The organism is Kineococcus sp. R86509, assembly GCF_042466365.1.
GTDB lineage: Bacteria > Actinomycetota > Actinomycetes > Actinomycetales > Kineococcaceae > Kineococcus.
In genome coordinates this window covers 1,090,989-1,148,659 of record NZ_JAXHCE010000001.1, presented here as the reverse complement: position 1 = coordinate 1,148,659, position 57,671 = coordinate 1,090,989, and the positions used below count along the sequence as shown (strand labels likewise).

Below are 57,671 nucleotides of genomic sequence, written 5' to 3'. Positions count from 1 at the left end.
ACCACGACGACGTCGTCCGCCTCGGCCACGACCACCGCACCGGCCGCGTCCAGGGCGGCGAACCGCTGCGGCGCAGCGAAGACCGCCGCCTGCGCGGAGCGACCCAGCAGGGCCCACAGCAGCATCAGGTCGACGGCGGCCGGGGGGGAGCCGGCGCTGGCCCGCAGCAGCCCGGGGAGGTCGTCGGCGCTCGCGCTCGCCAGGTCGGGGAGCACGCCGAGGGCACGCCGGGCGAGCGGGGGCAGCGGCGCGACCCACTCCGGGGCGAGCGACAGCCACGACGGGGCCGCACCGTCGGGGGCGCGGGACACGTCGGGCAGCGGGCCGTGACGGCGCAGCCACCACGCCACCAGACCCTGACGCCGGTGCGCGCCGAGCGTCCACGGACCGGTCAGGGCCTGCAGCCCCGTCGGTGACCCCGCGAGGTCGGCCAGCACCTCGGGCCAGGCATCCAGGACCAGGTCCAGGTCGCGGACGACGACGACGTCGGCCACGAGGGCCTCGCCCTCCTCCGCCAGGTCCGCCCAGACGTCCTCGACGTAGTCGGCGAAACCCGCCAGCCCCGCCTCGTCGGCGCCCTCGAGGTCGTTCAGGTCGAGTTCGGCGACGTGGGTGAGGGCCGGACCGGACAGCACCCCGACGGCCCGCAGGACGTCGGACCCCCACTCCTGCAGCGTCTCCGGAGCCACCGGCGTGACGTCGTCGGGGTCGAAGGCCCGCTCCGCCAGCGTCCCGGCCAGCAGCAGCGCGCCGGCCGGCGCGAGGTCGTCCTCGACGTCGGGCAGGGCCAGGTCGGCCAGCCAGGGCAGTTCCCGCGCCGTCCGCAGGACCGTCTCCTCCTCGGCCGCGGAGCCCGGCCGCGAGCCGATGACGGCGGCGACGAGGTCGAGGACCGCCGCGGCGACCTCGTCGGGATCCTCGGCGTCGGGGGAGGCCGCCACCGCGGCGCGGACCGCCGGGTCGGTGAGCACGGCCCACGCCCCGCCCTCACGGGCCCCGAGCCGCACCAGCAGGTCCCGCGCCGGCCCCTGCGAGGCGGCCGGGTCCACGACCCGCAGACCGTGCGCGGCGAAGACCTGCGCGGCCTGCGTCCCGAGGAGGTCGGGGTCGTCGAGCAGGACCGTCCCGCGGGCCCCGTGGACGCGTCGCCCGTCGAGCAGCGGGACGGGCAGCCCGGACATCGCCTCCCGCGCGGAGGGGTCCGCGGCGAGCGGGGCCAACGCGGCGAACAGCTCGCGGCTGCCCTCGGCGTCCAGACCGGGCAGCAGGTCCAGCACGTCGGCCAGACCGAGGCGCGTCACCCCGAGCTCGGTGAGCAGCCGGTCCACCGCGCGCGGTGCCGCCACGAGACCGGCCAACGCCGGGGCGAGGGCCCCGAGCAGGGCGGGGTCGTCCGCCCCCGCACCGGTGAGCGCCACCGCGGAACTCGGCCGCAGCAGCATCGGTGCGCCGTCGACGCGTTCCACCGCACTCAGCACGGGGGCGTCCCGGGCGCGGTCGAGGACGCGCAGCCGCAGCTCGGCGTCGACGCGACCCGCCGCGGCGCCGTAGGGCAGCAGGGCGAGGGCGTCCCCGCCGTCGCCGGCGAGTTCGCTGAGCAGCGCGCAGAACGCGTCGGCGGCGGCGTCGAGGAGGACGTCCGCGGCCCGTCCCGGCGCGATCCGGCGCCGGTCGGGACCCAGCGGGAACGTCGCCACCAGCACCGCGGGCCACGGGAGGTCCTCGTCGGTCGGGGTCGGGGCGCACACCACCCCGGGCGTCCGGGCCTCCGCCACGGTGGGCAGCGCCCAGGTCAGCTGCCAGCCGAGGCGCCGCCGGTCCTCGACCCCGCGGTCGGCGAGGTCGGCGGGGTCGTGGCGACCGCTGCGGCGCAGGACCCGCCACCGCTCGTGGACGTCGGCGAGGCGACGAGGGGGCGAACCCGGGACCTCCACGACGATCTCGGCCAGCGTCGGCAGGGCCAGCAGCAGCACGTCGTCGACACCCCCGAGGGACCCCGTGAGCAGCGCCTCGACCGCGTCCCGCGCGTCGGCGTCGCGCAGCGGCAGCTCCACGACGGTGTCGTAGCCCGCGGGGACGGCCGCTGCGTCGGGAGCCGGGAACGGCAGTCGCAGGACCGGGACGTGACCGTCCCGACCGTCCACCTCGGCGACCAGCGCAGCGGAGCCCCGTGACCTCAGCAGGTCGGCGGACGCGCTGCGGGAGAAGCGCACGGCACCCGGGACCGACCGGACCGCGGGATCGTCGCAGACCGCGAGCACGGCGGCGAAACCCACGCCGAACCGGCCGACGACCGCCGTGGCCGGGTCCCGCTTGGCGCTCGCCCGCAGCGTCGCGAGACCCTGCACGCCGGCGGCGTCCAGCGGGGTGCCGGTGTTCGCGGCCAGCAACCGGCCCGGACCCCCGGCCGGGTCGTCGAGCAGGCGCAGCAGCAGCCGGCCCTCGACGCCCGCGGCCGACGCGGCGTCCGCCGCGTTCTGGGCGAGCTCGACGACGAGCCGGTCGCGGTAGGCGCCGAGGGAGGCGTCCTCCTCGGCGTTGGCGTCCTCGCGCAGCCGCGCGGGGGAGTCGTTCCAGGCGGCCAGGACGCGGGCACGCAGGGCGGCGGTGCCGAACGGATCGACCCCGTGGGCGTCGGTCAGCTGCCGGCTCCGGCGGTGAGCTCGTCCTCGAGCGGCTCGTCGGCGCCCGTCCCCGAGGGGACCAGCTCCAACCCCTCCGGGTCGAGGTCGTCGATCAGCGGGACGGCGGGGGCGTCCGCGGTGACCTCGACGTCGGTCTCGCTGTGCGCGCCGCAGCCGTGGTCCAGGCTCACGACCCGTGCGTCCTCGGGGGACCACTCGTTCGCGCAGACGCCGAAGACCTGACGCAGCGAGCCGGCGAGCGGGAGGAAGTACCCGCAGGTCGAGCAGGGCGCCTTGGCGTGCTCGGTGATCTCGTTCTTCGGGCCGCGGTCACCCTCGTACCAGCGGGTCGCGGCCTCGTCGCGGCCCGCCAGGTTCAGGACGCGCTCGCGACCCAGACCGAGTTCCCAGAGGGCGAGCTCGTCGGCGTCGGCGTTGCTGGTCCACTCGTAGCCCGGGTCGAGGAGGGGGTCGTCCTCCCGGCGCGGCAGCGTGTCCTGCGGGCCGACGTCGCCGGGGGCGATGCGCTGGTCCCAGGGCAGCCACGTCGGCGCCTGCAGGGCGTCCTCGCCGGGCAGCAGGCAGACCTCGTTGACCGTCACGTTCTTCGCGCGGGAGGCGCGGGTCACGGTGACCGTCCAGCGCCAGCCGCGGTAGCCCGGCAGCAGGCACGCGAAGGCGTGGCTGACGATCCGGTCGCCCTCGGCGGAGGCGTCGAGGTACTCGCCCACGCTGCCCGCCTCGGCGACGTCCTCGGCCGCGGCGCGCGCGAGCTCGACGGCACCGCCGGCGGCGGCGTCGAGGGAGGGCTTGCGGGCGCGCTTCGCCCTCTTCGCGCCGGGAGCGGTGTCCGCGGTGTCCTCGCTCACGCGCCGGCCTCGAGGTCGTCGGCGACGGCGCGCAGGACGGTCGCGAACTTCCCCGCGGCGTTCTTGTCGGGGTAGCGACCCCGGCGCAGCGTGCCGGAGACGCCGTCGAGCAGCTTGATGAGGTCCTCCACGATCGGGACCATGTCCTCGGGCTTCTTCCGTGTGGCGCGGGCGACGGAGTGCACCGGGTCGAGCAGGCGCACCGAGAGCGCCTGCGTCCCGTTCTTGCCCTGCACGACGCCGAACTCGACGCGGCTGCCCTTGGACAGCGTCGCCGTGCCCGTGGGCAGCGCGGAGGCGTGCACGAAGACCTCGGCGCCGTCCTCGGCGGCGAGGAAGCCGAATCCCTTGTCGGCGTCGAACCACTTGACCTTGCCAGTCGGCACAGGAACCTTCTCCAGTTTGCGGTGCGGGCGCTGCGGGGTGTCCGCGCGCTCCGGCGGGTGTGCGTTCGGTGTCGTGAGAGCCGGCTGCGGCGCACCCGCGGGCGGGAGCCCGGGGACGCGCCGTACCGGCGGTCTCCCCCAGGTTAACGGGGGAGGGGGACCGCGCGCTTCCCGTTCTGCAGGTCGGCGGCGTGGGTGGCGAGCCAGTCGGGGAAGTCCTCCAGGCCGGCGAGCACCACGTCGGCTCCCGCGTCGAGCAGCGCGGCCACGTCGTGGGAGCCGGTGGTGACCGCCACGGAGACGGCTCCGGCCACCTGCGCGGCCCGGACGTCACCCGGGTGGTCGCCCACGTAGGCCGTCGCTCCGAGCTCGGCGAGCCGCTGCCCCTTGGCCTCGGCGAAGAGGTCGCCGGTCACGTCGGTGTCCTGCACCGCCCCGGCGAGGCCGGTGACCGAGAGGACGCGGTGCACGTTCGGGGTGTGCTTGGCGCTGACGACGACGCTGCGCCCACCGTGCGCGGCCGGTGCGGCGAGGGCCGCGGCGGCGGCGGGGTAGGCGCGCACCGAGGCGATCCCCAGGGAGGGGTAGAGCTGGCGGTAGCGCGCGGTGAGGGTCTCGATCGCCGCCGCGGGCGTCCCCGGGGCGAGGCCCGCGAGGATGAGCTCGAGCGGCATCCCGGCGTAGGGCCAGGTGTCCGCGGCGGTGACGGTGATGCCGACCTCGGCGAGCACGGCCCGCAGGGTCGCAGCGATCCCGTCGCTGGAGTCGACCAGCGTCATGTCCAGGTCGAAGCCGACGACCGGGACGCCGGCCGCGGGGGCGTTCCGGCTCGGGTCCCCGACGGCCTCGGGCACGGTGCTCATGGCCCCAGCGTAGGTGCTCGTCCCGGGCCGACCCCGGCGCGCCGGGGGTGATCACGCGGTGAGACGCTTTCCACCGCCGGTTGCGCACCCCTCGTGGCTGCGCGATGGTGCACGGTGCGAGGCGGGGTCGGTGCCGCCGGTCCTCGTCCCACGCACGTCACGTTGACGAGGAGTGAAGAGGAAACGCATGGCTGACTACACGCTTCCGGACCTTCCCTACGACTACTCCGCGCTCGAACCCCACATCTCCGGGGCGATCATGGAGCTGCACCACGACAAGCACCACGCCACCTACGTGGCCGGCGCGAACACCGCCCTGCAGAAGCTGGCCGAAGCCCGCTCCAGCGACGACTTCGCCACCGTGAACCTGCACGAGAAGAACCTCGCGTTCAACCTCGGCGGACACGTCAACCACTCCGTCTTCTGGCCCAACCTCAGCCCCGACGGCGGCGACAAGCCGGTCGGTGAGCTCGCCGCGGCCATCGACGACAGCTTCGGCTCCTTCGAGGGCTTCCAGAAGCACTTCACCGCCACCGCGCTGGGCATCCAGGGCTCCGGCTGGTCGATCCTGGCCTGGGACTCCATCGGGCAGAAGCTGGTCAACGTCCAGCTCTACGACCAGCAGTCCAACATCGCCCTGGGTCTGGTGCCGGTGCTGGTGCTGGACATGTGGGAGCACGCCTTCTACCTGGACTACAAGAACGTGAAGCCGGACTACGTCAAGGCCTGGTGGAACGTCGCGAACTGGGCGGATGCCGCCTCGCGCTTCGAGCGTGCGCGCAGCCAGACCGTGGGCCTCATCGTCCCCTGAGGACCCCGCAGCGCCGAGCGACCCCCCACCGTGCGGTGGGGGGTTTTCTCGTTCCCGGGCCGATCGCCCCGAGGTGCTCGCCTCAGGACAGCGTCGCGTGGTCGGCGGGGTCCCAGGCCAGCACCGCGAACACCTGCACCACCGCCGCCTGCTCGAGCAGCTGGGTGGAACCGTCCAGCACACCGTCGTGCGGGAAGTGGAACAACCCGGTGGCGGGGTCGCGGCGGTGGCGCCAGACCCGCTCCGCGTAGGCCGTCATCGCGTTCCGGTAGGTGCAGCCGCCGACGACGGACTCGAGCAGCAGCAGGTTCTTGAACCAGATCGAGTTGAAGAACGGCGGGTGGTCGTCGACGCGACCGCCGTCGACGAAGTGGGCGATCGAGGCGTCGGCGACGCGGCGCGCCTCGCGCAGGTACCTGCGCTCACCGGTCGCCCGGTGGAGCAGGGTGTTCACCCCGACGGGAACCCTCTGGTCGTAGGACCAGACCGTCGGTTCGATCGTCCCGTCGAGGCCGAGGTGGTCGGAGTACAGGCCGTCGGGACGTTGCAGGTACCGGTTGGTCCAGGTGTGGTACTTCTGCGCGCGGTCCAGGTAGCGGCGTTCGCCGGTGAGCTGGAACAACCGCAGCGCGAGTTCCGCCCCGGGCATGTTCGACACGGTGTTGCGGTCGGTGCTCCACGGTGCCTGCGTCCAGAACACCCCGCCGGGATCGGCGTGCGTGGGGTCGACGTCCCAGCCGGACTCGACGAGGTCGGAGATCCTGCGCGCCTCGCGCAGGGCGGTGGGGTTCGGCGCCATCCCGTGGGCCTGGACGTCGAGCAGTCCCACCCACTCGTTGTCGTCGTAGAACAGGTCCCCGCCGCCGGCGTACGGGGGGAGCGGGGCGGACGCGAACCCGGGGAGACCGGTCGTTCCGGCGATCGTCCGGTAGAGCTACTGCGCCGCAGTCAGATCGCGCAGCCCGTGGCGGTAGCGACGGCCCGCGCCGCCGGGGATCCCCGTCAGGTCGAGGCCCGCCAGGCGCTCCCGGCCCGGTCGGCCCAGGGGGAACCCCGGTCGGCCGCCTGCGCCGCCGGGGTCGCGAGCCCGGCGGTGGTGGTGGCGGCGATGCCGGTGAGGATCGTGCGTCGGGTGAGGTTCTGCACGGAGCGCTCCAGACGTCGGTGTCGAGGCCTGAGAACGTTCACCGTGAGTTGCGAGTGGTCAACCACCCTCGCGGTTCAGGTGCCCGCGGAGTTCGGCGAGGAACGCCCGGGTCGCGGCCGACGACCCCGGTCCCGCGTGCAGGACGCAACTGCGCCGGGCGGGCCCGTCCGTGACGGCCAGGGTGTGCACCCCCTGGGCCGGGCCCACCGCGGAGGCCGGGAGCAGGGCCACCCCGAGGCCGGAGCGGACGAGGTCCAGCAGCAGCGGGAGGTCGTCGGTCTCCACCACGACGTCCCGGGCGAGGCGGGCCGCGGTGAAGGCCTCGTCGCTCTGGCGCCGTCCCCCCGTACCCGCCGGGAAGTCGACGAAGGGCAGGCCGGCGAGGTCGCGCAGCCGGACCCGGCGGCGCGTCCGCAGCGGGTGCCCGGCGGCGACGACGGCGACGTGCGGTTCGGTGGCGAGCACCTCGACCTCCACGCCCGTGGGTGGGGAGTCCAGCGGGAACCCGGCGACGCCGACGTCCAGGGTCCCCGCGGCCACCTGGGCCAGGGACACCTCGCTGCTGTGCACGGTGACGGTGGCGCGGATCCCGGGGTGACTGCGGTGCAGCGCGGCGAGCACCTCGTGGATCCGCAGGTCGGGCAGCGTGGGGATCGTGCCGATCCGCAGCCGGCCCTCGATCGCGCCGGAGGCCGCGACCACGTCGGTGCGCAACCGGTCGAGTTCCGCGAGCACCGCGCGGGCGCGGGGGAGCGCCGCCTCACCGGCCGCGGTGAGCCGGACCCGTCGGCTGGTGCGCTCGAAGAGCGGGGTCCCGAGCTCCTCCTCGAGGGTCGCGACCTGGTGGCTCACGGCGGACTGCGCGATGCCGAGGTCGGTGGCGGCCCGGGTGAAGTGCAGGCCGTCGGCGACGGCGAGGACGCAGCGCAGCTGCAGGGGGGTCACCGGCCGACGGTATCCCCGGCGGCACTCGTCGATCGCGATCAACGATCGATCGAGCCGGTTCGACCGCTTGGACAGTCGGACCCGGGGCAGACGACGATGGTGGCGTGCTGACCCGACCGCTCCTGCTCGTCATGGCCGTCGCCACCGGACTCACCGTCGGGGGGAACTACGTCAACCAGCCGCTGCTGGACACCATCGCGGGCGACCTCGCCGTCAGCGACGGCCGGGCGGCTGCTCTGGTGACCGTGGCCCAGGTCTCCTACGGCCTCGGGCTGCTGCTCGTCGTCCCGCTGGGGGACCTGCTGGAGCGTCGCCGGCTGCTCACCGTCCTGGCCCTGCTCGCGGCGGCCGGGCACGCCGTCTGCGCGCTCGCCCCGAACTACGCCGTGCTCGTGCTCGGGACCGCGATCGCGGGGGTGTTCTCCGTCGCGGCGCAGGTCCTCGTCCCCTTCGCGGCGGAACTGGCCGAACCCGGCCGGGAGGGTCGCGCCGTCGGGACGGTCATGAGCGGGCTGCTCATCGGGGCCCTGCTGGCGCGCAGCGTCTCGGGTGCGCTGGCGCAGGTCGCGGGCTGGCACGCGCCGTACGCCGTGGTCGCGGTCGGGTTGGTGGTCATCGCGGTGGTCCTGCGGCGCAAGCTGCCCAGCAGCGTCCCGCAGGCCACGGGCGGCTACCTCGCCACGCTGCGGTCCGGGGCCCGTCTCGTCGCGGAACTGCCGCGGTTGCGGACCCGTGCCCTGCTCGGCGGACTGGGCTTCGCCGGGATCTCGGTGCTGTTCGCGACGACGACGTTCCTGCTGGCCGGTCCGCGGTTCGGGATGTCGGAGCTCGAGATCGGCCTCGTCGGCCTCGCCGGGGTGGCGGGGGCGTCGATGGCCTCGGTCGCCGGCCGGATGGCCGACGCGGGCCGTGGCCAGCTCACCACGGGGGTCGGGGCCGTCGGGCTCGTGCTCACCTGGGGGCTGCTGGGGCTCTCCGCCTCGACGTGGCTGACGTCGCTGCTGCTCTTCGTCCTGGGGTTCGGGCTGGCCGACATGTTCCTGCAGGCCGTCCACGTCTCGAACCAGAACGTCGTCTACCCCTTGCGCCCGGCGGCCCGTTCCCGGCTGAACTCCGTCTACATGACGACGTACTTCGTCGGCGGCGCGCTCGGGTCCGCGGTGGGCTCGGCGGCCTGGGGGGCGGGCGGCTGGGCCCTCGTCTCGGCCGTGGGGGCGGGGTTCGGCGTCCTGACGATCCTCGTCTGGCTGGTCGACCTGCGCCTCGAGCGGGCCGGGCGGCGGGTTGCGGTCAGCGCTGCCGGCGCCGGTAGCCGATGATCCCGCCCGTGCCGGCCCCCACGACGACGATCGCCGCCGCGATGGCGATGAGGGCGCCGTTGCCCGCGCCGTCGCCACTGCCGGAGTCGGGCCTGGAGGGGTCGACGGTCCCGGCCGTCGAGGTTCCCGGGCTGCTCGAGCTCGGGGCGGCCGTGGGCACGGGGTCCAGGGTCGTGGTGCCCGTCGGGGTCGCCGCCCCCGTCGCGGTGAAGGTGAAGCTGCCCGAGATCGGGTGCCCGTCCGAGGACGTGACCCGCCACTGCACCTCGTAGCTACCCGCGGGGAGGTCGCTGGTCAGGGGCTCGGTGATCGTCTCGTCCACGATCCGGGGTTCGCCCGAGGAGACCACGCCGGCCGGGCCGGTGACCTGGACCTGGGTCCCGAGGGCCAGCGGCGCCGACGACATCGTCAGCACGACCGCGTCCGGTGCCACGTCGAGCGTCGAGCCGTCGGCGGGGTCGGTCGACTCGAGGCGGTCGTGGGCGGCGGCGGGACCGGCGGTCAGCACGGGCAGGACGGGGGTCAGCAGCCCGGCGAGGAGCAGCACCCCGGCGCGGCGCCGTCCCGGGCGCTGGGTGGCGTGGCCCGTCGTGGTGCGGGTGGTCCGTCGGTCGCTGAACGTCTGCACGGGGACAGACTACGGAGCGTCGTTGGAGAGCTCGGACGGTCCGGCGGAGTGAACGAGTGCCCCGGGTCACCTTGACGCCACGCGCTGTAACCGATTGGCTGCACTCCGTCGTCACTGAATTACCGAACGTCACTTAGTGCACACGACACGTCAACCGTCGCTCCTGTTCCACCCTGGAGGCCGTCATGGTCGTCCCCCGTCCGCACCCACCCGCAGGACCGGAGGGCGGCCGGCGCGGCCCCGTCCGGCTCACCCTCGCCCTGGGCGCCGGCCTCGTCCTGGCCCTCGTCCCGACGCTGACCGCGAACGCCGCCCCCACGCCCACCCCGGCCGCCTCGGCCTTCCGGGACGGCGACTACGTCGTCACCCTCGCCCGGGACCCCATCGCGACGTACGACGGTTCCCTCCCCGGTCTGCCGCAGCTGAAGTCGGCCGGTGGCGACCTGGACATGACCCGGTCGACGACCCAGCGCTACCGCGACCTGCTGCTGTCCGCCCAGACGAAGGTCGCCGACAGCGTCGGGGTCGCCCCGCTGCAGCGCTACACGGTCGCCCTCAACGGGTTCTCCGCCAAGCTCACCGGCGCGCAGGCGACCAAGCTCGCGACCACCGCGGGGGTCGTCTCGGTCGCGCCCGACGTCGAGCGGCACCTGGTCACGAGCAGCGCCGAGGCCTCGGCCGCGGCGAGCAGCGTGACCACCACGACCGGCTCGACCAGTGCTGCGAGCACGGCCACCGCCCCCGCCCGCACGACCGCGGACTACCTCGGACTCACCGGGGCCGACGGGGTCTGGAGCCGCCTCGGCGGTGTGCAGCAGGCGGGCCGGGGTGTCGTCGTCGCCGACCTGGACACCGGGCTCTGGCCCGAGCACCCCTCCGTCGCCGGCGCGGCCCTGCCCACGGAGGCTCCCGCGGGCGAACCCTACGGCGCCTACCGCAGCGGCAGCACGATCCGGATGGCGAAGGCCGACGGCGGCACCTACACCGGGACCTGCGAGACCGGCCAGCGGTGGACCGCCGCCTCCTGCACGACGAAGGTCGTGGGCGCCCGGGCGTTCTCCGACGGGTACACCGCGGTGCACACCCTCGGTGAGGGCGAGTTCACCTCCGCCCGCGACAGCGACGGCCACGGCACCCACACGGCCACGACGGCCGTGGGCCGCAACGGCGTCCCCGCCACCATCGACGGCGACTCCTACGGCGACGTCACCGGGATCGCCCCCGCCGCCGCGTTGGCCGTCTACAAGGTCTGCTGGACCGGCGACGACGGGACGAACGGCTGCCAGACCTCCGACCTGATCGCCGCGATCGACCAGGCCGTCGCCGACAACGTCGACGTCATCAACTACTCGATCGGTTCCGGCGCGTCGAGCACGGCGGCCGACCCCGTCGAGGTCGCGTTCATGGTCGCCGCCTCCGCCGGGATCTTCGTCTCCGCCTCGGCCGGGAACTCCGGCCCGGCCGTCTCCACCACCGAGCACGCCAGCCCGTGGGTGACGACCGTCGCGGCCGCCACCTCGGTGCTGCGCGAGGGCACCGTCGTGCTCGGCGACGGCCGGAAGTTCGTCGGGGCCCGGTTGACCCAGGAACCGCTGCCCACGACCCGCCTCGTGCTGGGTTCCGACGTGGCCGCCGCGGGGAAGACCGCCAACGACGCCGCGATCTGCCTCGGTGGGTCGCTGGACCCGGTGAAGACGAAGGGCAAGGTCGTCTTCTGCCAGCGGGCGGTGACGGCCCGCGTCGACAAGTCCGCCGAGGTCGCCCGCGCCGGTGGGGTGGGGATGGTCCTCTACAACCCGACGCCGAACTCGCTGGAACCCGACGCGCACGCGGTGCCGACGGTCCACCTGGACGCCGGGGCCGGCAAGACCCTCCTCGGGTACCTGCGGACGCACCGCACCAACGCGACGGTGTCCTTCCAGCCCGGGAACACCACCCGCACCCCGACGCCGGCTCCGCAGATCTCCGCGTTCTCCTCGCGCGGGCCCGCGCTGGTCGACGGCGGCGACCTCCTCAAGCCCGACCTCACCGCCCCGGGTTCCGGCGTGGTGGCGGGCTACTCGCCCGTCGCGGACGGCGCGCGCGGCAACCTGTTCGCCCCCGAGTCGGGGACCTCGATGTCGGCCCCGCACGTCACGGGCCTGGCGGCGCTGTACTACGCCGCGCACCCGGAGTTCACGCCCATGACGGTGAAGTCGGCCCTCATGACGACCGCGCGGAACCTGCTCGGTCCCGACGGCACCCCGGCCCTCGACCCGTTCGCCGGGGGAGCGGGTTTCGTCGACCCGACGAAGATGCTGACCCCGGGTCTGGTCTACGACTCGACCCCGGTCGACTGGTTGCGCTACCTCGAGGGTTCCGGCGTGGCGACCGGGACCGGCGTGGGCGCGATCGACCCGAGCGAGCTGAACCAGGCCTCGATCGCGGACGGCGACCTCGCGGGTGCCCGCACCGTGACGCGCACGGTGACGGCCACCACGGGCGGGTACTACTACGCCACGGCCCAACTCGCCGGGTTCGACGTCCAGGTCCAGCCCAGCGTCCTGAAGCTGGACGCCGGGCAGAGCGCGCAGTTCCGGGTGACCCTGACCCGCACGACCGCGGCGCTGAACACCTGGGCCTCGGGTTCGCTGACGTGGAAGGGCGGCGACGGCCTCACCGTCCGCTCGCCGATCGCGGTGCGACCGATCCCGCTGGCGGCTCCGGCCGAGGTCGCGGGGACCGGTGCGAAGGGTTCCGTCCAGGTCGGTGTCACCCCCGGTTTCACGGGTGACCTCGACCTGACCACGACCGGCCTCGTGGCCGGGAAGCGGAGCGCGGGCTCCGTCGCCGTCGGGGACAGCGTCGAGTTCCCCGTGACGATCCCGAAGGGCACCACGTTCAGCCGCTTCGACCTGCGCGGGGAGGCCGGGTCCGACGTCGACCTCTACCTCTACTCCGCCGCCGGGGAGCTGCTCGACCTGTCGGCCTCCGCGTCCACCGACGAACGGATCGACTCCTTCGTCGACCCGGGGAACTACGTCCTCGTCGTCGACGGCTACGCCCCGGCTCCGGGGACGTCGTCGATCGGGTTCACGTTCACCTCCTTCGTCCTCGGGCCGGACGCGAAGGCAGGGACCCTGGCCGCCACGCCGGACCCGTTGACGGTGACCACCGGTCGCCAGGTCACGTACACGCTGGCCTGGTCGGGGCTGGACCCCTCGACGCCCTACCTGGGCACCGTGGGCTACGGCGACACCACGCGGTCGACGGTCCTGACCGTCGGCTGACCCTCCCGCGGTGACGAGACCGCCGTCCCCACCCGGGGGCGGCGGTCTCGTGCGTTCACCCCGAGGGTGTCCGCCCGCGCGTGCCGCCGCCGTGGTGGAGCAGGACCGCTGCCGTCGGGTCGGGCGCGGGTGGCAGAGTGGGACCGTGCAGCAGCAGAAGGCCCAGCCGACCAACACCGGGGCGATCGCCGGCGTCGTCGCCTCCGTCGCGGGGCTCGTCGTCTCGCTCGCGTTCGCCCCGCTGGGACTGGTCATGGGTGTCGTGGTGGTGGTGCTGGGGGTGCGCGCGCTGCGCTCCGGACACCCGGACCGCGGCTGGTGGACCCTCGCGCTGGCGCTCGCCGTGCTCTGCACGGCGTCGGGCGTCTTCGGGACGGTCGTCGGGCTGGCCCACGTCCGCGGATGAGGCCGCTCGTCGTCACGGCGACGTTCGACGTCGCGACCCAGGCGAGCCTCGACCGGCTGCGTGAGCGGTGGTTCCCGCCGGAGCGCAACCAGCTCGCGGCCCACCTGACCCTCTTCCACGCCCTGCCGGGGGAGGCTCTCGACGACGTGTGCGCCGCCCTGGACCGCGCGTGCGCGGGTGCGGCGCCCCGGGCCGAGGTGAGCGGGGTGCGGTCGCTGGGGCGCGGCGCGGCCCTCGTCCTGGACTCACCCGGGCTGGTCCGGGTCCGGGCCGGGCTGGCCGCGGAGTTCGCGAGCCGGCTGACCCGGCAGGACGGCCAGGGGTTCCGCCCGCACGTCACGGTGCAGAACTTCGTGACCCCCGAGGTGGCCCGTTCGACGGTCGAGGAGCTCGGCCGGGACCTCGTGCCCTGGACGGTGCAGGTGAGCGGCCTCGCGGTGCACCGCTACCTCGGCGGCCCGTGGGAACTCCTCCGGGAGTCCCGCTTCACCGCGGTGTGATCAGACCTCCCGCGAGGACGGCAGGGGTTTCGTGCACAGGACGTCGGGGCAGCTGAGGTAGCCGAGCCGGGCCCAGAACCGCCGTCCCGCCTCGTTCTCGGGCATCACCAGCAGGTTCACCCGGGGCAGGCCGCGCCCGGCGAAACGTCCCTCGAGCTCCGCGACCAGGGCGGCGGCGAGTCCCCGCCGGCGGTGGGCGGGGAGCACGGCGAGACGGTGGATCCAGCCGCGGCGGGCGTCCGTGGTGCCCACCACGACTCCGGCGATCCCGTCCGCCACCTCGGCGACGAGCAGCAGTTCCGGCGCGTGCCCACGGATCGCCGCGAGTTCGTCGGCGGGGAGAGGTTCCCGACCGCAGGCGGCCCAGACTGCCTGGACCGCGGGCAGGTCCGCGGGCGCGAAGGTGCGGATCACCGGCCGGCGAGCTGGCCGGCGAGCTGGACGGCGGAGGGCAGGGCGGCCAGCACCGCGTCGATCTCGTCGGCGGTGCTCGTCGGGCCCAGGGTGAAGCGCACGGCGGTGCGGGCGAGGTCGGCGTCGATCCCGGTGGCCAGCAGCACGTGCGAGGCGTCGTCGGAGTCGGCGGCGCAGGCCGACCCGCTGGAGCAGACGATCCCGACCTGCTCGAGCTCCGCGAGGACGGTCTCGCCGCCGACGCCCGCGAAGCAGAAGGAGGCGTGGCCGGGCAGGCGCCGGGTGCGGTGGCCGGTGAGGCGGGACCCCGGGACCGTGGCGAGGACCCCGTCGATCAGTCTGTCCCGCAACGCCGTCAGCCGGGCGACCTCGGCCTCCCGGGTGGTCGCGGCGGCGTGCAGGGCGACGGCGGTCCCCACCGCGGAGGCGACGTCGGAGGTCCCCGAGCGTCGCCCGCGTTCCTGCCCGCCCCCGTGCAGGACGGGCGCCAGCGGGACGACGCCGCGGACCCAGAGGAACCCCGCACCGCGCAACCCGCCGAACTTGTGCGCCGACGCGGACAACGCGTCGACGCCGAGTTCCGCGACGTCCAGGGGCAGGTGCCCGGCGGCCTGCACCGCGTCGGTGTGGAACGGGATCCCGAACGCGCGGCAGCGGGCCGCGATCTCGGCCAGCGGCTGCACGGTCCCGATCTCGTTGTTGGCGTACATCACCGACACGAGCGTCGTGTCCGGGCGCAGCACCGCGTCGAGCGCGGCCAGGTCGAGCAGGCCGTCCCCGTCGACCCCGACCACGTCGACCTCGAACCCGCTCTCCCGCAGGGCGGACGCGGTCTCCAGGACGGCGGGGTGCTCGATCGCGGAGACCACGACGTGGCGGCCACGGGGGTTCGCCGTGGCGATCCCCGTGATGGCCAGGTTGTCGGCCTCGGTGCCGCCGGAGGTGAACACGACCTCCCCCGGACGGGCCCCGAGGACCTCGGCGACGGCGTGGCGCGCCGCGTCCAGCCCCGCCTTCGCGGCCCGGCCCACCTCGTGGCTGCTGGAGGGGTTCCCGGTGACCTGGGTCAGGTACGGCCAGACGGCCTCGAGCACCTCCCGGCGCGGCGGTGAGGTCGCGGCGTGGTCGAGGTAGATCACGCGCTGACCGTGGTGTCGAGCCCCAGGTCCAGGGTGCGGGAGTTCTGGGTGAGCGCGCCCACGGAGATCAGGTCGACCCCCGTCTCGGCGATGGCGCGGACGGTGTCGACCCGCACGCCGCCGCTGGCCTCCACGAGGGCCCGCGAGCGCTGCCGGACCAGGCGGACCCCCTCGGCCAGGTCGGCCAGGGAGAAGTTGTCCAGCAGGACGACGTCGACGTCGGCGGCGAGGACCGCCTCGAGCTGGTCGAGGCGGTCGACCTCCACCTCGATGGTCGTCGTGTGCGGGACCTGCGCCCTCACGCCCTTGAGCGCGGTGGTGACGTCGATGCCCTGCGCGAGCAGCACCGCGAGGTGGTTGTCCTTGACCAGCACGGCGTCGGAGAGCGACCAGCGGTGGTTGTGCCCGCCCCCGGCCCGCACGGCCGCACGTTCGAGCGCGCGCATCCCCGGGGTCGTCTTGCGGGTGTCGACGACGCGGGCGTTCGTCCCGGCGACGAGGTCGACGAACGTCGCGGTGTGGGTCGCGATCCCGGACAGGTGCTGCAGCAGGTTCAGGGCGACGCGTTCGGCGCGCAGGACCCCCCGGGCGGTCCCGCGGACCCGGCCCAGCACGTCCCCGGCCCCGAACCGGGTGCCGTCCCCGGCCAGTTCCAGCAGTTCCAGCGAACCGCCCGTGAGGTCCGCGGTCCGGGTGAAGGCCGCGCGGGCGCAGGCCGCACCGGCCAGGACCCCGGGTTCGCGGGCCACCAGCTGCGCGTCGGCGAGCGCGTCGGGCGGCAGCAGGGATTCGCTGGTGACGTCGCCCCAGGGGGCGTCCTCGGCCAGCGCGAGGGCGACGACGGAGTCAGGGGTGTTCACGGGATCCTCCGGAAGGACCGGCGCCGGGCGTGCCCCGGTGCGGTGGGGTGGTCGCTGCGGAAGTGCGCGCCGAGGCTCTCCTCCCGCGCGGTCGCCGCGGCGACCAGCAGGTGGGCGGCGAGCACGAGGTTGGCGTCCTCGCGGGTGTGGCGGGGCACGTCGAGGTCCTCGGACAGGATCTCGACGGGGTCCTCCTGCGGGGTGAGCAGTTTCATCGCCACAGCGAGCCCGGCGTCGTCGCGCACGACACCCGCGTGCTCCCACATGGCCGCCTGCAGGTCACGGCGCCCGACGTGGGAGGCGACGGGCAGCGCGGCCCCGGGCACCTCGACGACCTCGTCCTCGGGGAACTCCGCCGCGGCGACGCCGTTCTCGCGGATGTCGCGCACGACCTGACCACCGGTGACGAGCGCCTCGAGCAGGGAGTTCGACGCGAGCCGGTTCGCGCCGTGGACCCCGGAACAGGCGACCTCGCCCGCGGCCCACAACCCGGGCAGCGTGGTGCGCCCGACGGCGTCGGTGCGGATCCCGCCCATCCAGTAGTGCGCGGCGGGGGTGACGGGGATCGGTGTCGTCTCGGGGTCGATGCCGGACTCCCGGCACAACTGCGCGATCCCGGGGAACCGCTGCGCGAAGGGCTTCCCCAGGGTCGCGGCGACACCGGTGGCGTCGAGGACGACGGGTTTCCCACCGTGCTCGGCCATCGCGGCGGCGATGGCCCGGGCGACGACGTCGCGCGGGGCGAGTTCGGCCCGCGGGTCCACCCGGAGGGTGAACCGTTCACCGGCGGCGTCGAGCAGCACGGCGCCCTCACCGCGCACGGCCTCCGACACCAGGAACGGGTGCGCGACGGCGGCGACCGTGGGGTGGAACTGGAAGAACTCCAGGTCCGCGACCGCCGCACCGGCGCGGAACGCTGCGGCCAGGCCGTCGGCCGTCGCGACCGGCGGGTTCGTGGTGTGGCTGAACAACTGTCCCGCCCCGCCGGTGGCCAGCACGACGGCACCGGCGTGGACGCGCAGGACGTGGGTGGCCCCGTCCTCCTCCGCACCGGAGACGAGGTCGGCACCCACGACGCGACCGCCGTCGGTCCGCAGCCCGGCGAGGAAGGTCTGCTCGCGGATCGTCACGTCGCTGCGGCGCACGGCCGCGGCGAGTGCGGCGGAGATCGCCGCACCGGTCCGGTCACCGCCCGCGTGCAGGATGCGTGAGGTCGAGTGCGCGGCCTCCAGACCGAGCGCCCAGCCCCCGGAGGCGCCGCGGTCGAACTCCACCCCGCGCTCGGCGAGGACCCGCACGGCGGCCGGACCGGCCTCGCACAACGCCTGCACCGCAGCAGGGGAGGACAACCCGGCGCCGGCGGCCAGGGTGTCGGCGACGTGTGCGGGGACGTCCTGCGGCCCCACGGCCGAGGCGATCCCGCCCTGGGCGTAGTGCGTGCTGCCGTCGCCGAGCTCCGTCTTCGTGGCCAGCACGACGCTGCCGTGGTGGGCGGCCTCGAGGGCGGCGGTGAGCCCGGCGATCCCGGCGCCGACGACCAGGACGTCGACGTGGAGCTCCTCCACGAGTTCGCGGCGGCGGTTCACGGGTGGACGGCCAGCATGCGTTCCACCGCCGTGCGCGCGTGGCCCGCGACGTCGGCGGCGACGCTGACCTGGTTGACGACCCGGCCCTCGACGAGGGACTCCAGCACCCAGGCGAGGTAGGCCGGGTGGATGCGGTACATCGTCGAGCAGGGGCAGACGACCGGGTCGAGGCACTCGATCGTCAGGTCGGGCCGGGTGTCGGCGAGGCGACGGACCATGTTGACCTCGGTCCCGATCGCGAACGCCGTCCCGGCCGGGGCGGCGTCGACCGCCTTCTGGATGTACTGCGTGGAACCCGCCTCGTCGGCGGCGTCGACGACCTCCATCGGGCACTCGGGGTGGACGACGACACGGACGTCGGGGTTCCTCGCCCGGGCCTGCGCGATCTGGTCGACGGTGAACCGCTGGTGCACCGAGCACCACCCGCGCCACAGCACGACCCGGGCGTCCTGAAGGGTTTCCGCGGAGTTGCCGCCGTGCGGTTTGCGCGGGTCCCACACCGGCATCCGCGCGACGTCGACGCCCATGGCCTTGGCGGTGTTGCGGCCCAGGTGCTGGTCGGGGAAGAACAGCACGCGCTGTCCCCGCTCGAAGGCCCACTCCAGGACCTCGCGGGCGTTGGAACTGGTGCAGACGATCCCGCCGTGGGCGCCGCAGAAACCCTTGAGGGCGGCCGCGGAGTTCATGTAGGTCACGGGGATGACCGGCACCCGGCCGTCGGCGTCGGCCTCGGTGCCGTAGAGCGCCTCGAGCTGCTCCCAGCAGGCCTGCACGGAGTCGATGTCGGCCATGTCGGCCATCGAGCACCCCGCGGCGAGGTTCGGCAGGATGACCGGCTGGTCCGGGGTGGTCAGCAGGTCGGCCGTCTCGGCCATGAAGTGCACCCCGCAGAAGACGACGAACTCCGCCTCCGGGTGCCGCTGCGACTGCTGCGCGAGCTGGAAGGAGTCCCCGACGAAGTCGGCGTAGCGGACGATCTCGTCGCGCTGGTAGGCGTGGCCGAGGATCGACACGCGCGGTCCCAGGGTCGCCTTCGCCGCCAGGATCCGGCGGTCCAGCTCCTCGGCGGGCAGCAGCCGGTACTCGGACGGGATCTGCTGCTGCACCGGGGAGTCGGCCGGGGCCGGGTCCTGGCGGGAGGCTCCCGCGCCGTAGGTCGGCAACGGCAGGGGCCGGCCGGGGACCGCGTCGAACTGCCACGGGGCGGTGGGCAGGTCGGGGTCGCAGGTGCTGTCCGCGCCACCGGGGGCGCGGGTGAGCAGGGCGATCTGCGTGGGGACGGACGCCATCGTGACGGGCCTGTTTCTCGAGGAGTTCCTGTGAACGTTGCCGGGGCGCTACGCGAGCGGACCGGCGGTCATCAGCGGGCCGGCGACCCCGTCCGGGACCACCGCCCGGTACAACGTCGGCGGCCGGTGCCGGCCGCCCGTCTGGCGTTCCCCGGTGGACACGACGGTTCCCGAGCTCTCGACCTGGCGACGGAAGTTCGCCGGGTCGAGGGGGCGCTGCAGGATCGCCTCGTGGACCTCGCGCAGCTGCGCCAGGGAGAACTGCTCGCCCAGGAAGTGCAGGGCGACGTGCGCGTGCTGGACCTTGGTGCGCAACCGCCACAGCGCGTACTGCACGACCTCGTCGTGGTCGAAGGCGAGGCCCGTGCAGTCGTCGGCGGAGGTCCAGCGGACGTTCTCGCCCTCGACCGCGGCCGCGGCCTCGTGGTTCCTGACCAGGGCGGAGTAGACGACGGAGACGACGCGCTGACCGGGGGAGCGGTCCGGCTGCCCGAACGTGTAGAGCTGCTCCAGGTAGCTCGGGCGCAGCCCCGTCGTCTCGGCCAGGGTCCGCCGTCCGGCGTCGCTGAGGCTCTCCGTCGTGCGCACCCAGCCGCCCGGGAGCGCCCACCGGTCGGCGAAGGGCGCGCGGGTGCGGCGCACCAGCGGCAGGTGCACCCGGACGTTCCCCTCCCGGTCGGGCAGCAACGCGAAGATCACCGTCGACACCGCGACGAGGATCGCCTGCTGCTCGGTGGTGCTCATGGAACGCGGCCCCGGTCTCAGTAAGGGTGGTTCTGACAGTAACTGTGCCGGGTCGAACTGTAGGACACGGGTGCGGCACGCCACAAGCCGCCCCGTCGCCCGGGTCCGCTCCGGCGGTCGGGGAACTTCTTCGGAATTCGGCGTGACAACGGCGCGGGAGCGGTCTTACCGTTGACCTACACGGGAGAGGAGGTGGTCCGAAGAATGGTTTCTCTTGGGACGCGTGAGGTGGCTGCCCGCTAGCAGCTGCGTGAACGGACGCGGACCGCTCTGGTCGCCCCGCGCAGCGCGGCGAGATCACGGCAGTCACCGGGTCCCCGGGCGCCGGTCTGTCCAACCGGCCCGCACCGTGACGGCGAGCGCCGTCGTGGGGGCGGAAGCGCCCGGGGACTTCCCACGTCCCCGTCCTCCGCGCTGAAGTAGCCCCGGGACACGACCTATCCTGACCGGGTGAGTCCACCGCCGGCGCGATCCGGCCCCCCGAGTCCCGGCCCCGCACCGACCCGCCGCCGGTTCCTCGTCGACACGACGCCGCTGCGCGAGGTCCCCGCGTTCCGTCGGCTGTGGGTCGGCCAGTCGCTCGCCGCCATCGGCACCCAGCTCACCGTCGTGACCGTCGGGTTGCAGGTCTACTCCCTGACCTCCTCGACCTTCGCCGTGGGACTCGTCGGGATCTTCGCCCTCGTCCCCCTCGTCGGATTGGGGCTCTACGGCGGTTCCCTCGTCGACGCCCACGACCGCCGGCGGGTGGCGCTGTTCGCCTCCGTCGGGCTCTGGGTCCTCTCCATCGCCATCGCGGCCCAGGCCTGGGCGCACCTGGACTCCGTCGGTCTGCTCTACGGCCTCGTGGCGCTGCAGAGCGCGGCGTTCGCGATCAACAACCCGGCCCGGTCGGCGATCGTCCCCGGCATCGTCCCGCGGGCGGTGCTGCCCGCGGCCAACGCGCTGTCCGGGATGACGAACGCCATCGCCCTGACGATCGGGCCGCTGCTGGCGGGACTCCTCGTGGGGGCGTGGGGTTTCCAGGCCGCCTACACCGTGGACGCGGTCACGTTCGTCGCCGCGCTGGCCGGGGTGTACGGGTTGCCCGCCATGCCTCCCGAGGTCCTCGGGGGGTCGCAACGGCCGGGACTGCGATCGGTGCTGGAGGGGATCCGGTTCCTGGGGACCCGTCCGAACATCCGGATGACCTTCCTCGCCGACCTCTGCGCCATGGTCTTCGCCATGCCCCGGGTCCTCTACCCCGCGCTGGGGGCGGCGGAGCTCGGCGGCGGTGCGCGGACGGTCGGGATCCTCGGTGCGGGGTTCGCGCTGGGTTCGGTGCTGGCCGGGTTGTTCTCCGGGCCGCTGGGGTCGGTGCGTCGCCAGGGTGCGGTCGTCATCGGCTGCGTCGCCGTCTACGGCGTCTCGATCGCCGCGTTCGGGGCGGTGCTCGTCCTGGTCCCGCAGGGGGTCTCCGCGAAACTCGTCCTCTGCGTCCTGCTGCTCGCCGTCTCCGGCGCCGCCGACGCCGTCAGCTCGATCTTCCGCGGCACGATCCTGCAGGTCGCCACCCCGGACGCGCTGCGCGGCCGGTTGCAGGGGGTGTTCATCGTCGTCGTCGCGGGCGGTCCGCGCCTGGGGGACCTCGTCCTCGGTTCCACCGCGTCCGGGATCGGCGAGGGGTTCGCTGCCCTCGCGGGTGGGACGGCCTGCGTCGTCGCCGTGCTCTCGCTGGCCCGGTGGCAGCGGCGTTTCGTGCACTACGACGCCCGCGACCCGCAACCCTAGGGATCCCCGTTCGAGCGCCGTTCGCGGTGTCCTCGATCGTCGAGGAGGCGGGTGGGTCAGGGGCGGCCGGTGAGGGAGCCGGCGGCCTTGACCGCGCGCAGGACGGGGGCGGACTCGATGTCGCGGACCCCGGGCAGGGCCGCGAGCGGGCCGCTGATCAGCTGGTACACCTCGGTGCTGCCGGAACTCAGCAGGGACGCGTAGAGGTTCGTGCGGCCGGTGGTGGCGGCGACGAAGGCGCTCTCCGGCAGCGCGGCGAGCTGTTCCCCGGCCGCCGGGAGGTCGGCGGGCGCGATGGAGAGCCACACCATCGTGGGGTAGCCGGTGTCACGCCGACGGGGGTCGAAGTCGACGTCGTAGTACAGGACGCCGGCGCGGCGCAGGGCGTCCATCCGACGGCGCACCGTCGACGTCGGAACCCCCGTGCGGGCGCCGAGCTCCTCGACCGGGACCCGCCCGTCGATCGCGAGCACGTCGAGAACCGCCGCGTCCACCTCGTCGGTCACGACCGGGCTGTCGCGGGGTTCGACCAGGGGGACACCGGCGGTGAGGGCGGCGACCTGGTCGGGGCCGAGGATCCCGCTCTTGAGCAGCGGTGACTCGGCCAGGCCGTGGAAGACGTGCAGGACCTGCTGGGCGCTGAGGTCGACGATGCGCTGGGTCCGGGGAAGCTTCGCGAGCAGCAGCGAGTCGTCGTCCTGGACCAGCGGGGAACGGGCGGAGCAGACGATCTCCGTTCCGCCGGAGGTGAGGTGGATCCACGAGGTGTCCTCGCGGCGGGCCAGCGCCTGCGCCACCGGCAGGGCCGCGTCCGGAGTCGTGCGGATGCGCAGCACCCAGGAGACCTCACCCAGGCGCAACGGGTCGGTGAGCCCCAGAACCCGTGCGCGACCGGCCGACCGGAGCTTCGCGTAGCGTCGCGCCACGGTCTGGTCCGAGACGCCGAGCACCTGGCCGAGCAGCCGGAACGAGGCGCGGCCGTCCAACTGCAGCGCCTGCAGCAGCTGCTGGTCGAGGGGTTCGAACCTGTCGAGGATCACCGCGTCGAAGCTACTACGTGTCGGATCCCGCCGCTTCAACGTGCGTGGCTGGGTCCGCGGGCGGCTGGGGTCGATCGTCGGGGTGTCTCTCCCCTCCGAACTCAAGGAACTCTCGATGCGCAAGTGGTTGCCGCTGGTCGCGGTGTGCCTCGGAACGTTCATGCTCCTCGTCGACGTGACGATCGTGAACGTCGCCCTGCCGGCGATGACGATCGCCCTCGACGCTTCGTTCACCTCCCTGCAGTGGGTCATCGACGGGTACGCGCTCTCGCTCGCGGCGCTGCTGCTCGTGGCAGGGGCCTGCGCGGACCGGTACGGGCGTCGGGGCGCCTACGTCGTCGGTCTCGTGCTCTTCGCCCTCGCCTCGCTGGCGTGCGGTCTCGCGCCGAACCCCGAACTCCTCGTCGTGGCGAGACTGGTGCAGGGCGTCGGCGCCGCGGCGATGTTCGCCGCCACGACGGCCCTGCTCGCGGGGTCCTACTCCGGACGGGACCGGGGGACCGCCTTCGGGATCTGGGGGGCCGTCAACGGGGCGGCTGCCGCGTGCGGCCCGATCCTCGGTGGACTGCTCACCCAGGGGCTCTCCTGGCGCTGGATCTTCCTGGTGAACCTGCCGATCGCGGTGGTCGCCGTCGCCCTCACGTTGCGGGTCGTGCCGGAGTCGAAGAACCCGGCGGCTCGTGTCGACGTCCCCGGGGCCGTCAGTTTCACCGCGTTCGCGGCCGGCGCGGTGTACGCGCTGATCGCCGGTGGGGAGGACGGCTGGACCGCGGGTCAGACGCTGGCCGGTTCCGGCGTGGCGCTGGTCGCCCTCGCGGTGTTCCTCGCGGTCGAGGTGCGCCGTGCGCACCCCCTGCTGGACCTGGGGCTCTTCCGGAAACCCGCCTTCGCCGTCCTCATGCTGACCGCCGTCGTCATGCAGGCGTCGGCGTTCGGGTCGCTGGCCTACGTGTCCATCTGGCTGCAGTCCCTGCTGGGTCTCGGGCCGGTCCGTGCCGGTCTCGTGGTGCTACCGCTGAGCATCGCCGCGTTCGTCGTCTCCGCCGTCCTCGGTCGGGTGCTGCACGCGCGCTCGCCCCGGCTGCCCGTCGGGATCGGCATGCTGCTGATCGGTCTCGGGGACCTGCTCGTCCTGAACGTGGGCCCCGACTCCGGCTGGGCCGCACTGCTTCCCGGGTTGACGGTGCTGGGGCTCGGGGTCGGTGCCGGGACCCCCGTGCTGGTGTCGGCTGCTCTCGCCCACGTCCCCGGTCCGCGGGCCGGAATGGCCGGCGGTGCCGTGAACACGTTCCGTCAGTTGGGGATGGCCCTGGGGATCGCCGCGCTCGGAACCCTGTTCACGCACCGCATCGCCGACGTGGTCAGCGCGGACTCCGCGGTCACCGACCCCGCCACGCTGGCGGACGGGCTGGCCAGCGGCGGAGCGCAGGCGATCTTCGCCGCGGTTCCCGACCAGGCCCGCGGTGCGGTGGAATCGCTGGCGCACAGCGCGTTTGCCGAAGGGCTGGACCGGATCTCCCTCGTCGGCGGGATCGCCGCACTGGTCGTCGGAGTTCTCGTCCTCGTGGTCCTGCGGCCTGCTCACCCTGCGCAGCAGGAAGTCACCCGTCAGCCCTTGACTCGGGCGTAGTCCTCCAACGCCACCTGGCGTTCGTGGGCGTGGTCGACGATGCGTTCGGGGTAGCCCTGCTCGTACCCGTCGGCCGCGTCCCAGGGGGTGTGCGCGGACTTCCCCGCGAGGTGGCCCAGCTCCGGGACCCAGCGGCGGACGTAGCTGCCGTCGGGGTCGAACTTCTGGCCCTGGGTGATCGGGTTGAAGATCCGGAAGAACGGCGAGGCGTCGGTCCCCGACCCCGCCACCCACTGCCAGCCGTGGTTGTTGCTGGCGAGGTCCCCGTCGCGCAACCAGTGCATGAACTCCCGTGCCCCGGAGCGCCAGTCGACGTGCAGGTCCTTGACGAGGAAGCTCGCGACGATCATCCGGACCCGGTTGTGGACCCACCCGACGGAGCGCAGCTGGCGCATCCCGGCGTCGACGATGGGGAACCCCGTGCGCCCCTCGGCCCAGGCCGTGAACGACTCGCCCACGGGTTCGTAGTTCATGGCCGCCAGTTGTGGGCGGTAGTACTCCCGGGCGGACTCCGGGCGGTTCCAGAGCACGTCGGCGTAGAACTCCCGCCAGCACAGTTCGGTCCGGTAGGTCTCCGCCCCCACCGACCGCTTCGCACGCAACGCGGCCAGCAGGGTCCGGGGATGCAGCTCGCCCCACTTCAGGGCGTGCGAGAGCTGGGAGGTGCCGTCGTGGTCGGGGCGGTTCCGCTCGCCGTCGTAGTCGGCCAGGGCGCCGTCGAGGAAGTCGTGCCAGCGCGCGAAGGCGGCGTCCTCGCCGGCCTCGGGGAGTTCGAGGTCGCCCAGGTCCGGTTCGCCCGGCCAGTGCGAGCCGTCGACCCCCGCACCGTCGTGCACCCAGTCGACGTCACCGGGATCGGCGGCGGGCGCGGGCCAGCCGTGCTCGTTCCAGGCGCGTGAGAACGGGGTGAAGACCTGGAACGGCTTGCCGGAGCCGTTGAGGATGGTCCCGGGCCCGATGGCGTAGGGCGTCCCGGTGCGGACCAGTTCACGGTCGTGACCCGCCAGCGCCGTCGCGACCGCGTCGTCGCGCCGACGGCCGTAGGGGCCGGCGTCGGCGCTGACGTGCACCCGGCGGGCCCCGACCCGCGCGGCGACGTCGTCCACGACCTGCGCCGGGTCGCCCGCTTCGACCACGAGGTTGCCGCCCAGGGACGCGTCGAGCGCCCGCAGCGAGCGGAGCAGGTAGGCGCGGCGGACGTCCCCGGAGGGCTTCCAGAGCGCGGGGTCGATGACGAAGAGCGGGAGCACCGACCCTTCCGCCGCCGCGGCGAGCAACGCCGGGTGGTCGCTGAGTCGGAGGTCCCGACGGAACCAGAGCACGCTGGTCCTCGGGTCACGGTCCTGTTCGCGGGCGGCCACGCCGGGACGCTATCCGCGCGTCCGCCGCCCCGCCCGGTGGAGGCCCGGTGGAGGTGGGGCCCCGACCCGTCGGACGCTCTGCGCGGACACGCCCCGAACGCCCCGGGGTCAAGGGTGCGACCACCGGTCGCGATGAACGATGATGGGCACCGTGAGCGATCTCATCGACACCACCGAGATGTACCTCAAGACGGTCTTCGAACTGGAAGAGGAAGGCATCGTGCCGATGCGCGCTCGCATCGCCGAGCGGTTGCACCACTCCGGCCCGACGGTCTCCCAGACCGTGGCGCGGATGGAGCGCGACGGGTTGCTGCACGTGGGCACCGACCGGCGGCTGGAGCTGACCGACGCCGGCAAGCAGAAGGCGATGCGGGTCATGCGCAAGCACCGCCTCACCGAGCGCCTGCTGACCGACGTCATCGGACTGGAGTGGAGCCTCGTCCACGAGGAGGCCTGCCGCTGGGAGCACGTCGTCTCCGAGGAGGTCGAGAAGCGCCTCGTGGCGATCCTGGACCACCCGCACTCCTCGCCCTACGGCAATCCGATCCCCGGTCTGGACGAGCTGGGGGAGGAGTGCTCGACCGAGGACTTCCGCTCCGGTGTGCAGTCGCTGAGCAGCCCCGAGCTCGAGGGGCGCTCCGTCGTCGTGCGGCGCCTCGGCGAACCGCTGCAGACCGACGTCCCGCTGCTGGCCCGCTTCCACGCCGCCGGCCTGGTCCCCGGGGTCGAGGTCGTCGCGAAGTCGTCGGCCTCCGGCGTCGAGGTCGCGGTGGGCGAGGGTGTGGTGGACCTCACGTCGGCCGAGGCGTCGCACATCTTCGTCGCCCTCAGCTGACCCCGCCCGACCCGGGAACCCCTCGACGACGCGGGGTTCCGGGCCCGGGAACAGCCCGGACAGCCGCCTGCCGGCCCTCCCACGGGTGATCTGCGACGGAGGGTGAAGGCCGAGGTCACCCGTTCGGCCCTCGGCGTCGTCCACTTCCCGTTCTAAGTCGTCACTCTCTGTAGATCAAGCCCGACTCGTCGTCACGTCCCCGGCACCAGTTCGTCACCGGGTCGTGACATTCGACCCAGGATCGGGTTATGGTCCATCCGCATCCTCGACAGCGCACGCGGATGCCCTCACGTGGACGCCGAGCCCTGCCACCACGCCGAGGTCCCCCGAGACATTTCATGGCAGGGGTGGGGGAACCACGTTTCCCGGGCGGAGCACGACCACCTGGTCGCGCCGAGTCCTTGGGGTGAAGCCGGTGCGAACCGGCCGGGGGATACTCCCTCCCGAACCCGACAGCTCACCTCGCAGGCGTCGGAGAGGCCACCACCTTGACGACTCGCGTCCAGGCGCGCCATCGCGCCGCCGTTCGTGCCCGTACCCCCCTGACCGACCTGTCCGACAGCGTCGCCCGCACCGCCGGCGGCGCCGTCCGCACCGGTGCGGTCGCCGCCGCCGCCGGTGGTCTGCTCGTCTCCGTCGCTCTCCCCGCGAGCGCCTTGACCAGTGCAGCCCCGGCCGCCGTCGGCTCGAGCGTCGCCTCGGTGGCGACCGCCGTTCCCGCCGCCTTCGGCACCACTGCCGCCGGCGTCGTGTCGGCACCCGCCACGGTGAGCACCCTGTCGAGCACCGCGACGTTCTCCGCTGCCCCGGCCGCTGCGCCCGTCGTCGTCGCCGCCCCGGTCCTCACCCGGGCCACCCGTACCGCGGACGCCGTCCCGGTCGTGGCCTCCAGCGTCGCGGAGAACGCGATCGTCGCCGAGCCCGCGCCGGTCGTGGCGGCTCCGGTGGCCGCACCGGCTCCCGCGCCCGCCCCGGTCCAGGCCTCGATGGGTGCGCGCATCCTCGACGTGGCCGACGACTACGCCGGTGTCCCCTACGTCTACGGCGGCACCACCCCCGCCGGCTTCGACTGCTCGGGCTACACCAGCTACGTCTACCGCCAGGTCGGCGTCGAGATCCCCCGGACCGCCGCCGCCCAGAAGTCGGCCGCGGCCACGATCTCCCGCGGCGACGCCGTCCCCGGCGACCTCGTCTTCTTCAGCAACGGCTCCGGCCGTGCCTTCCACGTGGGCATCTACGCGGGCGGCGGGATGATGTGGGACGCGCCGCGGACCGGCAAGCCCGTCCAGCTCCGCGCGATCTGGAGCGACGCCGTCACCTTCGGTCGCCTCGCCGCCACCGTCTGATCGAGGCACGTCACCGATCGGCGAGTGATCGTCGCTCGGGTCCGCAGGAACGGCGCTCGTCGCGCCCACCGGAGGAGGCTCCCGCCTCCGACGGTGGTGCGGCGGGCGCCGTTCTCGCGTTCGCGGGCGGACCCGGGTCACCTCCCCGGTTCCGGCACGCCCGGTGGGATTCACGGGAAAGTTGCTGACTCCACCACCCCTCGCGACGTAGGGTGCCGTCAACGACGACGGCACCCACGGAGGTCCGATGACCAGGCGTCACGGCGGCACAGCCACCGTGGTGCCCCACGCCCTCCAGCAGCACGCGGAGCACCACCACCACGTGCACCACCACCATGTGCACGTCGTCGCTCTCAGAGGCGCCCTCCCCACCGGGGACGGCGCCTCTCGTCGTCTCAGGAGGTGGATGTGCGCACGCTCGTGCTGAACGCCGGCTTCGAACCGCTCGCGGTGGTGTCCTTCCGCAGGGCACTCGTCCTCGTGCTCGCCGGGAAGGCGTCGGTGGTCCTCGCCGACGCCGACCCCGTCGTCGGCGCGACGATGAGCCTCGAACGGCCCTCCGTCATCCTGCTCACGCGCTACGTCCGCGTCCCGCGCGGCCAGGTCGTCCCGGTCAGCCGGCGTGGCGTCCTGCGCCGCGACCACCAGCGCTGCGCCTACTGCCGCGGCCACGCGAGCACCGTCGACCACGTCCTGCCGCGCAGCCGTCGCGGCCCGGACAGCTGGGAGAACCTCGTCGCCTGCTGCGTGCGCTGCAACAACGCCAAGGGCGACCGCACCCCCGAGGAGATGGGCTGGAGCATGCCGTTCCGACCCGCCGCCCCCCGGGGCGCGTCCTGGGCCGTGCGGGGGGCCGAGACCCCCGACCCCCGCTGGGACGAGTTCCTCGCCACCGCCGCCTGACCCCGGCCCCGCCGGCGGGACGACGGACGGCGTCCGGGGTTCCGCCGTACGGATGACGAGGACGGCGCGGGTGGGTGCGACGCTGGGGGCATGGACGAGAACAAGAGGCAGGGCGAGTCGATCGACGCGGTGCTGCGGGGTCTGCTGAAGCAGGGCCGGCTGGACCCGGGAGCCGAACGCCTCGCAGAACAGGGCATCGACCGGCTGAAGGCGTTCCTCGGCTCGACCCCGGGGGCGCGGACCACGACCGGGACCGAGGTCCCCGAGGACGCCGAGGTGGTCGTCCCCGGCGGGCGGGAGATGCTCATGCACACGATCCCGCTGCCCGACGGCACCCGGGTCGAGGTCCTGGTGCCGGAGCGCCTCACCCGTGCCGAGGCCGACCGGGTCGCCGGTGTCCTCACCGCGCTGGCCGTCGATGAGTGAGGTGGCGGTGGAGACGATCGACGTCGAGGTGACGGGGATCGTGCGCCTCGGGCAGTTCCTCAAGCTCGCCGGCGCCGTCGACTCCGGTGGGGAGGCCCGTGAGGTCCTCCAGGCCGGGGAGGTGACGGTGAACGAGGAGCCCGAGGACCGCCGGGGTCGTCAGCTCTCCGACGGTGACGTCGTCGCCCTCGGCGACGGGTCCTGGCGCGTCCTCGTCAACTGAGGGTCAGCAGAGCACCCGCACCGGGCGGCCTGCCCGCCAGGCCGTGACGTCCTCGACGGCGTCGAGGTACATCCGGCGGTAGGAGTCCTGCGTCACGTACCCCGTGTGCGGGGTCAGGACGGTGTTCGGGGCCTCGCGCAGCGGGTGGCCCAGGGGTAGGGGTTCGACGTCGTACACGTCGAGCCCCGCCCCGGCGATCGTCCCCGCGTGCAGGGCCGCCACGAGCGCGTCGGTGTCCACGACCGGGCCCCGCGAGGTGTTCACCAGGAACGCCGTGGACTTCATCGCGGACAGCTCCGCCGCACCCAGCAGACCGCGGGTGCGCTCGGAGAGCCGGGTGTGGACCGAGACGACGTCGCTGCGGCGCAGCAGGTCCGCCTTCGAGACGGGTTCCACGCCGAGCTCCCGGGCCTGCGACGGGTCGAGGTTCTCCGACCACGCGAGGACCTCCATGTCGAAGGCCTGCGCGATCCGCGCGACCCGGCGGCCGAGGTTCCCCAGCCCGATCGTGCCGAAGGTCAGCCCGGCCAGGTCCAGTCCCACGCCCAGCTGCCAGTGCCCCGCCCGGAGGCCCGCGTCCTCGGCCGGGACCCGCCGGGTCAGGGCCAGCACGAGGGCCCACGTGAGTTCGGCCGTCGGCGTCGCGGTCGTCGGTGTGCCGGCCGTCCCCGTCCCGCAGACCAGGACCCCGTGGCCCGCGGCCGCGGGCAGGTCGATCGCGGCGTTGGCCATCCCCGTCGTCACCAGCAGGCGGAGGTCGGGCAGACCGGCGAACTCGCCCGCCCCGAACGGTGTCCGCTCGCGCATGGCGACGACGACCTCCGCGCCGGCCAGGCGTGCGCGCAGGGCGTCTCCGGCGAGGTGCTCGTGGACGAAGTCCACCTCGCCCAGACCCGAGAAGTCGGCGAACCCCGCGGCTACTCGCTGGTAGTCGTCGAGGACCACCACGCGCCGGCTCACCCGCGCCCCAGCCCGTCGATCGCGGTGACCTCGTCGTCGGTGAGGACGAAGCCGTCGACGTCGAGGTTGGTGGCCTGCCGGCCGGGATCACCCGACTTGGGGATCACGACCACCCCGTGCTGCACGTGCCAGCGCACGACGACCTGCTCGGCGCTCACGCCGTGCGCCTGCGCGACGCCGGTGAGGACCGGGTCCTGCAGGCTCGTCGCCTTGAACGGGGAGTACCCCTCCAGGACGATCCCGCGGTCGAGGTGACCCTGCAGCAGGTCCGCGTCGAAGAGCCGCGGACCCCACTTCACCTGGTTCACGGCGGGGGTCACCCCGGTGGCCGCCGTGAGCTCGTCGATCTGGGCGAGGGAGTGGTTGCTGACGCCGATGGCGCGGACCTGCCCGCGCTGCTGTGCCGCGACGAACCGTTCCCAGACGTCGGGACGGGCCCGGCCCTCCGGCGGCCAGTGGATGAGCCAGAGGTCCAGGACGTCGCGGCCCAGCAGGTCCAGGCTGCGGGTGAGGAACTCGTCCTCCCGGCCGGCGTGGTTCTGCCGGAGCTTCGTCGTGACGACCACGGCGTCACCGTGGTCGTGGCCCGCGAGCGCCCGGCCGACCTCGGCCTCGTTCTCGTACATCGTCGCGGTGTCCAGCAGGCGGTACCCGAGGTCGAGGGCGCTGCGCAGCGACCGCTCACCCGCGGCACCGCGCAGGCCGTAGGTGCCGAGCCCCACGAGGGGCAGGTCGAGCGTGCCGTCGAGGGTCCGGACGGGAGTGCTGGGAGTGCTCACGCGGGGACGCTACGACCCCCGGGAGCCTCCCGCACCCCGCTCAGTCCTTCAGGCCGGCGTTCATGTCGGCGTTCATGACGTAGCGCTGGAACACCAGGTAGATGACGACGAGCGGCACGATCGAGATGACCGAGGCGCCGAGCAGGACCGACCAGTTGACGTTCTGCGCCCCGACGATGCTCTGGATGCCGATCTGGAGCGTGAACTTGCTCGGGTCGTTGAGGACGATGAGCGGCCAGATGTAGTCGTTCCACCGCCACTGGAAGGAGAAGATCGCCAGGGTGATCATGATGGGGCGGGCGATCGGCAGCATGACGCGGACGAAGGTCGTCAGCTCGTTGGAGCCGTCGATGCGGGCCGCTTCGAGCAGCTCGTTCGGCACCGTGGAGAAGAACTGCCGGAACATGAAGCAGCCGGTGGCGGTGATGATCGAGGGGACGACGATGCCGGCCAGGTGGTTGTAGAGCCCCAGGTCGCGGATCACGAGGAACGACGGCGAGAGGATGACCTCGGTCGGCAGCATCGTCGTGGCGAGGATGCACATGAAGAACGCCTTGAGCCACCAGTTCTGGTACTTGGCCAGGGCGTAGCCCGTCATGGCGCTCGCCAGCACCGTCAGGACGGTGGTGCTGACCGCCACGATGAGGGTGTTGGTGAAGTAGCCGGCGAAGTTGAAGCTCGTCCAGGCCTGCTCGTAGCCGGCGAACGTGGGGTTCTTCGGCAGCAGCGTCAGCGGGTAGGAGAAGAGGTTCCCCGCCGGCTTGAACGAGGACAGGACGAACCACAGCACCGGGAAGCCGTAGAGCACGGCGAGCAGCCACAGCAGGACGGTGGCCCCGACGGTGCGGGCGGGCGAGCCGCCCTCGCGCACGCGGGTGCTGCGGCGCAGAGCCGGTGCCTTGGGACGGGGCAGCGAGGAGAGAGCCATCTCACGCCTCCCGGCGTCGGTTGACGAGGACCTGGAGCAGGGCGATGCCCATGAGGACGGCCATGAGGACGAACGAGGCGGCGCTGGCGTAGCCGATCTGGCCCTGCTGGAAGCCCGTCCGGAAGATGTACTGGACGACCAGGTTGTTCTCCGTGCCCGGTCCACCGCCGTTCAGGGACTGCAGCAGCGCGTACTCCTTCATGGCCCCGAGGCTGCCGAGCAGGATGACGATGAACGACGTCGGGGCGATGCTGGGCAGCGTGATGTAGCGGAACCGCTGCCAGGACGTGGCCCCGTCGATGGAGGCGGCCTCGTAGTAGGAGGTCGGGACGTTGCGCAGGGCCGCGACGAACAGCAGCATGTTGAAGGCCGTCCCGCCCCAGGCGCCGGCGATGGCGACGATGACCAGCGACAGGTTCGCGTTGGACTGCCACGGGACGGGGGAGCCGCCGAGGGAGGTGATGAGGAAGTTCACCAGCCCGAAGTTCTCCCCGAAGATCCACCGCCAGATGACGCCGGCGACGATGGGGGAGATGAGCCACGGGATGAAGAACAGGACGCGCGCCACGGTCTTGCCCTTGGCGTGCGGGCTGGTCAGCAGCGTCGCCATGGTCAGCGACAGCACGTAGTTCAGCGGCACCGACATGACGGCGAACAGGACCGTCCGGCCGAACGCCGAGTAGAACCCGGCGTCGCCGAGCAGCTTCTCGTAGTTGGCCAGGCCCACCCAGGGGGCCGAGCCGACCCCGGTGTAGCTGGTGAACGAGTAGTACAGCCCCGTCACCGCCGGCCAGACGAAGAACAGGAGGAACAGGACCACGTTGACGCCGACGAACAGCAGCGGCGCCAGGCGGTAGCGCGCCGCGCGCCGGCGGTTGGCGGAGGCTCGCGGAGCCTGCACGAGGGCGGCGGGGTCGGTCCCGACGGCGGCGGGGACCGGACCCGGTGAGGTGGGGGTCATCGAACCTCCTGGGGAGCGCGAGCGGACGTCAGGCGATCTGCTCGTTCAGCAGCTTCACGATGTTGGCCACGGTCTCCGCCACGGTCTGCTGACCGTTGATGGCCTTGCCCACCTCGTCCTTGGTGGGGTCGGTCGTGATGGCCTTGCCCGCGAGGGTCAGCTTCTCACCCGAGTCGCTGCCGGACGTGGAGATCGGGTCGGCGAGCTCGATCTCCTTCTGGTAGAGCGCGTAGCCGTCGAGGGCGGCCTGGTTCGTCCCCGGGTAGGCCACCTCGAGGTCGTTCTCCACCGGCAGCCACCCGTTGGTCGCCGCGACCTTGGTGTAGTTGGCCGGGTCGAAGAGGAACTCGACGAACTGCATCGCCGCGTCCTTGGTGTCGCCGTTGTCGAACGCCACGACCTTGCCGCCGGAGTTGATGTCGGTGGCCTGCGTCGGCTGCGCCGGGGTCGGGACGGCCGCCCACTCGAACTGGGTGATGCTCTCGGCGAAGTCGGCGATCTGCCAGACGCCGGAGAAGTAGGCGACGACCTGACCGCTCTTGAACAGGGCGTTCGGGTCGCCCCCGGAGGTCCACACGGACTTCGGCATGACGACGTCGTCGTTGAGGTCGACGAACTTCTGCAGCGCCGCGGTGGTGGCGTCGTCGACGGAGTACTCGGTGCCCTTCTCGTTGAGCTGGAAGCCCTTGGCCCCGTGCTCGTAGAGGAAGGCGCGGATGCGCGCGGGGGAGGCGTCGTAGACGAGGTCGTACTGGGCTCCGGCCGCGGTGCGGACCTGCGTCGCGGCGGCGAGGAACTCGTCCCACGTCCAGGTGCTCGCGGGGTCGGTCGGGTAGGCCACCCCGGCCTTCTGGAAGAGCGTGGTGTTGATGAAGAGCCCGGCCGCGGTGATGTCGGAGGGGATCGTCAGGATCTTGCCGTCGTCGGTCTTCTGGTAGAGCTTCTCGTCGATCTTGTTCGTGGCGCTCGTCGCGACGGCGGTGAGGTCCTGCAGCTTGTTCGTCCAGATCGGGTCCAGGGACGGTGCGCTCGCGACGTCGGGCAGGGAGTTCGCCTGCGCGGCCTGGCGCAGCTTCGTCTGGTACCCGTCGTAGGGGACGTTGACGATCTCGACCGTGATGCCCTTGGCCGCCTTGAAGGCGTCGGCCAGGTCGTAGTACCCCTTGGCCTGGGCCTCGCTGGCCGAGAGCCAGAAGGTGATCTTCTTGGCGTCACCGCCACCGGTACCGGAATCGTCCGAACCGCAGGCGGTCAGGGCGGTTCCCGTGGCCGCCGCGGCCAGGGAGCCGAGGAGGATGGATCGACGACTGGTGGTGAACTCGCGCATGGTTGGACGTCCTCGTCTCCGGTCACGAACCGTCTCCTCCGCCGGCGGTGGAGGCCGGTCAGGGCTGACCGGGGGAGGTGGACGGCACTGCCCTGAGCAGCAGCGGCAGTTCCGGCAAGTTAGGCGGAAAGCCCTTACCTCGTCAAGTGCCGACACCCGGTGGAGTCGGGATGACTTCACGTCAGAACATGTGCACACTGACGTCCGTCGGACCGCTGCCCCGCCTGCGTCGGGACGACCCCCACCCCAGCGCCCGGAGGACTGATCGCGTGCACCCCGACCCCGCTCCCGAACTCCTCGACCGCGGGTTCACCGACCTGCTGGTCGCCGACCTCGACCGCAGGGTCGCACAACTGCTCGCCGGTCGGGCGGGAACGCTCAGCCCGCTGGCCCACCGCGAGACGACCGCCCGGCTGAAGTCCCTCGTGGCGGCCTGGTCCCACCCGGGTTCCGGGCACCACCACGACGACCGGCTGCTCCCGCCGGCCGACGGGCTGCTGCGGCAGCTGGCCGCGGCGCAGACCCCCAGCGGCCTCTTCGACAGCTCCAACCTCGCCTCCCCGCCGGACACCGCGTTCACGGTCAACGACCTCTGCCTCACCGCCGAGCTCGCCGGCCGGGAGGAGGCGCTCACCGGGATCGCGGACGGGCTGCGCGAGATCGGGCGCCGCACGCTGCCGCCCCTGCTCACGGGCGGCGTCCACACCCCCAACCACCGGTGGGAGCTCACGAGCGCCCTGGCCCGCCTCGACGCGCTTCTCGGGCACGAGCCCGCCGTCCGCGCACGGGTGGAGGAGTGGCTGGCCGAGGGCGTGGACCAGCAGTCCGACGGGATGTACTCCGAACGGAGCCCGCTCTACGCCGGTGCCGTCACCAACCCCTCGCTCCTGGTCCTCGCCGACCTGCTGGACCGCCCCGACCTGCTCGACCCGGTGCGGCGCAACCTCGAGGCGTTCCTGCCCCTGCTCGACGAGGACGGCCTGCTGGAGAGCGTCCACTCCCGGCGTCAGGACCAGCACGAGGTCGGCCACCCCGGTACCGCGTTCGTGCTGCCATACCGGCGCTTCGCCCTCGAGGAGGACCGCCCCGACTTCGCCGCCGCGGCCCGCTCGCTGCAGCGCCACGGCCTGGACGGCCGCCACGGCCTGCCCGAGGTGATGGCCCACCCGCGGCTGGGGCTCGCGCTGCCCGCGGGACCCGAGGAGTGGTGCTGGAGCGGCGCTGCGCTGCTGCCGGACTCCGGCCTGGCGGTCGAGGCGAGCGGCCGCACCCGCACCGTCGTCTTCGGCGGCAGCGACCAGCCCGCGGTGCAGAGCGTCCGGTCGGGAACGGCCAACACCGCCACCTTCCTGCGCTTCCGGCACGGGTCGGCCGTCGTGCAGTCGCTGCGCCTCTCCAGCGACTTCTTCGGGCTCGGGCCGTTCCGCAGCGAGACGCTGGAACCCCGCGACGGCGGCGGGTACGTGCTGCGCCAGCGGTTGCGGGCCGGCTACTACCAGCCGCTGGCGGCGGCCGACCGCGATCCCCTGGGCGCCTACCCCCTGGGGGACGAGGGCCGCTTCCACGCCGCGATGGCCTTCGAGCGGCGTGCCGTCGACGCCGTCGAGCTGGACACCGAGGTCGAGGTCCGGCCCGGCCCGGACGGGGTCGAGGTGGTCGTGCGTACCGCCGGGGCCGCGACGTCCTTCGCCCTGGAACTGTCCCTGCGCCCGGGTGGCACCCTGGAAGGCGCCGAGCAGCTGTCCGCGGACACCTACCGGCTCACCGGTGAGCGCTGCCGCTGGACCGTGGGGAGCGACGTCCTGGAGATCGGCCCGGGCGGCGGGGACGGTCCCGCCCAGCCGGCCCACTACTCCGGCGGAGAGCAGTACGAGTACCTGCGGGGCGGTCACGACGCGGAGGGGGTGCGCCTCTACGTCACCGGCCGGACCCCGGGGACGGTGCGGCTCTCGCTGCGGGTGCGCTCGGAGGGACTCGAACCCCCAACCAACCGGGTAGAAACCGGTCGCTCTATCCATTGAGCTACGAGCGCTGGTGCCGCCGTCGTGGCCGGCGCGCCCACCCTAGCGAGTGGGCGCGGGCCACAGGGTACGTCCGAGCGCACCCGTCCGTCAGACGGGTGCCAGCACGGCGCGGACCTCGTCGGGGGTGAGCTCCGTCGCCGGGACGAAGGCGTCCCCGGCGACGTAGGCCAGCAGCGAACGCCGGAAGGCCGTGGCCGCGGGGGAGTCGTCGAGGGTCAGCGTGCAGACGACGAGCCGGCCCGCCCCCACCCGGGCCTCCAGCAGGACCCCGAGGCGCCGGGCGGAGAACCAGGTGTCGATGGGCTGCACCAGCGGGCGCAGACCCGTGGGCAGCCCGTCCAGCACGAGGGCCTTCGCGCCGTGCAGCAGGTCCCACCACTGCCAGTCGGTGTGTCCCTGCGAGGGGAAGCCCGCGAAGAGCGGGTGCCCCGGGTCGTGGGTGATCCCCAGCGTGTGCGGAGCCTGGTTCCGCGTCCACGCGGTGTTCCAGAACACGGGGGTGAAACCCAGTTCGACCTCCGTGCGGACCCGGGCCGGGTCCGGGGTCAGCAGCACCGTCGCGCCCGCGGCGGTGAGGCGCAGCGCCTCCTCGACGTCGGCGGTCCGGGTCACCTCCGGCTCCGGGTCGGGCACGGGGGCGTAGACCCACAGCGACCAGTCGTTCTCGTGGACGGTCCCACCGCTCGCCCGGACGCGGACCACCAGCCGCACCTGGCGGGTGCGTTCGCTCCACCCCGGCTCGAGCGTCACCGTGCCCAGTCGTGCGTCGTTGCCGTGGGGGACCTCGCCCCGGCTCAGCACCCCACCGGCCAGCTGCGACCCCGCGGTGTCCTCCACCCGCCAGGAGACCTCCGCGTCCAGGACGCCCGGCCCGAAGTGGGCCACCTGGACGTCGAAGGAGAACGCCTCGTCGGTGCGCAGGGTCCGCCGGGGCAGGCGGGCCAGCGGCACGACGGGGCCGCAGAACCGGGCGAACTCCGTGGTGGTGGCGTAGGGCTTCTCGTCCCAGAACGCGTCCAGGACCCCGACCAGGGCCGTGCCCTGACCCGGGAAGTCGTTGAGCCCCAGCAGGTGGAAACCTGCGAACCCCGGGGTCCGCAGCGCGGTCTCGACCTCCTCCTTGTAGCAGAGCAGCTGCAGGCGACCCGACGCGTGCAGGAACTCCTCGGCCTGGTCGGCCATCCCGCTGCGGCGCAGGAAGTCGGCGAAGATCCCGGAGTTCCTCGGCTGCATCAGCCCGGTGTACTTCGAGGCCTCCTGGAAGTCCGGGTACGCGCACCACTGCCCGACCTCGTGGCTGACGACCGGTCGCGCTCCCGCGGTCACGAAGGCGGAGTGGTCCGACTCCGTCTGCGGCGGGGTGGCGTTGAGCCGGGAAGCGAGTCCCTCCTCCCACCGGTGCAGACGGGGGTCGGGCACGTTGTCGAAGTCGTTCTCCGGGATCGCCGGCCACCCGGCGGCACTCGTCCAGAGCCGGCGGGGATCGAGACGCCGGAAGTGCGCGACCCACGCGCCGAGGAACTCCACGTCGCGGCCGGCCGGTTCGTTGCCGTGCGCCATGGCCACGAACGAGGGGTGGTTCCCGTACGCCTCGAGGATGCGTTCGGTCTCCTCGTGGAGGAAGCGGTCGACGGGGCGTCCCTCGCCGAGCGCGGCGCCCTGGTTCGCCCAGACCGGGCCCTCGACCTGCAGGAGGACGCCCTCGAGGTCGGCGGCGGTGAAGGCCGCCTCCGGGGGGCACCAGGAGTGGAAGCGGACCAGGTTCAGGCCGTGCGCGCGGACGGTGCGCAGGACCCGGCGCCAGGGTTCCACCGCGGTGGGCGGGTACCCCGTCAGCGGCCACACCGCGGACTCCAGGGTGCCGCGCAGGAACGTCGGCCGGTCGTTGACGGTGACCTGCGTCCCCCGCACCCCCACCTCGCGCAGGCCGAAGGTGGTGCGCCGCGTGTCGTGGTCCCGGCGGTCGCGCACCGTCGCGAGGAGTTCCACGGTCACCTCGTAGAGGGCCGGGTGGAACTCGTCCCAGGTCTGCGCGTCCGCGCCGAGGGGCAGGTCGACGTCGAGGTGGCCACCGCTGCCGGTCATCCCGCGTTCGCCGAGGTCGCGGGGGTGGTCGGTGAGTTCCTGGGCCCCGTCGGAGTCGTAGCTCGCGGTCACGGGCGGCGGGACGTGCTCCCCGGGGACGTTGAACCGCCGTGCGGAGACGGTCACGCTCCCGTGGCCGACGCCGAGCGGTCCGCCGGCGAGGTCGATCCGGACGCGGGCGCTGCGGCGCGCGACGTCGGGGACGACGGTGACGCGCCGGATCGTCACCGGTGGGACCGCCTCGAGGCGGAGTTCCCCGACGACCCCGTTCCAGTTCCCCTGGGTGTGGTCGCTGACGCTGTGGGCGTTCGGGCCGACGTCGACGACGGTGCGGTTGTCGATCCGCAGGGTCAGCACGTGCCGACCGGGTTCCAGCTCGCCGAGGTCGTGGCGGTGCGGGGTCGAGAGGCTGCGCTGCGGACCCGTCCGGCGGTCGTCGAGCCAGACGACGGACTCCCAGTGCACCCGCTCCAGGTGCAGGACGACCCGCCGCCCGGCCCAGTCCGGGGGGACGTCGACGGTGCGCTGGAACCACACCGCCCCGCGGTAGTACGTGTGCGGTTGCAACCAGAAGGGGACCGAGACGTTCCCGTCCTCGCGGTAGGGCGCGTACCGCTCGTCCTCGTAGAAGGACCGGTCGACGACGAGACCCGTCCAGGGGGTCTCGAGGGTGACGGGATCGCCGAACCCCTGCTCCTGGACGGACCCCGGCAACGTGAGTTCCCGGGTCGCGAGCGCGTCCAAGACCGCGGGGCGGTACCAGCGTTCGTGCTCACCGACCCCGTCGGGGTCGAGGGCCGCGCGCCAGGGGCCGCTCAGGTCGAGGACGTGGTGATCGGGTAGGTCGTCGGGCATCGCGGGTCCTCCTATCGGTGGTGGGTCGTCAGCTCTTGACCGCACCCGCGGTCAGCCCTTCGAGCAGTTGCCTGCGCAGCAGCACGAACACGACGAGGCTGGGGATCGCGGCCAGGACCGAGGCCGCGATGACCATGTCGATCTGCCGGCTCTGCGCGCCGTAGAGGGCCTGGATGCCCAGCGGGAGGGTGAACCGGTCGGGGTCGGAGACGATGACCAGGGGCCAGATGAAGCTGTTGTAGCTGTTCAGGAAGTTCCAGACCGCCAGCGCGCCCAGCGCCGGGCGCATCAGGGGCAGGACCATCTGCAGGAAGGTGCGGAACTCCGAGCAGCCGTCGAGGCGCGCGGACTCGAGGATCTCGTCCGGGACGCTCTGCTCGATGAACTGGCGCATCATGAAGATGCCGAAGGCCGGGGCGACCCACGGGACGATCAGGGTGACGAGGGGTTCGGTGACGCCGCTCTTGACCAGCACGATGAACAGCGGGACGACGATCACCGCGAACGGCACGGCCAGTGAGCTGAACATGACGTCGAAGAGGATCCGCTTGCCGCGGAACTCGTACTTGGCGAAGCCGAACCCGGCCAGGGCGCAGACGAAGACGGCCACGACCGTGGACAGCACCGCGACCAGCGTCGAGGTCGCGAACCAGGACCAGAACGGCTGGGTCGAGAGCAGGTTGCGGTAGTTCTCCAGGGTGGCGGGGGAGGGCAGCAACGACGGCGGGTAGCTGAAGATGTCACCCCGGGCCTTGAACGAGGCCGACAGCGCCCACAGCAGCGGGAACACGAAGACGGCCACGAGGACGACGAGGACGACGTAGAGCGCGGCCCGGCCGGGGGTGAGCGGTCGGCGGGTCCGCTGCGGGCGGGGCGACGGCGCGCGGACCGACGGGTCCTGCTGGACGGTGGTGCTCACCGGGTACCTCCCACTCCGAAGACTCGGTTGGCCGTGCGGCCCAGCGCGAACACCAGGACGAACATGACGACACCCGCGGCGGCGGCGTAGCCCATCTGCTGGCGTTCGAAGGCGGCGCGGAAGATGAACTGGGCGACGGACAGCGTCGACTCGCCCGGACCGCCCTGGGTCAGCAGGTACGGTTCCTCGAAGATCTGGGCACTGCTCACCAGGGTCGTGACCGCGACGAACGCGGTGACCGGCCGCAGCACGGGCAGGGTGACGGCGAAGAACGTCCGGACCGGTCCGGAACCGTCGAGGGCGGCCGCTTCGTAGAGTTCCCGGGGGACGTTCTGCAGACCGGCGAGGAAGAAGATGGTCATGTAGCCCGTCCACTTCCAGACGACGAGGAGGACGACGCTGAGCTTCGCCCACGACGGGTCGCCGAGCCAGTCGATGCCGCCCCAGCCGAAGACGCCGCGGAAGAAGGCGTTGAACAGCCCGAACTCCCGGTCGTAGAACAGGGTGAAGACCAGGGCGATGACGATGGGTGAGAGCACGACCGGGGTGAAGTAGGACAGCCGGAACAGGTCCCGTCCGCGCAGCCCGCGGGCGTTGAGCGCCTGGGCGATGAGCAGGGCCAGCGGGAGGACGACCAGCATGCTGACGGCGACGTAGATCGCGGTGTTGCCGACGGCGGTCCAGAAGCTGGTGTCGGTGAACAGCCAGCGGTAGTTCTGCAGACCGACGAAGGTCGGGCTGCCGATGCCGGCCCAGTCGGTGAGGCTGAGGTAGGCCCCGACCCCGATCGGGACGATCATGAAGAGGCCGTAGAGGACGAAGAACGGGGAGATGAAGACGTAGGGGGCCCGGCTGGGGGTCACGCCCGTGGTGGTGGTGGTGACGGGCGTCGTGGGCGGGGACGTCGTGGTGGTCATTCCCGGGCCTGCTTCCGGTAGCTCTCGACGGAGTCCGCGATGGCCTGCGCGGCGGTGGAACGTCCACGGATCGCGGCCTGGACGGGCCCGGCGAGCGCGGACTGGAGGATCGCGTAGTTCGGGCTCTGGTAGAACGCGGGGAGGTCGGTGGCGGCCTCACCGAGGACCTCGAACACGCGCTGACCCCCGAGGTAGTCGTCCTCGATGGCGAGCAGTTCGGGGTCGGAGTAGAGGGACCGGAACGTCGGGAGGTAGCCGGCCGCCTTGTAGCGCAGCAGCTGTCCATCACGGGTGAGGTAGGTGGCGGTGAGGAGTTCCTTCGCCGCCTCGGTGTTGACCTTGTCCTTGGTGACGGCGAACCCGGTGCCACCGGAACTGGAGGCGATGTGCCCGCCGCCGGCGAAGCGGGGGGCGACACGCATGCGCCACAACCCCTTCTGGTCCGGCACGTTGGCCTGCAGACCGTAGGCGTTGTACCAGTTCGGCATGAACGTCCCGATCAGCTGCCCCTGCTTCAACGCCGCCGCCAGCGGGGCGCCGTACGCGTCGGGGAGGTTGATCAACGTCCCGTTGGCGACGCCGCGGGCCATCCAGTCGACCGTCTCGACGGCCTCGGGGGAATCCAGGATCAGACCCCCGTCCTCGTCGAAGAACCCGCCACCACGCTGCAACAACCACTGCAGCAGGGAGTTCGCGGTGTCGCCCGGGGTCCCGGTCCCGACCATGGCCAGCGACTGCCCGGTCCTGCGGTGCAGCGCCGCGCCGACCTCGAGCAGGTCCTCCCAGGTGTCGACGTCGGTCGGGAGACCGTTCTTCGCGAACTCGTCCTCGCGGTACCAGTAGATGCTCAGGCAGGTGTCGGACTCGATCGCGTACACGCCACCGTCGACGGAGTAGGGCTGTCGGCGCAGCAGGTCGTCGCCGTACTGCGCGAGGTCGTCGGTCCAGTCCACGAGGATGTCGCCCGCGACGCCGCTGCGCATGACGCGATTGAACTGCCCGACCTCGATGCCGGTGAGGTCCGGGGTGCCCTTGCCGACGATCGCCTGGTTGATGAACCGGGTCATGACGTCCCCGGCGGCGCTCTGGGTGACCTGGACGTCGTAGCGGAACGGCGACGTCGTCGAGAGTTCCGCGGCGGACTCGGTGAACGTCTTCACGTAGCCGGGGTCGTGGGTCCACATCTGCAGGTCCACGGCGCCGGACGACGCCGCGGGGCCGTAGGCCGCGTCCGCGCAGCCGGTGAGGGAACCCGCCGCGGCGAGTCCGGCGCCGGCCAGGAAGGTGCGGCGGGAGGGGGTGTTGCGGGGCCATCGGGTCTGCATCGCGTCCTCGTCGACTCGTGGGGTGGGTGTCACGGGGGACCACGCCGCGGGTCCGACGTCGTCGTCCGCCCACGCCGTGACGCTACGTCGCGCGGAGTTCCCGCAACCATGGGTGATCCGACTCAGCCCATGGACGAAACCCCGGTGGCCACGACCACCCGCGCGATCCGCACGACCTCGACGGAACGGACGTGGACACCGTCCGGCACGTCGCGCACGGACGGGTCCACGAACACCCCCGTCGCCCTGTGCCACGGGAGGAGTTCCAGGTCGAGGCCGTCGCGGCTCACCGGGTCCCGCCACGGGGTCAGGTCGAGTTCCCAGACGCGGCCGTGCCAGAAGTGGTCGCTGACCACGACCCCGTCGACCACGGCCCGGCCGACGTCACCGGTCCAGTCGATCCGCAGCAGCACCCGGTCGGTCCCGGTGAGGAGTTCCGGCGGGACGTCCACGTGGACCCGGGCCGCGCCGGAGAAGTCGGTGGGGGCGCTCAGCCGGTCCGCCGGTCCACCGCGGCGGGGCGCGGGCGGGGCGGGGGCGATCGGGTGCAGGTCGCGCAGCAGGGTCACCGTGCCGCTGCCGGCCACCGCCACCGTCTGCGTGGACCACGGGTCCTCCGCCCGGCCCGTCAGGACCGAGAGCGTGACCGCGTCCCGGTCGGTGTGCAGGACGAGCCCACCCTCGCCCGCGTAGAGCGGGGCGTCGCTGAGGACGAGGCGTCGCGCGCCGTCCACGTCGAGGGCGTAGAGGCGGTTCGCGGTGGCCTCGTCGAGCACCAGCACGCGCACCCCGGGGAGTTCGACGACGCTCGCGGGGCCGGGCTCCCGGGTGAGCTCGACGACGGTGGCGCCGTCCCGGAACTCCCCACGGGCGGTCCCGGACACCGCCGGCCGCCCCTCGAGGACGAGTTCGACGGGAACCCCGTCGGTGGCGACGAGGACCACGAACCCGTGCCCGGCCACGGTGGTCCGGGTGAGGACCTGCGCGGTGGCGCTGCGCAGGACGAGACCGTCGGCGAGGGGGTAGCGGACCGGCCACGCCACCGACACCCCGGGGGGCAGGTCGAGCGGACGGCTGGGCAGGGTCACCGCGCCGTCGTCGAACTCCACGGTGAACCGGACGCCCGGTTGCGCCGCGAGGGGGTGGCGCGCCGGTTGGTAGGTGGTGACGAACACGTACCCCCGCAAGCCGTCGGAACGCACGGCCCAGCGCAGTTCGCCCGGATCCTCGCCGCCCCCGCCGACGACGCTGGGCATCGCGGCGAGCGCGGAACCGTCCTCGGCCAGCCAGAGGTGCTGGCGGCGCAGCAGGTGGTGGTGCCGGCGGACCTGCCCGTGCTCGCCGATCGGGGCGGCGAAGTCGTAGCTGCGGGTGGGGACGTCGTTGGGGTACCCGGTGGCGTGGGACTCCTGCTGGGTCCCCTCCGCCCCGGTCCGCTGGGTGCCCCCGGCGTAGACGTAGTACCCCTGCCAGACCGAGCCGCTGCCGATCTTCGCCAGGGCCAACGCGGCGACGTCCTCGGGGGTGACGAGCGGTCGCCGGTGGTACGCGACGTGCATGCCGCCGCCGAGTTCGCAGGTGGCGAAGGGGGACGCGGTGTCGTCCGTGCGCGCCACCGCCGCGGACGTGACCCCGTCCAGGGCGGCCCGCACGTCGGCCCCGACGCTGAGGTCGTCGCGCTCCCGGGTGTAGCAGAAGTGCAGACGGCCGTAAGCCGGCCAGTCGGTGCCGGCCTCGTCCCAGAACCCGTCGGAGTACGCGCCGTAGACCGGGAGCAGCGTGTCCGGGACCTGCGCCCCGCCCCAGCCGGTCGCGGTCCAGACCGGCACCCGGAGCCCGAGCTCCTCGGCGGTCTCGCGCAACCGGGCCAGGTGCTCCGGCTGGTCGTAGAGCTCGTTGTCGATCTGGGCGGCCACGACCGGGCCGCCGGACGCGTGGGTCAGGTCGGCCACCTGCGCGATGGTCTCGGCGTAGAAGCGGCGCACGAGGTCGAGGTAGGCCGGGTCGTTCGTCCGGGTCGCGAGGTCACGGGACACCAGCCAGTCCGGGAAACCCCCGTGGCGGGACTCGCCGTGGGCCCACGGCCCCAGCCGGAGCACGACGTCCAGGCCGTTCCCGGCCGCGGTCACCACGAAGGCGCGCAGGTCGAGGTCGCCGTCCCAGCGGAAGTCCCCGGGGGCGGGTTCGTGGGCGTTCCAGAACACGTAGGTGGCCACCGAGGTCAGCCCGCCGGCCCGGGCGTGGCCCAGGACCTCGGACCAGCGTTCCCGCGGGACGCGGGAGAAGTGGACCTCGCCCGTCACGGGGAACCACGGCCTGCCGCCCCGTTCGAGCCGGCCGCTGGTGACCTCGATGCGGTCCGGGGTGCCGGCGGGTTCCCCCAGCGGGAGGTGCCCCCGGCGGACGTCCGCGGGCCTCCCGGCGCGCAGGGTGCGGGTGGGGTGCGCGACGTCGGCGTCCATGACGGCTCAGGCTAGGTGCGCGCCCCGGTGGGGAACCATGGGTGATCCCGCGCCGGGGATGGACGAAACGCTCACGCGGTCCGGGCGCGGAACGCCGTCGGCGACTGGCCGTGGGTCCGGCTGAACTGGCGGGAGAAGTACAACCCGTCGTCGTAGCCGCAGGCGGTCGCGACCTCCGCCACGCTCAGTGACGTGCCGTCGAGCAGTTCGCGGGCGCGGGCCATCCGCAGGTCGCTCTGGTAGCGCAGCGGGGAGGTCCCGACGTGCTGGCGGAACAGGGTCCCCAGCTGCGAGGGGCTGAGCCCGACCATGGCCGCCAGGGCGTCGACCGGGGTGCGTCGCGGGGTGGTCGCCCGCAGGTGCTCGACCGCCCGTTCCACCGGGCTCAACGCGGGGCCGCGAGGCCGGCGCCCGGTGGCGATCACCTGCGTGAGCGCGTGGAACGCGGCCCCCGAGGCCTGGACGAGCCCCCCGGCCGTCCCGGTGTCGAGGGCGTCCAGCACCCCCGACACCAGGCTCGTCAGCGCACCGGGGTCGCGCAGGTGCGAGACCGGACCGCCCGCGGCGGTGGCCGCCGCGGTCAGCAGGTCGTCGGCGTCGGGGCCCGTGACGTGCATCCACCACAACGTCCACGGGTCCTCGCGGTCGGCCCCGTACTCGTGGGCGACCCCGGCGCGCAGCAGGACGGCGTCGCCGCGGTGCACGGGGTGGGAACCCTGCGGGGTCCGGCACCAGCCCGAACCGTCCGTGCAGAAGAGCACCACGTGCTGGCGGGCACCCTCGGGCCGACCCCGGCCGTGATCGGCAGCCCGGGGGAAGAACCCGGCGTCGGTGACCAGCAACCGGTCCGTCACGGGGCGGGTCCTCGCCTCGCGCACCACGGGCCGGGGGAGGACGAACATCCGCTGCCCGGCGAAACCGTCCCGCACCGTGGCCGCTTCGTCCATCCGGCCATGGAACGCGCCGACCGGGGCGGGGTCAAGCGGCTCGCCGCCCGGTGGTTCGTCCATGTCCGCCGTCGTTCGAGCCATGGCGGCGGCGGCCGGACCGCGCCTAGCGTCTCGATCGTGGAGCAGACGACAGTCCCCGGCATCACCCTCCCCGACGCCCCCGAGCGGCTGCGGCCGGACCTGGCGGCGGGCGCCGCGGTGGCGTGGAACGCGCCCCTGACCATCCGGACCTACGAGGCGGGTGAACCCAGCCCGTTCCCGATGTACCTCGACCGCCGCGTCTACCAGGGCTCCAGCGGCACGGTCTACCCGCTGCCGTTCGTCGAGCACGTCGCCGACCACGGGATCGACCGGGAGTGGCAGGCGGTCCACCTGGAGAACCGCTACGTGCGGCTGGTGGTGCTGCCCGAACTCGGTGGCCGGATCCACGTCGGCTACGACAAGGTCACCGGGTACGACTTCTTCTACCGCAACGACGTGGTCAAACCCGCGCTCGTCGGTCTCGGGGGCCCCTGGATCAGCGGTGGCGTCGAGTTCAACTGGCCGCAGCACCACCGTCCCGGAACCTACCTCCCCGTCGAGACCACGATCCAGCACGACGAGGACGGGACCGTCACCGTCTGGTGCGGGGACCACGACCCGTTCCAGCGCATGGCCGCGCAGCACGGGGTGCGGTTGCGTCGCGACAGTTCCGTCGTCGAACTCGTGGTCCGGTTGCACAACCGGACCAGCGACCGGCAGTCGTTCCTGTGGTGGGCCAACGTCGCGGCCCGCGTCCACGAGGAGTTCCAGTCGTTCTTCCCCGAGGACGTCCGCCACGTCGCCGACCACGCCCGGCGGGCGATCACCGGGTTCCCCCGGGCCGATCGCGACTACTACGGCGTGGACTACCCGCAGCGGGCCCGCGAGAACCCCGGTGCGGACCGCATCGACTTCTACCGCAACATCCCGGTGCCCACCTCGTACATGGTGGTCGATTCCCAGGGGGACTTCTTCGGCGGTTACGACCACGCCGCGGGGGCGGGGTTCGTGCACTGGGCCGAACGACGGATCTCCCCCGGCAAGAAGCAGTGGACGTGGGGGAACGCCCCCTTCGGCCACGCCTGGGACGCCCAGCTGAGCGACGACGACGGCCCGTACGTGGAACTCATGGCCGGCGTCTACACCGACAACCAACCCGACTTCAGCTGGTTGCTGCCGGGGGAGACGAAGACGTTCGTGCAGCACTGGTACCCGGTGCCGGCGATCGGCGTCGTGCACCAGGCGACCCCGGACGCCGCGGTGCACGTGGAACGCGGTTCCACCGTCGTCGCCCGTTTCGCCGTCACCGCGACCCGGCGCCGCGCGCAGCTGCGCATCCTCCGGGACGGGGAACTCGTCGCCTCCCGGACCGCGGACCTGACCCCGGGGGTTCCCGCGGAGGTGACCGGGGAGGGTTCCACCGGAGCACTGCGGGTGGAACTCCTCGACGCGGCCGGACGGGTCCTCGTGCGGTGGGCACCGGTCGAGGTCGACGAGAACGCCGGAGAGCCCGAGGTGGCGACGGAACCTCCCGCGCCCGAGGCGACGGTTTCGGTGGAGGAGTTGTTCCTCACCGGCCTGCACCTCAGTCAGTACCGCCACCCCACGAGGTCCCCGGTGCCGTACTGGCGCGAGGCGTTGCGCCGCGACCCCGGCGACGTCCGGACGAACCTCGCCCTGGCCGACCGCGCCTACCGCGCCGGGTCCTACGAGACGGCGCGGCGGGGGGTCGAGACGGCGTTGCGCCGCCTCACCCGCCGCAACGCCAACCCTCTCGACGCCGAGGCGTACTACCTGCACGGTCTGGTGCTGGCCCGGCTCGGCCGGGTCGAGGACGCCGAACGGGCGTTCGGGAAGGCCGGCTGGGACGGCACCTGGGCCGCGGCGGCGGGGCTGGAACTCGCCCGTTCGCTGGCGCGCCGCGGTCGCAACCGCGCCGCGCTGCGCGTCCTCGACACCCTGGACGGGGTGGTCGCCCACGACACCCGGCGGATCGCGGTGCGGGTGCTGCTCTGGCGTCGGAGCGGGAACCACCGGGGTGCGGGCGAGGTGCTGCGGGCCGCGCTCGCGGTGGACCCTCTCGACGCGACGCTGCGCTTCCTGGACCAGCGCGAGCTCGTCGACGACGCGGGTCTGCTGCTGGACGTCGCGCTCGACCTGCGCGCGGCCGGGGAGCACGGGCAGGCCCTGCGGTTGCTCGAGCGCGTCGCCGCGGTCCCCGCCGGTGCCGCCGGGAACTTCCGGCCCGTCGCGGAGTACACGGCCGCGGTCGTGCACGAGGAACTCGGCTCCCCGGCGGAGGCGGCGGCGGCCCGCGACCGGGCCCGGCGCAGCGACCCGACCCTGGCCTTCCCGTCCGGCCTCGACGCGCACGACGTCCTGCTCGCCGCCCTCGACGCCGATCCCGCGGACACCACCGCGGGGTTCCTGCTGGGGAACCTGCTCTACGCCCACGGCCGTCGGGTCGAGGCGAGCGAACTCTGGGAGGCGTGCGTCGCCCGGGGGATGCGCCACCCCGTCCTGCTGCGCAACGCGGGCCTCGCCGCCCACAACGTCTCCCACGACGACGAACGCGCCTGGGCGCGCTACGCAGCGGCGGTCGAGGTCTCCGGTGCGGACGCGCGGCTGCGCTACGAGCAGGACCAGCTGGCCGTCCGGCTCGGCCACGACCCCGCGCAGCGCTTCGCGCGCCTGCGACCGGTCGAGGACCTCGTCCTGACCCGCGACGACCTGACGGTGGACTACGTCGCGCTGCTGCTCGACCAGGGGTTCGCGGCGCGGGCCCGCGAGATCCTCTCGACCCGGCCGTTCCACCCCTGGGAGGGCGGCGAGGGCCGGGTCGTCGCCGCCTGGGACGCGACCGCCGCCGCACTCGGCGTGGACCCCGGGGACCCCCCGACCTCGCTCGGCGAGGCCCGCCCCCTCCACCCGGCCCGGGCGGCCGTGGGCGCCGACGGCGCCACCGACTACTTCGCCACCAGCCTCCCGGACCTCCTGCTCTTCGCGCGGGAGGACGGGGACGGGTGGTGAGCGTCCCGGGACGGGCGTTCCACCTGGTGGCCGCCGGGTACGAGGCCCACGTGATGAGCGTCGGGGCGACGCTGCGCCGGCTGACGTCCCGGGGTCGCGACCTCGTCCTGCCCTTCGAGGCGGCCCAGGTGCGGCCGGCGATGTCGGGCACGCTGCTGGCGCCCTGGCCCAACCGGGTCGGCGACGGTCGCTACGTCTTCGGGGGTGCGACGCACCAGCTCGAGGTGAACGAGGTCGACCTGCGGAACGCCTCGCACGGCCTGGTCGCGTGGTCGGACTTCGACGGCCATCAGGACCGACCGGACCACGTGCGGCTCACCACGACGATCGAGCCCCGGCCGGGCTACCCCTGGTGCGTCGACCTGTCGGTCGACCTCACCCTCGGGGAGTCCGGGCTGCGCCAGGAGGTCACGGCCGTCAACCGCAGCGGCTCGCCCGCGCCCTTCGGGGTGGGCGGACACCCGTACCTGCTGGCGGGGCCGCCGGGGGAGCGGGCGGTGGACGCCTGGTTCCTCGAGGTCCCCGCCGAGCGTGTGCTCACGACCGACGAGCGCCGGCTGCCGGTGGGGGAGGTCGCCGTCGCCGGTGCGCTCGACTTCCGGGCGCGGCGGCCCGTGGGTGACGTCGTCCTGGACCGGTCCTTCACGGGGCTGCGGGCGGGGCCCGACGGCTTCGTGCGGGTCCGGGTCACCGACGCCGGGGGCCGGGGAGCCGAGCTCGTCCTCGACCGCCGCTGCCCGTGGGTCCACGTCTACTCCGCCGACCTCTCCACGGGAGCAGCCCACCGCGCCGCGCTCGCCGTCGAACCCCTGACCTGCCCGCCGGACGCGTTCCGTTCCGGTCGTGACCTCATCGGCCTGGCCCCGGGGGCCTCGACCACGGCGGGCTGGACGATCCGGGCCGTGGGTGGCGGCGGGGACGCGGTGAGCGACTAGCCTGGGGCCCGTGGCGGAATTCATCTACGTGATGTCCAAGGCTCGCAAGGCGCACGGGGACAAGGTCATCCTCGACGACGTCTCGATGTCGTTCTTCCCCGGCGCGAAGATCGGGGTCGTCGGCCCCAACGGTGCGGGCAAGTCGAGCGTGCTGAAGATCATGGCGGGGCTCGACCAGCCCTCCAACGGCGAGGCCCGCCTCTCGCCGGGCTACAGCGTCGGCATCCTCATGCAGGAGCCGGCCCTCGACGAGACCAAGACGGTGCTGCAGAACGTCCAGGACGGTCTCGGCGAGCTCAAGGTCAAGATGGACCGCTACAACGAGATCACCGGTCTCTTCGAGGACCCCGACGCCGACTTCGACGCCCTCATGTCGGAGATGGGCCAGCTGCAGGAGGAGCTCGACCACGCCAACGCGTGGGACATGGACTCCCAGCTCGAGCAGGCCATGGACGCGCTGCGCTGCCCGCCCGGCGACTCCGACGTCTCGGTCCTCTCCGGGGGGGAGAAGCGTCGCGTCGCCCTGTGCAAGCTGCTGCTCGAGCAGCCCGACCTGCTGCTGCTCGACGAACCCACCAACCACCTCGACGCCGAGTCGGTGACGTGGCTGGAGCAGCACCTCGCGAAGTACCCCGGTGCCGTGCTGGCCGTGACCCACGACCGCTACTTCCTCGACAACGTCGCGCAGTGGATCCTCGAGCTCGACCGCGGTCGCGCCTACCCCTACGAGGGCAACTACTCCACCTACCTGGAGAAGAAGCAGTCCCGCATGGAGGTCCAGGGCAAGAAGGACCTCAAGCTGGCCAAGCGCCTCAAGGACGAGCTCGAGTGGGTCCGCTCCAACGCCAAGGGCCGCCAGACCAAGTCCAAGGCGCGCCTGAACCGCTACGAGGAGATGGCCGCCGAGGCCGAGCGCACGCGCAAGCTCGACTTCGAGGAGATCCAGATCCCGGCCGGTCCCCGGCTGGGTCAGGTCGTCATCGAGGCGAAGGACCTCAAGAAGTCCTTCGGTGACCGCACCCTCATCGAGGGTCTGTCCTTCTCGTTGCCGCGCAACGGCATCGTCGGCGTCATCGGGCCCAACGGCGTCGGGAAGACGACGCTGTTCAAGACCATCGTCGGCCTCGAGGACCTCGACTCCGGCGACCTCAAGATCGGCGAGACGGTCAAGCTGTCCTACGTCGACCAGTCCCGCGGTGGCCTGGACGCGTCGAAGTCGCTGTGGGAGACGGTCTCCGACGGCCTGGACTACATCCAGGTCGGCAACCAGGAGATGCCCTCGCGGGCCTACGTCTCGGCGTTCGGCTTCAAGGGCCCGGACCAGCAGAAGCCGGCCGGCGTCCTCTCCGGCGGGGAGCGCAACCGCCTCAACCTGGCGCTGACGCTCAAGGAGGGCGGCAACGTCCTGCTCCTCGACGAACCCACCAACGACCTCGACGTCGAGACCCTGGGGTCGCTCGAGAACGCCCTGCTGGAGTTCCCCGGGTGCGCCGTCGTCGTGAGCCACGACCGCTGGTTCCTCGACCGGGTGACGACCCACATCCTGGCCTACGAGGGCACGGAGGAGAACCCGGGGAACTGGTACTGGTTCGAGGGGAACTTCGCCGGCTACGAGGAGAACAAGGTCTCCCGCCTCGGGCCGGACGCCGCGCGCCCGCACCGCGTGACGTACCGCAAGCTCACCCGCGACTGACGGGGACCTCCACCGGTGAGGGGGGTGCGGCGACCGTGACGCGGTCGCCGCACCCCCCTCGCCGCGTCAGCCCGCCGGCAGGTACCGCCGCGTCGCCGTCCCGTTGAGGTCGTGGTCGCCGATGGCGCGGCGGCGGTGGATCGCGGGGTTGTGGGTCGCGATCGTGCGGGCGTTGCGCCAGTGCCGGTCCAGCCCGAGGTCCACGTCGACGGCGGAGGCCCCACCCACCTCGAACAGGTTCGCCGTCGCGTCGACGACCAGCGGCAGGACGACCTGCTGGGCGCGGTAGACCTCCAGCTGGGCCTGCAGCAGGACGTCGTGGTCCCCGTCGGCGAGGTGCCTGCTCAACGCGGTGTCCAGGGTGCGGGCCGCGCCGAGGACGATCGCCCGGGCCGCCGACGCCGCGCTGGAGAGCCCGCCGACCTCGGCCTGCACCAGGTGGTGCTCACGGGGCAGGGCTTCCCCGGCGTAGCCGAAGATCCGCCGACGGCCCCGGACGTAGTCGACGGTGTCGTCCAGGGCGGCGAAGCCGATCCCCGCGACGACCGCCAGCAGCACCAGCTGGAAGAACCCGAGCACGTACGTCTGCGCGTCGTCGTCGGGGTCGATCCGCCGCACGTGCCCGGGGTCGGTCGCGACGTCGGTGAACGTCGTCGTGCCGCTGCCGGTGAGGCGCTGCCCGAAACCCTTCCAGTCGTCGACGACCTCGACGCCGCTCGCACCGGTCGGGACGAAGACCTGGACGCTGTCGCCCTCGAAGGCGGCGGAGGTGTCGATCCAGTCCGCGTAGATCGACCCCGTCGTGTAGAACTTCCGGCCCCGCAGCCGCAGACCCTCCGGGGTGCGTTCCAGGACGGTGGACAGGTCCGAGGTCGTCGAGGCCTCCGAGACGGCGTTGCCGACGAGGTCACCGTCCAGCACCCGCTTCCACCAGCCCTCGCGCGCCCCCGGGTCGGCCTCGAAGTACTGCTTCTCGACGAACGCTAGGTGGCCGCGGAAGACGTGGGCGACGTTGCAGTCGGCCCGGGCCAACCGGATCAACCGCTCGAAGAGGACCTCCAGCGAGGCCCCCTCGCCGCCGACCGACGCGGGGACGTGCGCGTTCGGGAACCCCGCCGCCGCGAGCTCGCGGACGAGTTCGCGGGGCAGCTCGCGGTCACGTTCGCGCTGGGCCGCCCCGGTGCGGACGCGGGTCAGCAGGTCCTCGAAGGTCTCCTCGCTCAGCACGGCGCCACGGTGCCACACCGTCACCGAGCCCGGTCCGAGCGCCCGACGTCAGCCCGCGGACGGGACCCGCACCATGCCCTCCTGGGCGACCGTCGCGACCAGCCGGCGCTCGCGGTCGTACATCCGACCCGTCGAGAGACCCCGCGCGCCGGAGGCGTTCGGGCTCTCGACCACGTACAGCAGCCACTCGTCGGCGCGGGCGGGGCGGTGCCACCACATGGCGTGGTCGAGGCTCGCCACGCTCGTCCCCGGGCTCGACCAGGCCAGCCCGTGGCGGCGCAGCACCGGTTCCAGCACGCTGAGGTCGCTGGCGTAGGCCAGCGCGCCCCGGTGCAGCAGGTCGTCGCCCGGCAGGGGCGCGTCGAGGCGGAACCACACCGACTGGTGCGCCCGGCGCTGTGGGTCGGCGCTCCCGTACAGCGCCGGTTCGACGTGCCGGATCTCGACGTGGCGGCCGCGGCCGATCTGGCGGGCGCGCGGGTCGTCGACCGCGTCCAGGATCTCGTAGTCGCTGCGCAGGTCCTCGGGTTCGGGGACGTCGGGCGCGGGTTCGAAGTGCTCCAGCCCCTCCGAGGCGGTCTGGAAGGAGGTGATCCCGGAGAGGATCGGCACCCCGTTCTGGGTGGCCTGGACCCGGCGGGCGGAGAAGGACCGCCCGTCGCGCAGGCGCTCCACCGCGAACGCGACCGCGACGTCCGGGGCGCCGGGACGCAGGAAGTAGGCGTGCAGCGAGTGCAGCCGCCGATCCGCGCCGACGGTACGGCCGGCCGCGACGGCCACCTGCCCCAGCACCTGCCCGCCGAACAACCGGGCGCGCCAGTGCGGGAGGTTCGGGCCGGTGAACACGTCCAGTGCGTCGTCGGCCGGCTGGACGTCGAGCACGGGCAGCAGGGGACTGGTGGTCACCCGCGCACGCTACCGGGAGCGGGGGTAGCGTCGGCGCGTGCTCGCCGCCCGCGCCGTCCGCGCCCTCGAACCGGGGTCAGACGACCCGTTGTCCGCGCTGGAGGTGGCCGACGCCCCCGCCGCCGAGGCCCCACCGGGTTGGGTCCGCGTCACCGTGGCGGCGGCCGCCCTGAACCGGCACGACCTGTGGAGCCTGCGCGGGGTCGGGTTGCCGCCCGAGCGGCTGCCGATGGTCCTGGGCTGCGACGCCGCAGGGACGCTCGACGACGGTTCCGAGGTCATCGTGCACGCGGTCGTCTCCGACGAGGACCACGCGACGTACAGGGGTGACGAGACCCTCGACCCGCGGCGGACGCTGCTCTCCGAACTCCACCCCGGCACCCTCGCCGAGCACGTCTGGGTCCCGCGCCGCAACGTGCTGCCGCAACCCGCCGGGTGGAGCGTCGAACGGGCCGCGTCGCTGGGGGTGGCGTGGCTCACGGCCTACCGGATGCTGTTCACCCAGGCGCGGGCCGTCCCCGGCCAGACGGTGCTGGTCCAGGGGGCCGCCGGCGGGGTCTCCAACGCGCTCATCACCCTGGGATCCGCTGCCGGGCTGCGGGTCTGGGTGACCGGGCGCACCCCGCAACGGCTCGAGAAGGCCCGTTCCTGGGGTGCGGCGGCGACGTTCGCGAGCGGGGAGCGGTTGCCCGGCCGGGTCGACGCGGTGTTCGAGACGGTCGGCAAGGCGACCTGGAAGCACTCCGTCCAGGCGCTGAAGCCCGGCGGCTGCATCGTCGTGTCCGGCGCCACCACCGGCGGCGACGCCCCGGCCATGCTGGAGAACGTGTTCTTCAAGCAGCTGCGGGTCCTGGGTTCCACGATGGGCACCCGCGACGAGTTCGAGCGCCTGCTGCAGTTCTGCGTCACCGCCGGTCTGGAACCCGAGATCGACTCCGTCCACACCCTCGCCGACGCCCGGGACGCGTTCGCGCGCCTGGACTCCGGCGAGGCCGTGGGGAAGGTCCTGATCCGCCCCTGACCAGCGCCGGGGGGCGTCAGGGGAGACGGAACCAGGCGGCGGTGTCGGTGGGGACGCGGCCGGCGTCGAGGTCGCCGCTGGCCACCAGCAGGGTGGCCCCGGCGGGCACGGCGACGGGGTCCGGGCCGAGGTTCGCGACGACGAGGACGTCGGCGCTGGTGAAGGCGAGCACGTCGCCGCCGTCGATCTCGTGCCACCGCAGGGTGCCGCGCCCGAGGCGGAGTTCCCGGCGCCGGGCGATCAGCGTGCGGTAGAGCTCCAGCGTCGACCCGGCGACACCCGTCTGGGCCGCGACGGACAACCGGCCCCAGAGCTCCGGCTGCGGCAACCAGCCGGCCGGGCCCGGCCCGAAACCGTAGGACGGTTCCCCGCCCTCCCAGGGGATCGGGACCCGGCACCCGTCGCGGCCGGTGTCCTCGCCGTTCGTCCGGGCGAACGAGGGGTCCTGACGGACCCCCGCCGGCAACGTCGTCACCTCCGGCAGACCGAGTTCCTCCCCCTGGTAGACGTAGGCGCCGCCCGGCAGGGCGAGCATGAACGTCGTCGCCGCGCGGGCCCGGCGCAGACCGAGCTCGGCGTCCGGTTGCGGGTCGTCGGGACCGACACCGCTGGTGGGTTCCTGCCCGGCGGGGTAGCCGAGGCGGCTGGCGTGCCGGACGACGTCGTGGTTGGACAGGACCCAGGTCGCCGGGGCGCCGACGGTCTCGTGGGCGGCCAGCGTCGAGGTGATGACGGCACGGAGTTCCGCCGCGCGCCACGGGGCCCGCAGGTAGTCGAAGTTGAAGGCCTGGTGCATCTCGTCGCCGCGCAGGTAGCGCGCGAGACGCTCCGGCGGGGTGACCCACGCCTCCGCGACGAGCATCCGATCACCCGGGTAGGCGTCCAGGACACGACGCCAGCCGCGGTAGATCTCGTGCACGCCCTCCTGGTCCCACATCGGGGGACGCTCGCCGGTGGCGGCGGAGCCGTCCAGCAGGGCCTGGTCGTGGTCCCACTCGGGCAGGCCGTCGGCCTTGACCAGCCCGTGGGCGACGTCGATGCGGAACCCGTCGACCCCGCGGTCCAGCCAGAACCGCAGGACGTCCTCGAACTCGGCGACGACCTCGGGGTTGGTCCAGTCCAGGTCGGGCTGGCTGGAGTCGAAGAGGTGCAGGTACCAGGAACCGTCCTCGACGCGCGTCCAGGCCGGACCCCCGAACACCGAACGCCACGAGTTCGGCGGGGCGTCACCGTCCCCCTCGCGGAACAGGTAGCGGGCCCGCTCGGGCGAGCCCGGCCCGGCGGCCAGGGCAGCCCGGAACCAGACGTGGTCGGCGGAGGTGTGGTTCGGGACGAGGTCCATCACCACGCGCAGGCCGAGTTCGTGGGCGCGCTCCGACAGCCGCCCGAAGTCGTCGAGGGTCCCGAACATCGCCTCGATGCCGCGGTAGTCGGCGACGTCGTACCCCGCGTCCTTCTGCGGGGAGGGGTAGACGGGGGAGAGCCAGACGGCGTCGACGCCGAGGTCGGCCAGGTGCGGCAGGCGCGCGGTGATGCCGGGCAGGTCGCCCATGCCGTCACCGTCGCCGTCGGCGAAGCTGCGCGGGTAGACCTGGTAGATGACGGCGTCACGCCACCACGGGGTGCTGCTCGGTTCGCTCACCCGTCCCATCCTGCCGGACGGCGCGGCTCGGCGTCAGGCCGCCAGGTCGCCCCCGGTGGGCGGGTCGAGGCGGTAGCGCAGCAGGTCCAGGTGGCCCCGCAGCTCGGCGGGGAAGCGGTGGCCGAACTGCGCGAACCAGCGCTCGAGCCGGCCGACCTCGTCCAGCCACGCGGTCGGGTCGACGGCGAGGAGTTCCGCGAGGTCGGCCGCCGGGACATCGAGTCCGGCCACGTTCACACCCGACGGGGTCGGTACCAGACCCACGGGGGTGTGCCGGGCGTCCGCACTGCCCTCCAGCCGTCGGCAGATCCACTCCACCACGCGGGAGTTCTCGCCGAACCCGGGCCAGAGGAACCGGCCGTCGTCACCGCGGCGGAACCAGTTGACGGAGAACACCTCGGGCAACCGCGTGAGCCGGTCCCGCATCGAGAGCCAGTGCGCGAAGTAGTCGGCCATGTTGTAGCCCGCGAAGGGCAGCATCGCGAACGGGTCGTGCCGCAGCTCACCCACGGTTCCCTCCGCGGCTGCGGTCCGCTCGCTCGAGATCGTGGCTCCCATGAACACGCCCTGGCTCCAGTCGCCGGCCTGGGCGACCAGCGGGACGTTCGAGCGGCGGCGGCCACCGAAGAGGATCGCGTCGATCGCGACGCCCTCGGGCGCGTCGAACTCCTCGGCGATCGAGGGGCACTGCGCCGCGGACACCGTGAACCGCGCGTTCGGGTGCGCCGCGGGGGTCCCCGACCCCGGGGTCCAGGACCGGCCCCGCCAGTCGGTCAGGTGGTCCGGGGCCTCCTCCGTCATCCCCTCCCACCAGACGTCGCCGTCGTCGGTGAGGGCGACGTTGGTGAAGATGACGTTCTCGCGCAGCATCTCCATCGCCGTCGGGTTGCTCGACCAGCCCGTGCCCGGTGCGACCCCGAAGAACCCCGCCTCGGGGTTGATCGCGCGCAGTTCACCGTCCGGACCGGGACGCATCCAGGCGATGTCGTCGCCGATGGTCTCGACCCGCCAGCCGGGGATCGTCGGGCGCAGCATCGCGAGGTTCGTCTTGCCGCAGGCCGAGGGGAACGCCGCCGCGAGGTGGAACACCCGCTGCTGCGGCGAGGTCACCTTGAGGACGAGCATGTGCTCGGCGAGCCAGCCCTCGTCGCGGGCCATCACCGAGGCGATCCGCAACGCGAAGCACTTCTTCCCCAGCAGGGCGTTGCCGCCGTAGCCGGAACCGAAGGAGAAGATCTCCCGGGTCTCGGGGAAGTGCGCGACGTACTTGAGGTCGTTGCACGGCCAGGCGACGTCGTCGCGGTGCCGGCCGGCGGCGTCGACCAACGGCATCCCGACGCTGTGGACCGCGGGGACGAACGGGGTTCCCGG

The 57,671-nt window shown here is 73.2% G+C and carries 48 protein-coding genes, 1 tRNA gene and 1 riboswitch (2 of these 50 cut by a window edge); of the genes, 16 read left to right on the top strand and 33 right to left on the bottom strand.

From position 1 onward, the window contains the following. The 4 genes from SJY07_RS05375 to SJY07_RS05360 form a co-directional block, all read right to left on the bottom strand. Positions 1 to 2,585, bottom strand: partial view of a sacsin N-terminal ATP-binding-like domain-containing protein gene (locus SJY07_RS05375; protein WP_380162184.1) — the 5' portion only. The gene continues 412 nt to the left of window position 1, outside the view; only the first 2,585 of its 2,997 coding nucleotides appear in the window; its start codon is at positions 2,583 to 2,585; the stop codon falls past the left edge of the window. 53 nt (positions 2,586 to 2,638) lie between these two features. Further along, the gene (locus SJY07_RS05370) at positions 2,639 to 3,493 is read right to left on the bottom strand and encodes a DUF3027 domain-containing protein (RefSeq protein ID WP_380157521.1); all 855 of its coding nucleotides are present in this window, start codon (positions 3,491 to 3,493) and stop codon (positions 2,639 to 2,641) included. Further along, positions 3,490 to 3,879, bottom strand: coding sequence for a cold-shock protein (locus tag SJY07_RS05365; RefSeq protein WP_380157520.1), 390 nt, complete (start codon positions 3,877 to 3,879; stop codon positions 3,490 to 3,492). Before SJY07_RS05365 ends, SJY07_RS05370 begins: the two co-directional genes overlap by 4 nt. Positions 3,880 to 4,022: 143 nt before the next feature. Next, a complete protein-coding gene (locus SJY07_RS05360) occupies positions 4,023 to 4,742 on the bottom strand; it encodes an HAD family hydrolase (protein WP_380157518.1) in 720 nt (239 codons plus the stop codon). Positions 4,743 to 4,929: 187 nt separating this feature from the next. Between SJY07_RS05360 and SJY07_RS05355 the strand changes: the two genes are divergently transcribed. Beyond that, positions 4,930 to 5,553 carry a superoxide dismutase gene (locus SJY07_RS05355; RefSeq protein WP_380157516.1) on the top strand — a complete coding sequence of 208 codons (624 nt, stop codon included), beginning with the start codon at positions 4,930 to 4,932 and terminating at the stop codon, positions 5,551 to 5,553. Between the two features lie 82 nt (positions 5,554 to 5,635). Here the strand turns inward: SJY07_RS05355 and SJY07_RS05350 are convergent, their stop codons facing one another. From SJY07_RS05350 to SJY07_RS05340, 3 genes are all read right to left on the bottom strand, one after another. Next, positions 5,636 to 6,406, bottom strand: a complete 771-nt coding sequence (locus SJY07_RS05350; protein ID WP_380162182.1) for a glycoside hydrolase family 76 protein — start codon at positions 6,404 to 6,406, stop codon at positions 5,636 to 5,638. Between the two features lie 149 nt (positions 6,407 to 6,555). Beyond that, positions 6,556 to 6,699, bottom strand: coding sequence for a hypothetical protein (locus SJY07_RS05345; protein WP_380157514.1), 144 nt, complete (start codon positions 6,697 to 6,699; stop codon positions 6,556 to 6,558). A 58-nt stretch (positions 6,700 to 6,757) separates the two neighbouring features. Next, positions 6,758 to 7,645: a LysR family transcriptional regulator gene (locus SJY07_RS05340; RefSeq protein ID WP_380157512.1), complete on the bottom strand. Its 888-nt coding sequence runs from the start codon at positions 7,643 to 7,645 to the stop codon at positions 6,758 to 6,760. 104 nt (positions 7,646 to 7,749) lie between these two features. Between SJY07_RS05340 and SJY07_RS05335 the strand changes: the two genes are divergently transcribed. Further along, complete coding sequence (locus tag SJY07_RS05335) at positions 7,750 to 8,964, top strand: MFS transporter (RefSeq protein WP_328295281.1); 1,215 nt, start codon at positions 7,750 to 7,752, stop codon at positions 8,962 to 8,964. Here the strand turns inward: SJY07_RS05335 and SJY07_RS05330 are convergent. Beyond that, entirely contained in the window at positions 8,936 to 9,592 is a 657-nt protein-coding gene (locus SJY07_RS05330) for a copper resistance protein CopC (RefSeq protein WP_380157510.1), read from the bottom strand. The genes SJY07_RS05335 and SJY07_RS05330 overlap by 29 nt on opposite strands. Before the next feature lie 185 nt (positions 9,593 to 9,777). Here SJY07_RS05330 and SJY07_RS05325 point away from each other — a divergent pair, with 185 nt between their 5' ends. The 3 genes from SJY07_RS05325 (at position 9,778) to SJY07_RS05315 (ending at position 13,767) form a co-directional block, all read left to right on the top strand. Continuing rightward, entirely contained in the window at positions 9,778 to 12,861 is a 3,084-nt protein-coding gene (locus tag SJY07_RS05325) for a S8 family serine peptidase (protein ID WP_380157508.1), read from the top strand. A 145-nt stretch (positions 12,862 to 13,006) separates the two neighbouring features. Continuing rightward, positions 13,007 to 13,267, top strand: coding sequence for a hypothetical protein (locus SJY07_RS05320; RefSeq protein ID WP_380157506.1), 261 nt, complete (start codon positions 13,007 to 13,009; stop codon positions 13,265 to 13,267). Then, on the top strand, positions 13,264 to 13,767 hold the full coding sequence (locus SJY07_RS05315; protein WP_380157504.1) for a 2'-5' RNA ligase family protein: 504 nt from the start codon (positions 13,264 to 13,266) through the stop codon (positions 13,765 to 13,767). The genes SJY07_RS05320 and SJY07_RS05315 overlap by 4 nt, the downstream gene beginning before the upstream one ends. Here the strand turns inward: SJY07_RS05315 and SJY07_RS05310 are convergent, their stop codons facing one another. From SJY07_RS05310 to SJY07_RS05285, 6 genes are read right to left on the bottom strand one after another with little or no spacing between them, the layout of a single operon-like run. Then, complete coding sequence (locus SJY07_RS05310) at positions 13,768 to 14,181, bottom strand: GNAT family N-acetyltransferase (RefSeq protein ID WP_328295286.1); 414 nt, start codon at positions 14,179 to 14,181, stop codon at positions 13,768 to 13,770. Continuing rightward, complete coding sequence (locus SJY07_RS05305) at positions 14,178 to 15,320, bottom strand: cysteine desulfurase family protein (RefSeq protein WP_380157502.1); 1,143 nt, start codon at positions 15,318 to 15,320, stop codon at positions 14,178 to 14,180. Before SJY07_RS05305 ends, SJY07_RS05310 begins: the two co-directional genes overlap by 4 nt. Next, positions 15,317 to 16,180, bottom strand: coding sequence for a carboxylating nicotinate-nucleotide diphosphorylase (nadC, locus tag SJY07_RS05300; RefSeq protein WP_380157500.1), 864 nt, complete (start codon positions 16,178 to 16,180; stop codon positions 15,317 to 15,319). The genes SJY07_RS05305 and nadC overlap by 4 nt, the downstream gene beginning before the upstream one ends. Then, positions 16,177 to 17,766: an L-aspartate oxidase gene (gene nadB / locus SJY07_RS05295; protein ID WP_380157498.1), complete on the bottom strand. Its 1,590-nt coding sequence runs from the start codon at positions 17,764 to 17,766 to the stop codon at positions 16,177 to 16,179. The genes nadC and nadB overlap by 4 nt, the downstream gene beginning before the upstream one ends. Further along, the gene (gene nadA, locus SJY07_RS05290; RefSeq protein ID WP_380157496.1) at positions 17,763 to 19,055 is read right to left on the bottom strand and encodes a quinolinate synthase NadA; all 1,293 of its coding nucleotides are present in this window, start codon (positions 19,053 to 19,055) and stop codon (positions 17,763 to 17,765) included. Before nadA ends, nadB begins: the two co-directional genes overlap by 4 nt. Positions 19,056 to 19,103: 48 nt before the next feature. Further along, entirely contained in the window at positions 19,104 to 19,799 is a 696-nt protein-coding gene (locus tag SJY07_RS05285; protein WP_328295291.1) for an NUDIX domain-containing protein, read from the bottom strand. 450 nt (positions 19,800 to 20,249) lie between these two features. Here SJY07_RS05285 and SJY07_RS05280 point away from each other — a divergent pair, with 450 nt between their 5' ends. Further along, positions 20,250 to 21,569, top strand: coding sequence for an MFS transporter (locus tag SJY07_RS05280; RefSeq protein ID WP_380157494.1), 1,320 nt, complete (start codon positions 20,250 to 20,252; stop codon positions 21,567 to 21,569). A gap of 56 nt (positions 21,570 to 21,625) precedes the next feature. Here SJY07_RS05280 and SJY07_RS05275 read toward each other — a convergent pair whose 3' ends face one another. Further along, a complete protein-coding gene (locus tag SJY07_RS05275; protein ID WP_380157492.1) occupies positions 21,626 to 22,609 on the bottom strand; it encodes an Lrp/AsnC family transcriptional regulator in 984 nt (327 codons plus the stop codon). An 82-nt stretch (positions 22,610 to 22,691) separates the two neighbouring features. Here SJY07_RS05275 and SJY07_RS05270 point away from each other — a divergent pair, with 82 nt between their 5' ends. Next, positions 22,692 to 24,239, top strand: a complete 1,548-nt coding sequence (locus tag SJY07_RS05270; protein WP_328295294.1) for a DHA2 family efflux MFS transporter permease subunit — start codon at positions 22,692 to 22,694, stop codon at positions 24,237 to 24,239. Here SJY07_RS05270 and SJY07_RS05265 read toward each other — a convergent pair. After that, entirely contained in the window at positions 24,218 to 25,600 is a 1,383-nt protein-coding gene (locus SJY07_RS05265; RefSeq protein ID WP_380157489.1) for a cryptochrome/photolyase family protein, read from the bottom strand. The genes SJY07_RS05270 and SJY07_RS05265 overlap by 22 nt on opposite strands. 151 nt (positions 25,601 to 25,751) lie before the next feature. Between SJY07_RS05265 and SJY07_RS05260 the strand changes: the two genes are divergently transcribed. The 5 genes from SJY07_RS05260 to SJY07_RS05240 all read left to right on the top strand — a co-directional run bounded on the left by SJY07_RS05260 (position 25,752) and on the right by SJY07_RS05240 (position 29,333). Beyond that, positions 25,752 to 26,435, top strand: a complete 684-nt coding sequence (locus tag SJY07_RS05260) for a metal-dependent transcriptional regulator (protein ID WP_328295296.1) — start codon at positions 25,752 to 25,754, stop codon at positions 26,433 to 26,435. 304 nt (positions 26,436 to 26,739) lie between these two features. Then, positions 26,740 to 26,921, top strand: a riboswitch (cyclic di-AMP (ydaO/yuaA leader). A 2-nt stretch (positions 26,922 to 26,923) separates the two neighbouring features. Continuing rightward, complete coding sequence (locus SJY07_RS05255) at positions 26,924 to 27,781, top strand: C40 family peptidase (protein WP_380157487.1); 858 nt, start codon at positions 26,924 to 26,926, stop codon at positions 27,779 to 27,781. Between the two features lie 408 nt (positions 27,782 to 28,189). Then, on the top strand, positions 28,190 to 28,684 hold the full coding sequence (locus tag SJY07_RS05250; RefSeq protein WP_380157485.1) for an HNH endonuclease: 495 nt from the start codon (positions 28,190 to 28,192) through the stop codon (positions 28,682 to 28,684). A gap of 90 nt (positions 28,685 to 28,774) precedes the next feature. After that, positions 28,775 to 29,110, top strand: coding sequence for a hypothetical protein (locus SJY07_RS05245; RefSeq protein WP_328295299.1), 336 nt, complete (start codon positions 28,775 to 28,777; stop codon positions 29,108 to 29,110). 7 nt (positions 29,111 to 29,117) lie between these two features. Further along, on the top strand, positions 29,118 to 29,333 hold the full coding sequence (locus tag SJY07_RS05240; RefSeq protein ID WP_328295300.1) for an RNA-binding S4 domain-containing protein: 216 nt from the start codon (positions 29,118 to 29,120) through the stop codon (positions 29,331 to 29,333). Positions 29,334 to 29,336: 3 nt separating this feature from the next. Here SJY07_RS05240 and SJY07_RS05235 read toward each other — a convergent pair whose 3' ends face one another. From SJY07_RS05235 to SJY07_RS05175, 13 genes are all read right to left on the bottom strand, one after another. Further along, a complete protein-coding gene (locus SJY07_RS05235) occupies positions 29,337 to 30,293 on the bottom strand; it encodes a D-2-hydroxyacid dehydrogenase family protein (protein WP_380157482.1) in 957 nt (318 codons plus the stop codon). Continuing rightward, positions 30,290 to 31,072, bottom strand: a complete 783-nt coding sequence (locus tag SJY07_RS05230; protein WP_380157480.1) for an aldo/keto reductase — start codon at positions 31,070 to 31,072, stop codon at positions 30,290 to 30,292. Before SJY07_RS05230 ends, SJY07_RS05235 begins: the two co-directional genes overlap by 4 nt. A 40-nt stretch (positions 31,073 to 31,112) precedes the next feature. After that, on the bottom strand, positions 31,113 to 32,000 hold the full coding sequence (locus SJY07_RS05225; protein ID WP_328295303.1) for a carbohydrate ABC transporter permease: 888 nt from the start codon (positions 31,998 to 32,000) through the stop codon (positions 31,113 to 31,115). A 1-nt stretch (position 32,001) separates the two neighbouring features. Then, complete coding sequence (locus SJY07_RS05220) at positions 32,002 to 32,961, bottom strand: carbohydrate ABC transporter permease (protein WP_380157477.1); 960 nt, start codon at positions 32,959 to 32,961, stop codon at positions 32,002 to 32,004. Between the two features lie 28 nt (positions 32,962 to 32,989). Continuing rightward, complete coding sequence (locus SJY07_RS05215; RefSeq protein ID WP_380157475.1) at positions 32,990 to 34,288, bottom strand: extracellular solute-binding protein; 1,299 nt, start codon at positions 34,286 to 34,288, stop codon at positions 32,990 to 32,992. A gap of 176 nt (positions 34,289 to 34,464) precedes the next feature. Beyond that, positions 34,465 to 36,180 carry a hypothetical protein gene (locus SJY07_RS05210; protein WP_380157473.1) on the bottom strand — a complete coding sequence of 572 codons (1,716 nt, stop codon included), beginning with the start codon at positions 36,178 to 36,180 and terminating at the stop codon, positions 34,465 to 34,467. Between the two features lie 67 nt (positions 36,181 to 36,247). Then, positions 36,248 to 36,320 (bottom strand) — tRNA-Arg (locus SJY07_RS05205). A gap of 79 nt (positions 36,321 to 36,399) precedes the next feature. Next, positions 36,400 to 39,252: a sugar-binding domain-containing protein gene (locus SJY07_RS05200; RefSeq protein WP_380157471.1), complete on the bottom strand. Its 2,853-nt coding sequence runs from the start codon at positions 39,250 to 39,252 to the stop codon at positions 36,400 to 36,402. Between the two features lie 28 nt (positions 39,253 to 39,280). Further along, a complete protein-coding gene (locus SJY07_RS05195; RefSeq protein ID WP_380157469.1) occupies positions 39,281 to 40,171 on the bottom strand; it encodes a carbohydrate ABC transporter permease in 891 nt (296 codons plus the stop codon). Next, complete coding sequence (locus SJY07_RS05190; RefSeq protein WP_380157467.1) at positions 40,168 to 41,088, bottom strand: carbohydrate ABC transporter permease; 921 nt, start codon at positions 41,086 to 41,088, stop codon at positions 40,168 to 40,170. Before SJY07_RS05190 ends, SJY07_RS05195 begins: the two co-directional genes overlap by 4 nt. Continuing rightward, positions 41,085 to 42,413, bottom strand: a complete 1,329-nt coding sequence (locus SJY07_RS05185) for an ABC transporter substrate-binding protein (protein WP_380157465.1) — start codon at positions 42,411 to 42,413, stop codon at positions 41,085 to 41,087. The genes SJY07_RS05190 and SJY07_RS05185 overlap by 4 nt, the downstream gene beginning before the upstream one ends. 122 nt (positions 42,414 to 42,535) lie before the next feature. After that, positions 42,536 to 44,875: a beta-galactosidase gene (locus tag SJY07_RS05180; RefSeq protein ID WP_380157463.1), complete on the bottom strand. Its 2,340-nt coding sequence runs from the start codon at positions 44,873 to 44,875 to the stop codon at positions 42,536 to 42,538. Positions 44,876 to 44,946: 71 nt separating this feature from the next. Continuing rightward, positions 44,947 to 45,822: an AraC family transcriptional regulator gene (locus SJY07_RS05175; RefSeq protein WP_328295311.1), complete on the bottom strand. Its 876-nt coding sequence runs from the start codon at positions 45,820 to 45,822 to the stop codon at positions 44,947 to 44,949. A gap of 120 nt (positions 45,823 to 45,942) precedes the next feature. Between SJY07_RS05175 and SJY07_RS05170 the strand changes: the two genes are divergently transcribed. From SJY07_RS05170 to ettA, 3 genes are read left to right on the top strand one after another with little or no spacing between them, the layout of a single operon-like run. Continuing rightward, complete coding sequence (locus tag SJY07_RS05170; protein WP_380157461.1) at positions 45,943 to 48,876, top strand: DUF5107 domain-containing protein; 2,934 nt, start codon at positions 45,943 to 45,945, stop codon at positions 48,874 to 48,876. Continuing rightward, positions 48,873 to 49,811 carry an aldose 1-epimerase family protein gene (locus SJY07_RS05165; protein WP_380157459.1) on the top strand — a complete coding sequence of 313 codons (939 nt, stop codon included), beginning with the start codon at positions 48,873 to 48,875 and terminating at the stop codon, positions 49,809 to 49,811. The genes SJY07_RS05170 and SJY07_RS05165 overlap by 4 nt, the downstream gene beginning before the upstream one ends. A 10-nt stretch (positions 49,812 to 49,821) precedes the next feature. After that, the gene (ettA, locus tag SJY07_RS05160) at positions 49,822 to 51,504 is read left to right on the top strand and encodes an energy-dependent translational throttle protein EttA (RefSeq protein WP_328295314.1); all 1,683 of its coding nucleotides are present in this window, start codon (positions 49,822 to 49,824) and stop codon (positions 51,502 to 51,504) included. 66 nt (positions 51,505 to 51,570) lie between these two features. On the opposite strand, the gene SJY07_RS05155 is transcribed toward ettA, so the two are convergent. Both SJY07_RS05155 and SJY07_RS05150 read right to left on the bottom strand, forming a co-directional pair. Beyond that, positions 51,571 to 52,731 carry an acyl-CoA dehydrogenase family protein gene (locus SJY07_RS05155; protein ID WP_380157457.1) on the bottom strand — a complete coding sequence of 387 codons (1,161 nt, stop codon included), beginning with the start codon at positions 52,729 to 52,731 and terminating at the stop codon, positions 51,571 to 51,573. A gap of 48 nt (positions 52,732 to 52,779) precedes the next feature. Further along, a complete protein-coding gene (locus tag SJY07_RS05150; protein ID WP_380157456.1) occupies positions 52,780 to 53,637 on the bottom strand; it encodes an acyl-CoA thioesterase in 858 nt (285 codons plus the stop codon). 37 nt (positions 53,638 to 53,674) lie between these two features. On the opposite strand from SJY07_RS05150, the gene SJY07_RS05145 reads away from it, so the two are divergent. Next, positions 53,675 to 54,658: a zinc-binding dehydrogenase gene (locus tag SJY07_RS05145; RefSeq protein WP_380157454.1), complete on the top strand. Its 984-nt coding sequence runs from the start codon at positions 53,675 to 53,677 to the stop codon at positions 54,656 to 54,658. Between the two features lie 16 nt (positions 54,659 to 54,674). Here the strand turns inward: SJY07_RS05145 and SJY07_RS05140 are convergent, their stop codons facing one another. Both SJY07_RS05140 and SJY07_RS05135 read right to left on the bottom strand, forming a co-directional pair. Then, positions 54,675 to 56,309 (bottom strand): glycoside hydrolase family 13 protein, encoded by a 1,635-nt coding sequence (locus tag SJY07_RS05140; RefSeq protein ID WP_380157452.1) that lies wholly within the window; start codon positions 56,307 to 56,309, stop codon positions 54,675 to 54,677. A gap of 24 nt (positions 56,310 to 56,333) precedes the next feature. After that, positions 56,334 to 57,671, bottom strand: the 3' portion of a protein-coding gene (locus SJY07_RS05135) for a phosphoenolpyruvate carboxykinase (GTP) (protein WP_380162180.1). It continues 495 nt past the right edge of the window; only the last 1,338 of its 1,833 coding nucleotides appear in the window; the start codon falls outside the window, past its right edge; its stop codon occupies positions 56,334 to 56,336.

Excerpts from the sequence above, each read along its gene's own strand:
- SJY07_RS05175 (WP_328295311.1), bottom strand. The coding sequence starts at position 45,822 with ATGGACGAAGCGGCCACGGTGCGGGACGGTTTCGCCGGGCAGCGGATG.
- SJY07_RS05315 (WP_380157504.1), top strand. The coding sequence starts at position 13,264 with ATGAGGCCGCTCGTCGTCACGGCGACGTTCGACGTCGCGACCCAGGCG.
- nadA (WP_380157496.1), bottom strand. The coding sequence starts at position 19,055 with ATGGCGTCCGTCCCCACGCAGATCGCCCTGCTCACCCGCGCCCCCGGT.
- SJY07_RS05220 (WP_380157477.1), bottom strand. The coding sequence starts at position 32,961 with ATGACCCCCACCTCACCGGGTCCGGTCCCCGCCGCCGTCGGGACCGAC.
- SJY07_RS05215 (WP_380157475.1), bottom strand. The coding sequence starts at position 34,288 with ATGCGCGAGTTCACCACCAGTCGTCGATCCATCCTCCTCGGCTCCCTG.
- SJY07_RS05285 (WP_328295291.1), bottom strand. The coding sequence starts at position 19,799 with ATGAGCACCACCGAGCAGCAGGCGATCCTCGTCGCGGTGTCGACGGTG.
- SJY07_RS05140 (WP_380157452.1), bottom strand. The coding sequence starts at position 56,309 with ATGGGACGGGTGAGCGAACCGAGCAGCACCCCGTGGTGGCGTGACGCC.
- SJY07_RS05180 (WP_380157463.1), bottom strand. The coding sequence starts at position 44,875 with ATGGACGCCGACGTCGCGCACCCCACCCGCACCCTGCGCGCCGGGAGG.
- SJY07_RS05245 (WP_328295299.1), top strand. The coding sequence starts at position 28,775 with ATGGACGAGAACAAGAGGCAGGGCGAGTCGATCGACGCGGTGCTGCGG.
- SJY07_RS05360 (WP_380157518.1), bottom strand. The coding sequence starts at position 4,742 with ATGAGCACCGTGCCCGAGGCCGTCGGGGACCCGAGCCGGAACGCCCCC.
- SJY07_RS05325 (WP_380157508.1), top strand. The coding sequence starts at position 9,778 with ATGGTCGTCCCCCGTCCGCACCCACCCGCAGGACCGGAGGGCGGCCGG.
- SJY07_RS05190 (WP_380157467.1), bottom strand. The coding sequence starts at position 41,088 with ATGACCACCACGACGTCCCCGCCCACGACGCCCGTCACCACCACCACC.
- SJY07_RS05355 (WP_380157516.1), top strand. The coding sequence starts at position 4,930 with ATGGCTGACTACACGCTTCCGGACCTTCCCTACGACTACTCCGCGCTC.
- SJY07_RS05225 (WP_328295303.1), bottom strand. The coding sequence starts at position 32,000 with ATGGCTCTCTCCTCGCTGCCCCGTCCCAAGGCACCGGCTCTGCGCCGC.
- SJY07_RS05185 (WP_380157465.1), bottom strand. The coding sequence starts at position 42,413 with ATGCAGACCCGATGGCCCCGCAACACCCCCTCCCGCCGCACCTTCCTG.
- SJY07_RS05200 (WP_380157471.1), bottom strand. The coding sequence starts at position 39,252 with ATGCCCGACGACCTACCCGATCACCACGTCCTCGACCTGAGCGGCCCC.